The sequence below is a fragment of the Alteromonas gilva genome (assembly GCF_028595265.1).
Classification (GTDB): Bacteria; Pseudomonadota; Gammaproteobacteria; order Enterobacterales; family Alteromonadaceae; genus Alteromonas; species Alteromonas gilva.
Genome location: NZ_JAQQXP010000001.1, coordinates 2,248,269 through 2,305,939 on the forward strand (window position 1 = coordinate 2,248,269; position 57,671 = coordinate 2,305,939).

Genomic DNA, 57,671 nt, shown 5'->3' on the forward strand with positions numbered 1-57,671 from the left:
GTTAGAGCGGCGCAGCGGTCTGTTGCGCAGTCCTTGATTTAGAAGATTATTATTTGAAAACATATACCTGCCAGTGTGGCAATACATTATATTTCGCCAATAGTCTGTGCCTGACGTGTCAACGCCCGGTGGGGTTTTTGTCTGATGCTCAGGTGATTTCTTCCTGCGACATTGACGCTGAAGGGCACTGGATTGCCACGGTAAACGGTCGTGCGTACCGCCAGTGCCGTAATTATGCAGTCACGAATATTTGTAACTGGCTCATCCCGCAGGATAAACAACAAGCCTTATGCGATGCCTGTGCGCTCACTGATACCATTCCGGATCAGTCAAAACCCGACAACAAAACCCTGTGGTTCCGGATGGAGCAGGCAAAACGCCATTTACTCTACACCCTGTATAAACTGAAGCTACCGGTTGTGGGCAAACGTGATGCTCCTGACGGTATGTCGTTTCGTTTTCTGGAAGATCAGGAAGAAGCGCTGTTTGGCAGAGAACTGACCGTTAAAAATAGCGTCATCACCGGTCACAGCGATGGCGTGATCACCATCAATATTAAAGAGGCCGAAGCCAGTAAGCGGCTCGAAATGCGCGAAATGATGAACGAGCGTTATCGCACATTAATTGGTCACTTCAGACATGAGTCGGGCCATTATTACTGGGATAAACTGGTGAAGAACAGCGCTCATCTCGATGACTTCAGGCAGCTATTTGGTGATGAGCGCCAGGACTATCAAAAATCGCTGGAGCGCTACTACGCAGAGGGCCCGGCTAAAAACTGGTATCAGCAGTGTATTAGCGCTTACGCCAGCATGCATCCCTGGGAAGACTGGGCCGAAACATGGGCACACTATTTACACATGGTAGACACGCTGGAAACCGCCCATGAGTACCAGACAAGCCTTGAAAACATCACACTGTCGAACCCGTTAATTGACGAATATCCTTATTCGCCGAGCTTTAACGAAAAAACCTTCGATACGCTGTTAGATGACTGGGATAAGCTCACAACACTGCTTAACGCATTGAATCGCAGCATGGGGCTGGACGACGCTTATCCGTTTGTACTAACGCCGCCAGCCCGCGAAAAACTGCATTTTATTCACTTATTAGTCAGAGAATCCTGATTTTTTTCCCACTCAAATCGCGGTAATTGATCGAACGCCTTGCGCAGACCGTCGGTCCATTGCTTTTGGGTTGACTTATACATTGGACTGTTGAGTGAGTAGGAATTGTGAAAGGGCGCTTCCAGGCTATCATTTTCATAAATTGCCAGTTCAATCGGTGGTCCCACCGATATATTACTGCGTATCGTCGAGTCCAGCGACACCAGGGCGCAGCGCGCGGCATCTTCGAGGGTCGTCGACTTTGCTATAATCCTGTCCAGAATGGGTTTGCCATACTTGGTTTCGCCAATTTGCAGATAAGGCGTATCTTCTGATGCGCTGATAAAGTTACCCTGGGGATAAATATGGAAAATCTCCGTTGCCTGGCCATTAATCTGGCCGCCCAGAATAAAGTTAGACTCAGCGCTGGTATTGGATTTCTCCATGCCTTTTGCATGCAGTTGTTGCTCACGCTGACTCAGCTTACCGATATACTGCGCTACCTCATAAAGTTGTTTGCCCTGGCGCAAATCAAACTCTGCCTCGGGATCATTGAGATCGCGGTTGATGGCATTTAGCACCGCCTGAGACGTAGCCAGACTGCCTGAGGTCATTAGCACACAGACCCGCTCTCCGGGCCAACAATAGCGGCGCATTTTACTGTAGGTGGCGACATGATCCACTCCTGCATTGGTGCGTGAGTCTGACGCTAACACTAAACCGCGATTTACTTTTACAGCTAAACAATAAGTCACTCGTGACTCTCTTGGTTAATTAGACACTTTATAAACATAGAATGTATTGATTTTAGGTATTTTTCCAGAGCAAATTGTCATCAATTTGTCATTAATTTCATTGCATTTTAGTCCGAAAGCCGTTTAGATGGGTATTGAATGTTATAGAAAGACGCTAAGGATTGTAAATGGCAATTAGATGGGGAAATTATCGGGTAGGGCAGTTTTACGACGAACTTATTCGTGTCGCCAATAAACCGCGCCCTGCTGCAGCAGAAATTTGTAAATACCTTAGAAACTTAACTGAGCAGGAAATAGAAGAGTATAAAACCGCGGCAAATACCGCCATACACGTTATGGGGATAACCTTTACCGTGTATACCGAAGAAGAGGGCTCTATTGACCGGGCCTGGCCGTTTGACATCATTCCACGCATTATCGACAAAAAAGAATGGCTGCGAGTTGAAAAGGGGCTCAAACAGCGCGTAAAAGCGCTCAATATGTTTATTGACGACCTCTACAATGAACAACGCATTCTTGATGCTGGCATCGTGCCTAAGAGTCTGCTGGAAGCCTCAAAAAACTTTTTACCTGAATGTATGGGCATTAAACCCAAACATGGTGTGTGGGCGCACATATGCGGCTCAGACCTGGTCAGAGATCAAAACGGCACGGTTTACGTACTCGAGGATAACCTGCGGGTGCCGTCCGGCGTATCTTACATGTTAGAAAATCGCCATGTCATGAAGCGCGTTTTCCCTGACATGTTCGAGAAGTACAATATTTTACCCGTCGATGATTACCCTTCACAGCTGTACGATATGCTCACGCAGTTATCGCCGCGAGATATTGAACAACCCGAAGTCGTGGTGCTAACACCGGGTATTTATAACTCTGCCTATTTTGAACATGCGTATCTGGCCCAGCAAATGGGGGCAGAACTGGTTGTAGGCAGCGATCTGGTGGTTGACGACGACGACGTAGTTTACATGCGTACCGTTAACGGTTTGTCGAGAGTAGATGTGATTTATCGGCGTATCGATGATGCTTTTTTAGATCCGGAAGTGTTCAGAGAAGACTCTATGCTCGGCGTACCCGGCCTGATGCGTGCCTGGAAAGCAGGCAACGTAGGGCTGGCTAACGCACCGGGAGCCGGTGTGGCGGATGACAAGGTGGTCTATGCCTTTGTGCCGGAGATCATCAAGTTCTATCTGAACGAAGAGCCGCTGTTACCCAACGTACCCACCTACAAATGTGTCAACAAAGACGAGCGGGATTACGTTATTGAAAATATTGATAAAATGGTCGTCAAACCCGCTAATGAATCAGGCGGTTATGGTATGTTGATCGGGCCGCATTCGAGTAAAGCCGAGTGTGATAAGTTTGTCCGGTTGATTCGCCGTGACCCGCGCAATTACGTGGCACAACCCATGTTGTTGTTGTCGACGGCGCCAACGTTAATCGGCAACAAAGCCGAACCGCGTCACCTCGACTTACGGCCCTTTATTCTGAGCGGCACGGATGTACATGTCACCACTGGCGGTTTAACCCGGGTCGCTATGCGACGTGGCTCAACTGTCGTTAACTCTTCGCAGGGCGGTGGTAGTAAAGACACCTGGATTGTAGATATGGAGGCCGAATAATTATGTTGTCCAGAGTAGCTAACCATATTTACTGGATGGAACGGTATTTAGAGCGCGCCGAGAACACGGCCCGTTTAATACAGGTAAACACCCATTTACTGCTCGATTTACCGCGCAACGTTATGCTTGGCTGGGAACCCATAATAGACATGCTTTCGTTTCGCGATGTATTTTACGAGCAATATAAAGAGCCCGACGAGAAAAGCGTGATCAAGTTTATGGTCACCGATACCAATAACCCTGGCTCAATTATTAATTGCTTATCTGCGGCGCGGGAAAATGCACGGATTATTCGTGAAATTATCCCCACCGAAGCATGGGAGCTGATCAATAACCTACACATGTCAGCCAAAGCTGATGGCCAGAGTGTATTAACCCGCCGGCACCGGTTTAGTTGTTTAGAGCGGATCATTAGCGCTAACCAAACGATTACCGGACTACTTGGCGGTAGCATGCTGCGTGGTGAGGGCTATGCATTTTTGCGCCTGGGCCGGCATCTTGAACGCATTGATATGACATCACGAATTATTGATGTGCGCTCAGCGTCACTATTACCCAGTGTATCCCAGGAGCAATCCGCCTTTGAAAACATCCAGTGGATGGGTGTCCTAAAATCACTTACTGCCTATCAGATGTATCGACAGGAAATGCGTATCCGCATAAACCGCACTGACGTGCTGGAATTCCTGCTGAAATATCAACAGTTCCCGCGCTCGCTGAGTCATGGCCTGTTACAAATAGGCAAATGCCTTAAAGAGCTGCCTAATTCTGAGCTTATACAAGACAACGTCAATGCATTGTCTGAGCAATTGCAGAATCTCAATACTCAGAAATTAGAGCAGGATGGATTACACAAAGTTATCGATGATATCCAACTCGGCGTTGTAAAAATTCACCAATCCATTAACGAGCAATACTTCTAATCTCAATTAATACTCGCGGGCGCTGGCATCCATCAGGTGTCATCGGCCCGGAGTCTCATCCTCCTTTTACTACTAAAGTTTTATTTTTGTTGTTTATGAGACTAGGATACAAGTAACCTATTTTTTTGGGGCTTGCCACGTAGTGAACAATGTAATTCCTGTTGTAGTTTTATGTCTGCGCTTGTCGTTGCTGATAAGTATAGGGGTAATGGCTGGGTCCGTTAGGGCACAATACGATACAGCAGAGTCGCCCAAAGTGATAAAAGTGCCTGCTGCCGTATTCGAAGATAAAGAGATATACGATTATTTTGTTGAAGCATTAAAACTGGCACTGGCTAAAACGGCGCAGAATAAAACGTCTACTGTCATTAAAGCCGACCCCAATAATGCCAATCAGGACCGGCTGCTCCGGCAGGTGAAAGAGGGCAGTACTGATGTTACCTGGGCTGTTGCTTCAGCAGAACGAGAACAGGAAAACCTGGCGGTGTATTTTCCGCTTATGCGCGGTCTGCTGGGTTACCGTGTATTTATTATTCACCCCGACTCAACGCAACAGTTTGCTGATATAGAGCTAGATGCGCTGAAGCAGTTAGTCGCAGTGCAGGGGATCGGATGGCCCGACACCGACGCATTACGCAATAGTCAGTTAACGGTTGAAGAGGTGCCGTTTAGCATGACGTTCAAGCTTATTGATACTGGCATGGCAGATTATTACCCGCGCTCAGTAGTTGAAGTTCGTAACGAAATAACCAACCGTCCCGACCTCCAGCTTGAGCTCGAAAAATCTGTCGACTTGTATTACCCATCGCCCGTTTATTTTTTTGTTAGCAAAGAAAACCAGGCGCTTGCCAACAGAATTAAACGCGGTTTAGAACTGGCTTTCGCCGATGGCAGCCTGGAAGCGTTATTTAATACCCGCGCATTTGCGATAGAGGCTAAAGCGATTTTGGAGAACAGGCGGGTTATACACCTTGAAAACCCAACGTTAACCGAAGAGTCAAAGCGCATCCTGGACACCTACAACTCTTACTTTATCCACAAATAACCCTATTAATTTCAATGTCATAGGTTTTTTTGTTAGTATTACCTTTTATTATTAGACGGTCGGTCTATAATTTCTAGACGATCGGTCTATAAATACAGGTTTTGATTATGCAGGCACGGCGCGGGCGTCCCCCAAAGACCGCCAGAAATTTCGACGATACTAAAGAGGCCTTATTGTTAGCAGGCATGGCAATACTCACTGAACGTGGCTTTAATACCGTAGGTATTGACATGATTTTAAAACGGGTAGGTGTACCAAAGGGCTCTTTTTATCATTACTTTAAGAATAAAGATGATTTTGGTTTACAGGTAATTGGCCGCTACGATGATTATTTTTGCGCCAAGCTCAGACGCTGTTTGGCGTCGAATCCGCTATCGCCCCTCGATGGCATTATGACCTTCGTTAACGAAGCGATTGAAGGTATAGAAAAGTACCGCTTTAGCCGCGGCTGCCTGATTGGCAACTTTGGCCAGGAAATGCCAATTCTCTCAGAGCACTTCAAACAGCCTTTGGAACAATGTTTAAAACATTGGTCTTCGTTGCTTGCGCAAAATTTAGAGCAGGCAAAATCGCTGGGTATGATTGCATCTACAGTAAACAGCACCAATCAGGCAGAATTTTTTTGGATTGGCTGGGAAGGCGCAATACTCACGGCCAAAGTCATGCAATCTGTACAGCCTATGCGCAAGTTCGCTGATGGATTTATGCAGCAACTTTCAACAACCCAATAAGCAGAGGACTCTTGTTATGTTCAACGCCATCTATGTCAGCAAAGATGACAATGGTTACAGCGCCGATATTCGTGAACTCGATGAATCGGTACTCCCCGACGAGGATGTACTCATTGCAATTGAGTACAGCACGCTTAATTATAAAGATGCGCTGGCGATCACCGGCAAGAGTCCGGTGGTACGGACTTTCCCAATGGTTGCAGGAATTGATTTGGCCGGAAAAGTGCTCGAAAGCAGGTCAAATAAATTTAAGGTCGGTGATGCCGTGTTGGTGAATGGTTGGGGCCTGGGTGAACAGTACTGGGGCGGTCTTGCACAAAAGGCACGAATACATGCTGACTATGTGCAAAAAATGCCAGCCGGACTCACCAGCGCCCATGCAATGGCTGTAGGCACGGCCGGTTATACTGCAATGTTATGCGTATTAGCGCTGGAATCGCAAAACATTACACCGGATAAAGGAGAAATTTTAGTTACCGGTGCTAACGGCGGGGTAGGAAGCACCGCCATTCTAATTCTCAGTAAACTCGGCTATGAGGTCGTCGCCTCCACGGGCCGGCTGGAACACGCTGATGCGTTAAAAGCACTTGGCGCCAAAGCCGTTATCGACCGCAACACGCTAAGCGAGCCGGGCAGACCATTAACCAAAGAGCGCTAGGCCGGAGTGGTAGACTCGGTTGGCAGTCATACGCTGGCTAACGCCTGTGCGGCCACCCAGGCAGAAGGGGCCGTTGCCGCCTGTGGCTTAGCGCAGGGCATGGATTTTCCGGCCACGGTAGCGCCCTTTATATTACGCGGCGTTAAACTGATGGGCATTAACAGCGTAACGCAACCTATGCCGGTGCGTGAACGGGCCTGGTCGCGAGTTATTGATGATTTGCCCGCAGCCAGCCTGGACAAAATCACTCAGCTGGTGGGCTTATCCGAAGCACTCGATATTGCCCCGGATTTTTTATCGGGCCAGGTTCAGGGCCGAATTGTGGTTGATGTTAATCGCTAGTTCGTTGCTATAGAGCTTAAACGTTAAGCTGTGCAGTGGGACAACTGCGCAGCGCATCAGTACATACAGTTTCTATGAACTGAGTTCATTATTTACCAGGAATAATTCAACGAAAGTTGAACATATAAATGCCTTCTGGGCGTAGTCTTAATTGGGCATCATTCTATTTCCTGAATCGAACTTCTGCGGTTTAAAACTACTAAAATTGGTAAAAATGGTTACGCGTAACCCAGCAAGCTATTGATTTTATATGGTGGTGCGATTTTTTAGCCTGGGTGATAAAAAATAGCTGATGGGCTTTAAAGGCCATGAAACAATTGTTTCATAGCCCAAATTGACGCTTGATATTCAGGCTAATGACCCGCTTGCAGTGCCAAGCATACAGATGCAATTGGGGGCGCCTGTGGTTCACTTATCGCCGGATGGACTGTTCTCATTCGCTGGTTTTTCTGCTTGTAATGATACCGGAATCGGTTTGGTTGCTTCGCCGCTGTACAGGCTGACATGAGGAAAAGGTATTTCCACGTCATGCGCATCGAATGCTTCTTTAATCTGCTGGTAGAGTTCGTTTTTAAGCTGCAGAAAGTTCTCCCGCTTCGCCCATACGGAAAACTGAATATCAACCGATGATGTGCCAAATCCGAGCAAAATAAATAGCGGAGCAGGTTCATTCAGACACAAAGGGTTGATGTCGGCAACATCATTTAAAATGGTTTTTACTTTCTCGATATCTTCTTTGTAAGCAATGCCAATCTTGAGATCAGCACGGCGAATAGGGAAGCGGGTAAGGGTGGTTACCTGGCTCTTTATCATCGACTCATTGGGTACCCGGACAAACAGGTTATCGAATGTACGAATTTTTACTGAAAGCAAATCAATAGAGATGACTTCGCCGGTTGTTTGTTCAACCCGGATAATGTCACCAATGGAAAAAGGCCTTTCCATCATTAAAAATAAACCGCTGATTAAATTTGATGCAGAGGTTTGTGACGCAAACCCCAGGGCCACACTTAATATTCCCGCGGCGCCCAGTATCACGCTCAGATCAAAACCCAGCTCTCTGAGCGCCGACATCACCATGAGCAGCATGATGCCATAAAAAATACTGCGTTTAACTAATACCCGATTATGCGGTGTGAGGTTAGCAACGTTAAAGCGGTTAACTACGTTACTTAAAAAGCGGGCTACGTAATAGCCCACCACAAGAATGATGATAGCCTGGCCAACATCAAATAAGTGAAACCTCTCCATTAAGGTGAGTGTATCGGTTTGTTCTTCCATGGAAGCTCCCTCTGAAAAATGCCTAGCCGACCAGGCTTTTAATGGTTGATAAAAAAGAAGGTTTCTTGCTCATTTCCCTCGACTCGGAAACCAGCACCATACTCTGGGGATCTTCTGGCAGACTTTGTTTAACGTGAGAGACCGGACTGGAGTGTTCGGTACGCTGCACTATGTTTACCTGCTCGGTCCAAAACTGCTGATCTTGGTCGATGTACAGTTTTAATGCCGGGACCGGTAAATTAAGGCGTTGTATTGAGAGCGGATCTTCCTGATCATTTTTTATTGTTACGGTAGTAAAAGCACGATGAGAGCGATTCTCCAAGCGCGACCGATCCATCTTAGCTTCGGTATATTTGGCATAACAAATATCACCACGCATAGTCGAAGAACCAAACCACGAGTCGGAAGGGCGCCAGAATGGAATATCGGTCATGGGCTCTTCGCGGTTAGGCAACAGTACCGTCATCCACATCGGGGTACTGACGTAGAGCCTGACTTCTTCATCAGGCATCACGATAATTGGTTTACTGGGCCTGACAATCATCGCGCGATCAGCCAACGAGGGCTCAATAATCAATGTGTCACCGGTTTGTTTCACCATAAACCGCTGGTAATCCACATCGTCAAAGTTCTCATCGGGCTGTACGCAGTTACAGATGACTACTTCACTTTGTTCAGGATACGTTTGTTTATTCCAAACTGTCCATTCGTGCAGGCCGCGCTTAATTGCGATACATCGCTCGCCGATACGCCAGCATTTGATCTCATCCGGAGAAAACGTAAATTGACCCCACCATTCGTTTGATTTTGTCATAGGCAACTATTGCTCAACGTTGGAATATCCATACTAACAGTTCTTTGTGTTTGAGCCCGTTTTATCGGGGGGGATAACAGTTCGACCCCACAGTTTAAAGACCCCTTTGTGCGACAATCACCGCTCTATAAGTATTTATTCAGGGTAACAACTTTGTTTACGGGGGTGAAGCGAGGCTCAAATTGACGGCGCAATTGACTGTCGGCATCAACATGCTTACATTATGAAATAAGTTATTGAAAATAAAGCGTATGAAGTGAGTTAATGCAGACACAAAAAGTCATTGTTTTTGATTTGGATTTTACCTTGTGGGATTGCGGCGGCGTGTGGATAGACTGCAGCCAGCCGCCGTTTGTGCAACGTGAACGCCGTATCGTCGACAGCCGCGGTGCATATATGCGCTTATACGATGATGTGCCGCGAATATTAGCTTACTGCAAAGAAAATCAGTATCACTGCGCACTTGCATCTCGCACCACAGAGCCTGACTGGGCTAAAACGCTGCTTGGCTTACTTGATATTGACCACTATTTTCATCAGCAACAGATTTTCCCGGGCTCTAAAGTTGCGCATTTTAAGGCTCTGAAAAAAGCCTTTGGATGTGAGTATCAGGATATGCTGTTTTTCGATGATGAAATGCGCAATATTGAGGAAGTCAGCAGGTTAGGGGTAACAGCGGTGCATGTGCCCGAAGGTCTTAACTGGACATTGTTTCGCGAGTCACTTATTTGAATCATACAAAAGAGCATGGACATGCACAATCGGTATGCGGAGGTTTTCGCCGACCCATAGCACTGTAAATAGCGCCTAGAAAATAGATTCCTGAAACAACAGTCAGAAAACAATACGTCGCTAGCGCATTTAACTGCCTAGGGTACGCGAAGCGGCAAATGTACCAGCGTTAACAGTTACTACTGTTACTTGTTGCTTAATCACAGCCGTGAAACTTCTTCGTGCCCATAAACTGCATAAATTCAATAATTAGCCCTTTTATCATTCTTAATTAATCATTTAATTCTTTTGTAATATTTATTTGCAGGGGTAGCGCTCTTCATTGAGCTTAGTTATCATCGCAATAAATGATAATGGTTATTGTTTACATTTGCATAACAGAGTCTTTTGCCGGTAAGTTTACCGCTGCTGAAGGGATTAGCTTATGGGATCTATTGACACTATCAGCGTGAAACTTAACCGATTAAGCTTTACTTATACCCAAGAGATAAAATGACTATTATTAACCGATTTCACTTTTCAGCCCTTTCAATTGCTATTAGCACGATTTTGACTCCAGCCGTTTACGCAACAACAGCGCCACCGAATATAGAGAAAATATCTGTTTCAGGTGTTCGGCAAGCGTTTCGTGGAGATGTTCCTATGAGCGAGCAACCACAGAGTGTTGAATTTATTTCAACAGAAAGCCTTGATTATGCAGCAGTGAGCACGTTGACCGATATTTTTGATTTAACCCCAAGTATTACTGAGCAAAATGATTTTGGTGGTTTATGGGAAAGTTTCGCAATCCGTGGTCTGGTTGGTGATGAAAGTATTCCGTCAGGTTTTTTAATTAATGGCTACTCATCTGGCAGAAGCTTTAGCGGTACACGTGATACGAGTAATATCGAGTACGTAGAAATAATGAAAGGACCAGGCTCTGCGCTTTATGGTCGTTCTGAGCCAGGGGGGACGATTAATATAATTACTAAAAAACCACAGTTTGCAGAGCAGGGCGATATAAAAGTAACGTTGGGGAGCTGGCAAAATTACCGTGCAGAAGCTGACTACACCAATGCTATTTCAGAAAACGTAGCTTTTAGAATAAATGGGGCTGTCGAAGATGGTGAAAGTTTCCGAGACTACCATGAGTCTGGTAAAACGGTAGTCACACCTTCAATTTTATGGTTAATTTCAGATACATCAAAGTTGAATTATGAGCTCGAGTATGTCGATCAAAGCGCAACCTTTGACCGTGGTATTGTTGCCATCGATGGAAAAATAGATGCATTGCCGATTAACACCTTTTTAGGTGAACCAAGTGATAAACCAACAGAGGTTGATGCTATATCTCATCAACTTACGTTTGAGCACCAAATTGGTCAATGGTCTCTTTTGAATGGCTTTAGTTATAGTGATTCGACATTTTTAAGTGAATCGAGTGATGCCGAACTTGCGCCAGGTCGACAAGTTTATTTCAAAGATGGCGAAACATTGAGTAGGCAGCATAATCAGCGCGACTATCAAACAAAGTATCTGTCTGCGCGAACAGAGCTTAGCGGTAGTGTTGAGCTTGCTGGTTTTACACATCACTTATTAATTGGCGCAGATGCCAGCAAGTTCGATTTTGATAAATTGTGGTATCGGTATCGCCCAACCCTTGAAGACACCCGTTATGCTATTAACATGTATAACCCAGTGTATGGAAAGACGGCACCCGAAGGCTCACTATTGTATAACAGCACTGAAGTTCAGCATAGCTACGGGGTTTATGTTCAGGACCAAATAGACCTAACTGCGCAATGGAAAGTGCAAGTGGGTGGCCGGTTTGATTGGTTTGATCAGCAAATAGATAATCATATTAATCAGAAACAGTCTAAAAGTGATCAGAGTACATTTAGCCCGCGTGTCGGTCTTGTGTATGCCTACTCAGACAACCTTCAGTACTACACAAGCTATTCTGAAGGCTTCAGACCCAACAGCGGCTACGATAGTAATGGTGATGCATTTGAGCCTGAGGAAACAGCTTCTTTCGAGGCTGGTGTTAAGTTTAATACTGATAGTATGAGTGGCAGCTTTACAGTGTTTAGCGCTGAAAAAAGCAATATGTTAACTACAGATCTGCAAGCTGGTGTATCGACTGCGTTAGGTGAAGTTACAAGCGATGGCGTTGAATTTGATTTACATGGCGACATAACCAACAGTGTCTCATTTGATTTTGCTTATACTTATACTGACGCTAAAACAGCAAACGATACCGTTAATCCTGATTGGTGGGTAAAACTGCCAAAAGGTAGCCCATTACTCAATATTCCTAAACACAGTGCCAATGTTCAAATCAAGGGAGATTTAAACGACGTCATTGATTTAAATGCAACTGTAGGGCTCGCTATACAGCATGTAGGTAAGAGACTAGGTGAAACCATTGATCCTAGCTATTACTTACCGTCTTTCACATTAGTAAATATGTTCGCAAAATATTATGTGAATGATGATGTAAGCTTACAATTTAATGTCAATAATTTGCTGGATAAAAAATACTATTCCAATTCGTATTCTGCTATTTGGACTCAGCCAGGGGAACCGGTAAATTACAGATTGAGCTTAACGTATACATTTTAACTTCGTTTGAGCTATTTACGCCGGTTTGCAGACGTCGAGCCAAAGGCGGAGGTATCGTGCTGAAAAGCACAGGCGAAATTGTTCCAAGCTCGTGGACGGTGAAAGTCACGCTCATGGGGATCTACATCGTTAAATCGTTATAAGCTGGTCGCTGCGAAGTATACCGTGCACAGGCTTTTGCCGTGTATGGTATACGCAGCAGCCACCCTAATCATAAACATACTTGATTGCGCATAATGTATATTATGTTAAATACTAAACATAGTTAGTTTAGTACATCACTAGTTTGCTGACTTTACTCACAGCCATCTTGAGTAATGCATAGTTGATATTTTTGTTGTTATATTTGAGTGGTTTGAATCGCCACTAGTAATCTAGACACTTCCCAGCCGTTGGACATGGCGTTAATTTTCCTTATACGTGCCGGGCTGACACCGAAAAAGGTGGTAGCTAGAACAGCGGTGCTACGGGTCAGAAAAATGTGTAGTGATTGAAACATCGTACCCCATCAACGGGTTAAATGCATAAAAAGCTCGCCATATATAAGCCAGTGGCTTACTTGCGAGCGTCATTACTTTTATCTCATGTTTTCGTCGAAGTTTTGCTACTTAGGACCATAAGGTGCAGTTAGCACATACGGTTTATTCTTCGACAAAATTAAGGTCTTATAGAGATCATCAGTCTATGCTGATGCAATAGAAGATGGTATGCCACAAGAAGCCTGAGAGTCTCTTTATTGTTGCGCTACTTCTTATTTGTGATTGCTTGAATTGTTTGCTACCGTCAACCGAATCCGAGAGCATCGGCATTAAGTTTAGTTTAAATTCATTCGTCAAATCATAATTGTCGAAAAGGACTCTTGTTATTCATCAGGGATGGAAAATGAAACACAAGCATTTAATTCTAGCTTCGGCACTTAGTGTATTAACGGTATCATGCGGAGGGAGTTCGAAAGACTCTACAGAACCTGCACCCAATTTCGACTCAGAACCCGTTGGAAGTGTATTTGAGAATTTAAAAGAAACTTCTTACATTGCGTCTGCTGTTAGCCAAGATAATTCTTCTATTTCATATCGCTTATTAGATTCACCGGATAGTGATCTTTTCATTATCGATGGGGTCAATGGTTTGCTCACTTTCAAGGTCGCGCCCGATTTTGAAACGCCTCTAGACTCAGATAGTAATAATTTCTATGAAGTAGTAATTGAAGCACGCAGTTCAACCAATACCGTTGCTCAGCAAACCGTGGTCATCGAAGTGCTCGATGATAGTCAAATTGACTTCTCTCTCTCGTACCCTTCCCCAGAAGCTAACGTAGGTGGCACTGAAGCAGCAACCCTCGTAAGGGGTTATGTTTACGATGAAGAAGATGGGGAACTGCTTTCAACGGATATAGCATCGATCACAGTGAACGGTGTTCAAGCTTCAGTAGATATTAACGCTGAAGGAGACTGGAGTGTCGAGTTACCTATCGATGTTATGAGTGAGCGAATTGATGTCAACATAAGCTTGAACCTTCAAAACGACCAACAGATTGAAAAAGACTTTGCGCTAAACAATGCTGAAAATGTGTTTTTTACAGGTGTGAATGCTGTCGCTCTTGATGAACCGAATAGCCGTTTCTTTGCTGTAGATAATACTCGAGACATGATTTTTTCCGTCGATTTGGCAACTGGCACGAGAAAGATAGTTTCAGATTGGCAGCAAAGTATATCTTTTGAGGAAGGGCTTTCCTCTATTGCCTACCATGGATTAAACGACACTATTTTTGTAGCCACCAGTTTGGCTGGCGAAGGTAGTACCATAGTGTCGGTTGATACGACCAACGGTCAACGCGAGCTTTTAACGAATGATGGTCTTTCACACATAGCGGTAAACCCAGTTGACGACGTTCATGTATCAGAAATCACCGATATGGTTATTGACGTTGAAAACAACCGACTCCTAGCTCTGGAATTGTTTTGTCACGGTTACAAGCTTTGCAGCGACTATTATGTAAGTCTTCTGTCAATAGACATTAATACAGGCGAGCTGTCAGTGCTATCAAGAGCCCATCGCTGGGAAGACGATAGTGAGTTAAATATCGGAGTCGGTAAATATTTCGAGCCCGTTGATATGAAGTTTGATAGTGCAAATGGCCGCATTATTTCTGCTACGCAGATTGGCGCATTGGTGGGGATAGATATTGCAACAGGTGATACAACAACGCTATCAAACTACGATCAGTATTCATTCCCGGTAACCACTGACTGGCGCCCTTTATCAAACAGTGGTGTCTTAGCTGACAACTCTGTATCGTTCGTCTCATCTAGTGAACAATTAGAAGCGATTTCTGTAGAAAGTGTTAACCTTGCTACGGGAGAACGTACATGGCTGTCAGAAATACCGGTTGAGAGCTACACGGAACGAAAACGAGAAGACATCATAGTTCATGATAACGGTAGCCGACTTCTTGTATTTGGCGATAATAATACAAAGAAACAGTCAATTCTTGCAGTAGATTTAAATGACAGTTCAAAAAATGTTATTGCAGAAGCAAAAACTACTCTTAATCTAGAAAACTTTGCTGCGGGTTATGACCAATCCAATGACTCAATAATTCTCGGCTTTTCTGAGATAGGGCCAGTGTCTTTTAGCGCTAATAACGGCTCAACAACAGAGTTACCTGTTAATACAGCGGGTTTCCAGGCTCAAATTTCAACGCTACGAAGTTCATTTATCGACGATGAGAACCAAGTTATTTACCTTTCCTCTGGTTATTCAGATGATATGTCAATTTCTAAACTCAATCTGAGCAACACAGAACTATATGCGATCTCTAATGCTCAATTGGGCGATGGTCCTCTGGTGGATGCGAAGAATATTACGCTTGATGCGAGTAACAATCGCCTTTTGGCTACAAACAATGGCCAGCTCTTTGAGATTGACTTGGTAACTGGTGATAGAGCAAATATCAATTTATCTGGATATAACCTAAGTTCTATATCGCACATAGCATTACAGAATGGCGGAGAGCTTGTTTACATTGCTGACTATCAATTGAAAGCGATTTTTGAAGCTAATTTAACAACCGGCGTAATGAGATTAGTGGCAAATACAGATGTTGGTACCGGGCCCAAACTAAATGCATCGGTTATTGCGCTTGACAACACTTCAAATGATCTGATTGCTTTGGATAATGATAGCCAAGCATTGTTATACATTGACATAGAAACAGGTGATCGCACCGTTATTTCTGGCCCAAGTAGAGGTACTGGCCCTAAGATGCAGGGAGCAATTGCATTTTCTTTAGATTCCGAAAGAGAACGCGCATTTGTATTAGACGAGATAGAAAATGTACTGTTTATCGTTGACCTTTCAACTGGAGACAGAGCTATTGCCACTACACTGTAGGTAGCGGAGATTAAGCAAGGCTTATTAAGCCGTATTATATTTCGCTTGTTCTGCTTATCAAAACGGCTTGCTTAATCAAAAAAGTGAGCCGTTTTTTGTAGCTACGAGTAAACAACTCGCCATTTGGGATTAACGAATATTTCGTTTTTTGCTATTGTTAGCGCCCAAAGCTACTCAGTTGCTTGTTAGACAAACGATTAACGGTAGACACACTATCGAGTTCTTTTAACATGCGCCTGCTCAATGTTGAGCATTACTTAATACTTACGCGGTCAGTAAAAAGCCCCGCACAGCGAAACTGTTCGGGGCTTTTATCCAGATATGTTTATTGTACTGGCTATTGGTGCCTACAAACTTTCTAAGTCGTAAGCGCCTTGTTTGGATAATTTTTCATTCAGCGGTTTAACCTGCTCACTGAATAAGGTTTCCAGCTGCACTTTATATTGCTGCCACTGAGATTCCAGGTCGTCCAGACGTTTTAACGCGCCGGCTTGTGCGGGTGCGCCGGTTCTGTCGAAGTTATCCATTAAAAAGCGCACCTGTCTGTCGAGCATGTTTGGCCAGTTAATGTCATCTTCGAAAGTCTGGTGCTTAGGCTGTATTACCAGTGACTCCCAATCATCAATAGCACTGACAATCCGGTCAATAGATGCCGATACTTCACTGGCCAGCATCATATTGGTCTCGGTGACGCCATTTAACTGTGAGCGCACGCTGCGTGCTTTTTGCAAATGGGCGAACAAGTCATTCAGCAGCGTTTCGGTTGCCTTAATGCTCTTTTCAACCACTTGTAACTGCGCTGCGTTGGCTTCTTCTCTGGGATCCGGGAGTACTTTAAAACTCCGGGTTTGGCTAACATCGCCGATGCTGATTTTGGCTTTATAATCACCCGGCATTACACGAGCGCCCTTCCAGCCGCCAAACAGCATGACATTATCAATACAATTAAGCCCTTCGCGGCGTAAGTCCCACACAAACTCATTGTATCCTACGTTAGTTGAAGGATATGAAAAGCGCACCGGGCTGCGTACATCTTCATTCCCCTTGGCACATTTCTCAAACGCACCAGGCGTTGATGATAACGAGCGAACCAGTTGATTTTGACTATCAAAAATATCAATGCGCAGAGCTTGGTCTTCCGCAGGTTCTTCTTTAAGGTAATAGCGGAATGTCGCACCCCGTGGCGGGTTTTTCGCCTGGGGTTGGTCGCTCATGCTGCCACCTGAGAGTAAACGAATGCCGTCAACAGGTTCAAACTGGAACAGCGCTTCATCCTCTAAGGATTTGTGTACCTCTCGCAGCGGGCTGATGTCGTCTAATATCCAGAAGCCTCGTCCTTGCGTGGCGACGACCAGATCGTCTCCTTTCACTTTCATGTCGGTAATGGCCACCGGCGGCAGGTTTAAATCAAGCACTTGCCAGTTATCACCGTCGTCAAAACTCACAAACATGCCGCTTTCGGTACCGGCATACAGCATGCCTTCACGCTCAGTGTCTTCTCGTACCACCCTAACAAACGCGTCTTCGGGTAAACCATCGTCAATACGTTTCCAGCGCTTACCGTAGTTTTCGGTCTTATAAATATACGGGCTGTAATCATTGAGCTTGTAGCCAGTGACTGCAACGTAAGCTGTCCCCTCGTTATGGGGGCTTAATTCGATGGCATTCACCTGCGCTTCTTTTTTATGCGGCGTAATATCCTGCCAGCTTTTACCTTCGTTGCGAGTCAGGTGCAATTTACCATCATCAGCTCCCACCCAAAGCTCACCGGCATTTACCGGCGATTCAGCAATATAAAACACCGTGTTGTAATACTCGGCTCCAGCCTGCTCATTGGTGATTGGACCGCCGTTAAGGCCTTGCTTTTCGGGATCGTTGCGGGTTAAATCCGGGCTGATTTCCTGCCAGTTAACTCCCCTGTCGGTGGTTTTGAGGATCATTTGCGTGCCGTAGTACACGGTTTTAGGATCGTGTTGCGACACCAATACCGGCGCATTCCAGTTAGTCCGGTATTTTTGATCGCGCGCATTGCGACCAAATACGTATTCCGGATAAGGCATAATCGGGCGGGTTAATCCGTTATCGCGATTGTATTCAGTGAGCGTACCATTAATGGTAGTGGCGTAAATCAGCTCAGGGTTATCGGCATCAAAGGCAATATGGGCGCTTTCCCCACCGCCCACAGCGAACTGTTCATCAATGCTAATACCGCTGTCCCACGTTGCCGAGGGCGTTGCCATGGTGGTGTTATCCTGCTGGCCGCCATACACGTAATAAGGGTTTAGATTGTCGGTAATCACCCGGTAAAACTGGGCGGTTGGCTGATTATAAATGGTCGACCACGAATCGCCGCCATCAAAGGTAACCGTTGCCCCGCCGTCGTTGGCGTTAATCATGTTCAGGCTGTTGTCCGGGTTAATCCACATATCGTGGGTGTCACCATGCGGCAGCGACTTAATTTCAAAGGTTTTACCGCCGTCTATAGACTTATGCAGCTGCACATTCATTACGTACAGGGTATTTTCGTCATTGGGATCAACCTTTATGTGGTTGTAATACCAGGCGCGCGCCTGAAGAATGTTGTCGCCGTTCATCAGCTGCCAGGATTTACCGGCATCGTTACTGCGATACAGCCCGCCTTCATCGGCTTCAATAATGGCATATAAACGCTTGGGATTAGACGCGGCAATGTCGATGCCCACCTTACCAATTAATGACGGTAAGCCGTTTTCCAGTTTATTCCAGGTGTCGCCGCCGTCGGTAGACTTGTATAAACCACCGCCCTCACCGCCGGATTTTATAAACCAGGGGGTACGACCATGGTGCCACATGCTGGCATATAACACTCTGGGGTTAGAGGGATCTATGGTTAAATCGGCGGCGCCAGTGTCGGCATTAACCTTAAGCACATGCTGCCAGGTTTTACCGCCATCGGTGGTTTTGTAAATACCACGCTCTTCGTTGGGCGCCCAAATATTGCCTTGTACTGCAGCCCAGGCAATGTCTGGGTTGTCAGGGTGAATACGAATCTTAGGGATTTGGCCCCGCTTGTCTAACCCTACAAGCTGCCAGGTTTCACCACCATCGGTGGATTTATAAATACCTTTACCATGGCTGGTTGTAACGCCCCGGATCGGGCCTTCGCCTGTACCAACATAAATAACGTTCGGATCGGAAGGCGCCACCGCAATTGAGCCGATACTGCCCACTGCAAAATCGTCATCGGAGAGTGGTTGCCACGACAAACCGGCATCGTCGGTTTTCCACACCCCTCCTCCGGCGGTCCCCATGTAATACAGATTGGTATTGCCTTCAACGCCCGTTACTGCAACCGAACGGCCACCACGATAAGGGCCAATAAAACGGTATTCCATTTTATCAAAAAGTTCGGGGTTAACGGTGTCTTTGAGTGCATAAGCAGATGGAGACATACTTACTAATGTGCCAACCGACACAACCATCGCTACGAGTGTTCGCCGTGAGATCATTATTGAGCGCCTTATTATTGTTTTGGTAAAACTAAACCCATAATGCAACGATGCGCAGATTGAGCAAAGGCTTTTAAGCGCATGTATTCATCACTTTACCCCAATAGCGTTGTTTAGCATACAGGCAGGGTAATGCGAGCCTGTTCACTTAAGGTATAAGGTTAACAGGTGGCTCAAAGCAAAGCGCCCCCAAAGCCAGGCTGGCTAATGGAGGCGCTTTGAATATTACCGAAGCTTATTTTAATCGGTTATTACCGGTGCTCCCGGTGTCCATGGGCCACCAGCTTTCATGATGGCTGACTGCAGCGTTGGTATAGCGTCCTGTTGCAGGGCAGCAATACCGGTACTGACTTCCTCCAGCCCTTCTGTTGCGAAACCAAACTGCTCAATATGCTGTTGCGTTGGTCCGTAAGAAGAGCGGTTGGCCGACATCGCAAATCGCAGTCGGCTGTTAATGTTAGCCGGTTTTTTTCCCATACGATCACGCGACTCCAAACCGTATACCTCCTGTTTAAGGCGGTTAATTTCGGCAGTTATTTCAGCATAACTTTTTTCCAGCGCCTCCAGATTGCCTGGCGTTTGATCTATGGCGCTGCGAATAAGTGCCATCGTATCCGGCAACGCTTTTAATACCGCTGTGACAGCGGATAAGCGTTTTTCTGCGGCAACAAGTTGCTTACCGAAGCGCAAAATCTGCTCATCCGAAGGCCCTTCGATGGAGTTGTTATAAATTGCCTGTAATTCAAACTCTACCGGTGCAGCCAAGGCGGTTATGTTGCTCCCTACCCGCTTGAATAAGGTTGCAGTATAAGTCCCTGTAGGCGCAACGAGTCCTTTCCCCAGCGGATGCCACCGTGAAGTTTTACCGCCGGTAACAGCACTGGCTTTGGCATAGGTCATATCCCAGGTGATACGGTGCAGCCCCTTGGTCACATCGCCGGTAACCCGGTTAACCACGTTGCCGTTGGTGTCCTTGATCTCAACGTACACTGCCGGCTCAGCTTCCTGATTTTCTTTCTCGATGTCTGTCCAGCTCGGGTACTTAGGATAGTTTTCCTTTTCAACCATCGCTTTTTCGGCTTGCTGGCGCTTTTCCCTGGCGGTTAGCAGACTATCTTTTAAATAATAGGTGAGTGTTGCACCATAAGGCGGATTCTCAGCAACGAACCGGTCATTCCCGTCAGAGTCGCTGTGATTGGTATCTTCGCGGTACCATTTTACCGGCCGGCTTGGCGCAAATAGCATCGCGTCTTCTTTGAGTGATTCGGGCGTTAAGGCTCTTAGCGGGCCGTAATCGTCCAGAATATATATCCCGCGGCCAAAGGTACCGGCTACCAGATCATTCTCGCGTCGCTGTATTTTTACATCGCGGGTCGAAATAGTCGGCATGCCGCCATTAAGTTCTACCCATTGCTTGCCACCATCCACAGTAAAGAAAATGCCAAACTCGGTACCAATAAACAGCAGGTTTTCGTTCTCATGATCCTGCACAATCCGCCACACCAGGTGTTTGTCAGGCAGTGTTTGTGCAAGTGACGTCCATTTTTTACCCAGATCAGTGGTTTTAATCAGGTAAGGCTTATAGTCGCCGTACTTGTGGTTGTCCAGGGCCACATACACCGTGTTTGGATCGAACAGGTCGGCACGAATGTCGTTCACATAGGCTGTCGACGGAATACCTTTTATGTCTTTTAAATCAATCTTTTTCCAGGTTTTACCGCCATTGGTTGTGACCTGAATCAAGCCATCGTCAGTCCCTACCCACAGGATATTTTCATCCACCGGGCTTTCCGCAAAGTTAGCGATGGTATGAAATTCCGACATGGCATAGATATCCCAACCAGCCTCTACCGACCAGGTCCTGCCCATCATTGGCATATGCATGCGGTTGCCGTTTTTAGTGAGATCGCCGGATAACGGCGTCCAGCTATTGCCGCGGTCATCCGAGCGCCACACGCGCTGTGAGGCAAAGTAAATGCGTTTAGGATCGTGCGCCGAGACATTTATGGGTGCATCCCAGTTATAACGCTCCGCCGGCTCGCCCGGTCTTGGCTGTGGCTGGATGCTCAGGCTTTCACGGGTGTTGACGTCGTGACGAGCTAAATTACCTTGTTGTGACTGCGCATACACAATATCCGGATTGCCAGGCTCAGTTGCCGGCTGATGACCGTCGCCGCCTAAGGCTAAAAACCAATCTTTGTTTTTAATGCCCTCTTTTTTACGCGTGCGTGAGGGGCCGCCCTGGGTTGAGTTATCCTGCGTACCGCCATATATCATGTAAAACGGCGAGGAATCGTCCGGTGCCACTTTATAAAACTGCGCCAGCGGCAGGTTGGCAATGTAGCGCCAGTTTGCCATGCGGTCGTGCGACATATAAATGCCGCCATCTGACCCAATTAACACAAAGTCAGGATCCGTGGGGTGAAACGCAAACGCATGATCATCCACATGTTTGCGGTCGGTGTTGATGGGTGTCCAGGTTTTACCGCCGTCATCGGATACTTTACTGTAGTTACTGGCAATATAAACCCGGTCAAATTGATGGGGATCAGCAAAAATTTCCTGATAATAATGCGGGCCTGTACCAGCGCCTACCTCATCAGACATTTTCTCCCAACTCGCACCATAATTGCTGCTGCGGTAAAATCCACCTTTACGGTTATCGGTTTCGATTGTGGCGTATAACACCTCTGGCTGCATGGCCGATATGGCCATGCCGATTTTGCCCATATTGCCCTTCGGCAAACCGGTCTTTAGTTCTGTCCAGCTTTCGCCACCGTCTTCGCTGGTAAAAATGCCTGCACCAGGACCTGTTCCTACATACGCGGCAATGGTGCGCTGACGTGACCAGGTAGCGGCATAAAGACGATCCGGATTAGTGGGATCAATAAGCAATGAGGTTACACCCGTCCATTCGTCTTCAGGCGTCAGTACTCTTTTCCAGGTTTTACCACCGTCGATAGTTTTATACAGGCCTCGTTCACCGCCACTGGTCCATAGCGGGCCTTGTACCGCCGCCCATACAGTATTGGAATCCGTTGGATGAACAATAATATCGGAGATATGCTCTGATTTGGCCAGCCCCATATTTTGCCAGGTTTTACCGCCATCGAGGGATTTGTAAATACCGTCACCAAAACTGATATGACGTCCGCCGTTATTCTCGCCGGTTCCAACCCAGACAATATTTGAATTAGACGGGTCTATGGTAACATCGCCTGTGGAGTAAACAGCTTGCTCATCAAAGATCGGTGTCCAGGTAGTTCCGGCGTTGACGGTTTTCCACACGCCCCCCGAACCCACCGCGGTGTACCAAATATTTGGGTTGTTTTGATCAACGGCAATGTCGGCGATACGCCCGGACATATAAGCCGGGCCAATGTTACGCATTTTTAATGCGCTAAAGGTTTCAGCGTTAAAGGGGGATATGGGGGTGTCGTTGGTGTTTTTTGCTGCCAGCCCCTGGGTACTGAGCAGCGCTGTTGCAATAAGAGCAGTTTTAATTATTTTCTGCATAGTGTCTCCGATTGTATAATTTTTATTGTTATCCCTAATTCAAGATAAAATGAAATTCCAACACGATCAATAACATCCTGTTATTCATGCAATCGGGACAATGGCACAATATCAATACAAATATCATGGCAAAGGAGTATACGTTGTCAGGCAGTCACCATGAATTACAGCTTCTGTTAAGGGTTGTTGCTTTACTGGGGGTTATGGTTAGCCCGGTACTTTTCGCTCAATCGCCTGATGAAACACTGCGTATAAAAGTGACTGAACGCGCCCCTGATGCGTTGAGTAATGTGCTAAAAATTCAGCCCTCGCAACAGATATTTACCGAAACCAGTTTTAGTAACAATAGCCTGGCAACACTATTGAGCGACGCCCCGGCGATTAACTTAAACGGTCAGGGTGGCTTGTTTCAGACTATTAGTATTCGTGGTTATTCCCGCTGGCGAATGAGCACTCAGGTCGAAGGCATTCCCATTCACACCGATAGGCGCGCAGGCACTGCGGTGGAATTTTTACCGCCTGATATGGTGGGCCGGGCGTCACTCATCACCGGTGCCGCATCTACACAGCTAGGCTCCGGCGCAATAGGCGGCGGTATTAACTTTGCTCTGGCCACACCCCGGCAATCCACGTTGGACGTTAACTACGGGCTGCGCAATGATTACCGTGAAGTAGCATTTTATGGCACCGATGACTCACAATCCTGGAGTTGGTTGTTCAACCACCGACACGCCAACAATAGCACCGATGCCAACCGCCACCCTATTACCGACCAATTTGAGCAGCAGGCGTTTGCCCTTCGCAAAACCGATCATCATGGCACTGTAAAAGACGCATTAATACTGTATTCCACCTCGAACAATATTGCCAAAGCCAGCGCCGATGATCCACAGACGCGCACTACGCTTTACCCCAACAATGATCATTTATTGGGGAAAGTGGAGTTCAACTGGCACAACGCCACGCTGTATGTGCATGATGCAGCCCTAACCACTGTGGTTAGTCGCCCTGGTAAACGGGTTAACTACATTCAGAATGAAGCTCGTACCCTGGGCGCACAACTAAACGATGCCATGCCGCTTGGCGATTGGCTGCTGCTATGGCGGGCAGGCGTCGATGGACGGCTCGACGTAAACGTGCAGGAGCAGGAACGCGATAACAACAACGCCTTGGTGTTTGCCAGAGCCAACCTGCGTGCTGATCAATGGGAGTCATTTGTTGCTGCAGATATCAGTAAGCAAATCACTACCGGCACGCTGGCCGCAGGCGCCCGGCTCGCTCACATGTATCAGCGCGATAAGTTAAGCGGTCACACACAATCAGATCACAACCTCAGTGCCTTTATTGGCTACAAGCATGCCATTACTGAGCAATGGTATGCTTCTGCCTACGTGAGTAATGGCTTTCGGGTGCCCAGCTTAACTGAACGTTTTTACAACGGTTCCACACCACGGGGCACCACAGAAGGTGCAACAGATTTACGTACGGAGCGCGCCCGAAACGCAGAAGGCTCGTTAATTTATGAAACACCTGACAGTACTGTATCGTTTACGGTGTTTAGCCAGCATATTAATAACTACATCGAACGTGTCACTGTTAATGATGAACTAAGGCGCTATCAGAATCTCGGCGCTGCGCGGATAGACGGCATTAATTATCAGGCCTCCCACAGCATAGATTGGGCTCGCTCACACTGGCAACTGCGTGTGGGCGGTCAATGGTTGTCGGGTAAGGATAATAACGGACAAGCGATAGCGGATATCGCGCCAGCGCAACACCGTATGTCGCTCACCTGGTTTGGCAGCCAGTCACAGGCCTTCATTGCCCTGACTCACCGCCAGTCATCTCATGACAAGGTGCCCGGGGAACAACCGACAACAAGCATCGATGTAGTTGATGCAGGTTATCAGTATCGCATCAATGATAGTCTGGAAATGTCGTTGAACCTGACTAATCTGACCAATGCAAACTATGTCACATCAAGAGATGATTTAGCCCCTTTCGCTACAGGCCGCGATATGACCCTGAGCATTACAGCGTATTTGTAACCTGATGCTGCATACATAGGTTCACCGCTTTTAGCGAATGCAAAGGGAGCCTGATCGGGTGATTAGGTGTTTTACGTGATTCCGATTATCATGCCCATGACAATAAAACAGAGATAAAATAACTGTGCGCAACCAACTTCGACAACTTAGCCGACAACTGCATTTATGGACGGCGCTGCTAATATTAGTGCCCTCGTTAATCGTGATTGGCAGCGGGCTATTGCTCCAGATTAAAAAGCAATCAGACTGGATCCAGCCGCCAACCCAGCGTGGTACAGCGCAACAACCGGCAATTCCATTTAGTGAAGTACTGCACATTGCCCAAACGATTCCCGAGCTGGACGTGACTGGTTGGCAGCAAATCGACCGACTCGACGTACGACCAGACAAAGGGATTATCAAAGTGTTTGCCAACAACCGCTGGGAAGCGCAAATAGATGCCCAAAGTGGTGAAATCCTGCAGGTAGCTTACCGGCGTTCCGATATTATCGAGTCTATTCACGACGGCAGCTGGTTTGCTGAAAGAGCAAAGCTGTGGCTGTTTTTACCAGCCGGGATCCTGCTATTCGTAATGTGGTGCAGTGGCCTTGTATTGCTGATTAGCACCCTGAAAAGCAAATATAAAAAACGCACCTACCGGTTAAAACGCGATGAGTAAATGGCCAACAGGCGATACAAAAAGGCACGGTATGAGCCGTGCCTTTAATAACTGTATTCTGTTACAAACAAATGCGTGTAAACACAGCGCCTGCCACCTATTTGGGTAATATTACGCTATCTATTACGTGAATAACGCCGTTGCTGCCCATTATATCGGTAGCTACCACAGTGGCATTATCTACCATTACTTTGCCCATAGATGTGCTTATCGCAATGCTACCACCTTGCAATGTTTCAGCTGTAGACAGCTTTACCACCTGGCCTGCGGTAACCTTACCTGGTACCACATGATAAGTGAGTATCTCAACAAGCTTGGCTTTGTTTTCAGGTTTTAGCAGGCTTTCTAACGTCCCTGCCGGCAGTTTTGCAAAAGCATCGTTAGTGGGTGCAAAAACGGTAAACGGACCATCACCTTGTAATGCGCCGACCAAATCAGCCGCCTTTAATGCTGTTACCAGTGTACTAAAGTCAGGGTTATCAACCGCAATCGAAACCACCGATGGTTTCATATCATGTTTTTTTTCGCCATGGTGATTGGCCAGTGCCGTCATCGAAACAGCCGCGATAGAGACAGTCATTACAATGGATTTAATCAAGTTTTTCATCAAATAATACCTTTTAGTTGACCGAAATAAGCCGGCATTAAGAAAATTGTCATGCCTCAGTCATGTAAGTCGAGACTGCGCATACAGCTGTTACAGCAACCAACTAATAATGGATGAAATTTAAACACCAAAGTAAGATGAACAACATCTGGTAGCGACAACGAGCACCAATGCATCGTTTTATATGGTTATTTGACTGCTCACGAGGCTTTGCCTAAGCGCGCAGCGTCATATCGCGCCTAAAAAACTGACAAATGTAGGCACAGCTGTCGAAAACCGCCATGGTCGTTCGACGTGGTAGCGGAGAGATGTTCTTTCCAATTCGGTCCGACTACTTATACAAGGAAATAAACCATGCAATATATGTTACTGATTTATGGCGTTGAAGGCGCTGACGATGTGGATATGAGCACACTACTGCAACAATATGCAGTGTTTAGCGATGAAGCTGCTGCCGCTGGCGTATTAATTTCGGGTGAAGGGCTGGAACCGGTTTCCACCGCTACGTCTGTGCGGGTGAGAGACGGTGAAATATCAATCACCGACGGACCTTTTGCCGAAACAAAAGAAGCCCTCGGCGGCTACTACCTGCTTGATTGCGATAACCTCGATGTTGCTCTTCACTGGGCAGCCAAAATACCCTCGGCCCGCTACGGCACGGTTGAGGTGCGTCCGGTTATGGCCTACGAATAGCCAAAGTCGTGGATCAACACGCTCTCACCCGGCTGTTCAGAGCAGAGCATGGCCGCATTATTGCGGCCATGCTCTGTTACACGCAGGATCTGGATTTAATCGAAGACGCTTTACAAGACGCCTGTTTACAGGCAATAGAGCAATGGCCTGATAAGGGCCAGCCCAATAATCTCGGTGCGTGGTTACTCACGGTTACAAAACGGCGCATGATTGATCGGATGCGTCGCCACCATTATCAGAAAAGCCATCCCGACAGCGACGTAATCATTGGCAAAATTGAGGCAAAAGAAGAGCCGTTAGCCGATGACTACGAGATTGAAGATGAACAACTAAAGTTAATATTTACCTGTTGCCACCCTGCTCTGCCGCGCGACTCACGCATCGCATTAACATTAAAAACCTTATGCGGATTATCGGCCAGAGAAATCGCCCGCGCTTTTTTAACCTCAGAACCGACCATGCTGCAGCGCCTGACCCGGGCAAAACAAAAAATTCAACGTGCCGCAATCCCCTATCATGTTCCACAAGGCGAGCAACTCAGCCAACGATTACCCAGTGTGCTGGAGGTGATCTATCTCATTTACAACGAGTCGCACACGGCAATGGAGGGGCAAACCTTAAGCCGGGAAGAATTGGCGAATGAAGCACTGCGCCTCACCGACTTACTCCAACACACGCTATCAACCCCTGAGGTGACAGGGCTTAAAGCACTTATGTTGTTTAATGAGGCCAGGCGATCGGCGCGTGTCACCAGTACTGGCGATTATATACCTCTTGCACTGCAGGACAGGTCGGCATGGCATCGCCATACCATCGAAGAAGCCCATGCTCTGCTAACCGCTGCACTGCGCCAATCAGCAGTCGGGCCTTATCAATTGCAGGCTGCTATTAGTGGCTTGCACTGTAAAGCACCGTCCTGGCAACAAACCGACTGGCTACAAATTTATGCGTTGTATCAGATGTTAGCAACCTTGCAGCCCAGTCCGGTTGTGGCACTTAATCAATGCGTTGCACTTGCCTATAGCGGTTCTCCCGACAAAGCCTACGGGCAATTAAATGCGCTGGCTCCCAGCTTGCAGCGCTACCAGCCTTTCTTTGCCGCTAAAGCCGAAATTGCCAGTCTGTTAAACCGCCACGATGCCGCTATTGATGCGTATCAATGTGCCATTGCCCTGACTCAGAACCAGGTGGAACAAGCCTATTTAGCAGGCAAGCTTGAGGCATTAAAGACGCACGGTGAGGCTGGTTAGGCGGTAATGCAAGAATTATTTCTGGCCGCTGTTTCAACGGGAAGCCAGTTTTAAGCGCCTGGTGTTAGCGATTGGCGTGAACTAACATAAAAAAGGAGGCAATTTATCGCCTCCCTTTTTTAACCAAATTTGCGTTCAGTAAACGATAGCGGCTTTGGCAATTAATCGCCTGGCGTTTCTGCAGCCAGTGTTTGCCACTCGAGCGCGCCACCGAATGACCGATAAACATCCACCAAACGAATAAAGTGTGCAAGTTCAATTTGGGTGAGCTGATCACGGCTGTTCAGTAACTCGCGCTCACTGTCTAATAACTGCAAAAAGTCTATGGTGCCAGCCTGATAGTTTGCTCTGGCATAGTCGACAGCCTCCTGACTTGACTGATATTGGCGGGTTGCATTGCCCATTTGCTCCCGACTTAACTGATAACTGTTCAGTGACAACTGCATTTCATTAATGGCGTCAATCACCGTTTGTTCATAGCGCGCCAGGGCAATTTTACTGTCAGCCTCGGCACTTCGTATGCGGGCTTTGGTAACCCCCAGGTTTAAGCCCGACCATTGTAATGCAGGGGCAATATTCCAACTTTCACTGGCACTGTTAAAGGCGAGATTCGGCGAAGAGATAAAGCCAAGAAACCCACTCACCGATAAAGAAGGATATAAATCGGCTGTCATAACACCAATTTGTGCCGAACTGGCAGCAAGGTTGCGCTCAGCACTGGCCACATCCGGGCGGTACTTCAGGTAATTAACACTGTGTGTCACCGGCAATGGCTGCTGCAGTTGTGGCAGCGCAGCTGCGCCATTGAGCTGTAACTCATCAAGGGGTAGCGCCAGTAGTGCTGCCAGCGTGCTTTTGGCCGTTTGCTGAGCGATTTGAATGGCAGGGATACTGGTTTTAAGGCGATACACCTGGGTTTCAATTTGTGCTAGTGCGAGCTTGGTGGCGCTGCCTGCGGCCACCTGTGCTTCAACAACCGCCTGACTTTGCTGCAAAAAGTGCAGGTTCATTTGGGCATAGAACATGCGCAATTGAGCACCGCGGTACTGTCCGTAACTGCTTACCACCTGACTAATAATCTGTAGCTGCGTATCCTGCCACAGCAGATCAGCTTCTTCGGCCCTGGCTTTCGCGGCTTCTTCGGCGCGTTGCAACTTCCTAAAAATATCGGCATCCCAGCTAAGCCCCAGACCACTGGTATAACCGCGCAGGGTAAGCCCGTTATCCTGCGGTAACAGCGACGTATTTCGCCCAGCCTGGTAATTGCCAGAGACAGTGCCATCGGGCCACAAACTGGCATCCGCTTCACTAAACACCGCCCGTGCGCGCTCAACATTAGCGCTGGCTTCATGCAATGTCCGGTTTTGCTCAAGCGCACGAACAATCAACGCATTGAGTTGCTCGTCGTTGAAGGCGCGCCACCAGGATTGAAGCGCGCTAGCGCGCTGGTACCCGCTGCTTACGTTGATTGTCTCAACCTGTGCGGGCGGCACATAGTCGGGCCCCACAGCGCACGCGCTTAGCATGCCAAGCAACGCTATATTACCAAGCAGTTTTACCGGGTGTTTAATAAGACTATTCATGGTTTAACTCCTTGCGCGTGAGGCTATCCTGTAACGGCGACTGGTGATCAGAGGGCGTAGGTTTGGCCAGTAAGTAGTAAAATAACGGGGTTAACAGCAGACCAAACACGGTGACGCCAATCATGCCCGAGAACACTGCAACACCTATTGCCTGACGCATTTCAGCACCCGCACCAGTAGAAAATACCAGTGGTGCAACGCCCATAATAAAGGCAATCGAGGTCATTAAAATGGGCCGCAGGCGCAAACGACCGGCTTCGAGAATAGCGTCCAGCGTCGACAACCCCTGCTCCTGCAACTCTTTGGCAAACTCCACAATTAAAATGGCATTTTTAGTGGCCAGGCCCACCAGGACGATTAATCCTATCTGGGTCAGAATATTATTGTCGCCGCCATACAGCAGTACACCGCTTAACGCTGACAGTAAGGTCATCGGAATTATAAGAACGATAGCCAGAGGTAAGCGAATGCTCTCATACTGAGCGGCCAGCACCATAAAGACCAGAATGATCACCAGCGGGAATACCAGTAAGTTCGCATTGCCGGTGAGGGTTTGCTGGTAAGTCAGCTCCGTCCACTCATAGGTCATACCATTAGGTAAGGTGTCATCGAGAATCTGCTCAATAGCCGCTTGCGCATCTCCCGAACTAAATCCGGGGGCCGGACCGCCGCTAATTTCCGCCGTGGTAAAACCATTGTAGTGCATCACCTGATCTGGGCCGGCGATGTCGCTGACCTGAATAAACGAATCCAGAGCAACCATTTGCCCCTGCTCATTACGCACTTTTAACTGGCCAATTTGCTCGGCGTTCGCACGAAATTGTGAGTCGGCCTGCATATTCACCTGAAAGGTTCGGCCAAACAGGTTAAAGTCGTTGACGTAAGTTGAGCTCATATACCCTTGCAGCGTTTGAAATAACTGGTTTAAATCCACGCCTTGTTGCTTGGTTTTGTCTCGGTCTACGGCAATATCCAGTTGCGGAACGTTAACCTGATAGCCAGAGAACACACCGGCAAGCGCAGGGTGTTGAGCGGCTTTTTGCATGACTTGTGTGGTCATCTCGTTGAGCGTTTCAAAGCCGTACCCTGCCCGATCTTCAATTTGTAAACGAAAGCCCCCAATTGTGCCGAGTCCCATCACCGGTGGCGGCGGGAAAATCGCCACGTAGGCTTCCTCAATACTGCTGTATTTGCCATTAAGCGCGCCGGCAATTGCATTGGCAGAGAGCGATGGCGAGGTTCGTTCAGCAAAATCCGACAGCACCACAAACACAATGCCGCTATTGGTTGCATTGGTAAAACCGTTAATGCTCAGCCCGGGAAAGCTAATGGCTGATTCCACGCCGGGATGGGCTAACGCAATAGCGGTCATTTCTTCAATCGTGGCAGCGGTGCGATCCAGCGAGGCCGCATTGGGCAACTGCGCAAAGGCAATTAAGTATTGCTTGTCCTGGGCGGGAATATAGCCAGAGGGTGTGTTGGTAAATATCACGCCTGTCAGCCCAACCAGTACAATGTAAAGCGTCAGCACCAGCGCGCCGGTACGAATCACCTTCTTCACTATATAACCATAACCCCTGGATAAACCGCCAAATAATCGGTTAAAAGGGGTAAACAGCCAGGCACCGAAAAGCTTATCGATGATCCGGCTTAAGTGGTCTTTGGGGGCATCGTGTGGCTTTAACAGTAAGGCCGCTAAGGCAGGACTCAGCGTGAGCGAGTTTATCGCCGAGATAAACGTGGAAATAGTAATAGTGAGAGCAAACTGTTTATAAAACTGGCCGGTTAACCCGGTCATAAACGCGGTAGGAATAAACACCGACGCTAACACCAGCGTTGTAGCAACAATCGGCCCGGTCACTTCTTTCATGGCCTGCACCGTTGCATCAACCGGCGTTAAGCCTTCACTGATATTACGCTCAACATTCTCCACCACCACAATGGCATCATCGACCACAATACCAATGGCCAACACTAACCCAAACAGTGATAGCGCGTTCAGTGAAAAGCCCATCACCTGCATAAAGGCAAAGGTACCAATTAAGGATACCGGCACAGCGACCAGCGGAATAATCGACGCGCGCCAGGTTTGTAAGAACAGCACCACCACAATCACAACCAGCAATACTGCCTCCAGCAATGTTTTAACCACTGCTTTAATAGAGCCCTTTACAAATACCGTTGGGTCGTAGGCAATTTCATACTTAACCCCTTGTGGAAAATTCTGTGATAAGATTTCCATGATGGCGCGAACATCGTCAGAGATTTGTATGGCATTGGAACCCGCCGCCTGAAACACCCCCATTCCTACAGCAGGGTTGTTGTTGATGGTAGAGCGCAGTGCATAAGAGTCGGCGCCCAGCTCAATGCGCGCAACATCTTTTAAGCGACTTATCTCGCCATCGTCACCCACTTTGATGATGATATTTTCAAATTCTTCAACACTGGTTAAACGCCCTTTTACATTCATCAGAATGTTAAAATCGGCATTTTCTACCGGCTGTGCGCCCAAACTACCGGCTACGACCTGTTGGTTTTGCTCGCGAATCGCGTTAGCAATATCTACCGGAGTGAGATTTAACCCCGCTACCCGGGAAGGATCCAGCCATACCCGCATGCTGAACTCACCGGCGCCAAACTGGCGCACCTGTCCTACTCCTTTGATTTTAGCGAGCTCATCCATCACATTTAAGGTGGCAAAATTGGCCAGATAAAGCATGTCATACCGATCGTTGGGTGAGTACAAATGCACCACCATGGTCAGGTTAGGAGAGGCTTTCTCGGTAATGATACCGAGACGCTGTACTTCCTGGGGCAAACGCGGCAATGCCCTGTCAACGCGGCTTTGTACCTGACTTTGGGCCAAATCCACATCGGTGCCTATCGCAAAGGTCACAGTCAGGGTCATACGGCCGTCGGCATTGGATTGCGAGGACATATACAGCATGTTTTCCACGCCGTTGATTTCTTGCTCTAACGGCGAAGCCACTGTGTCGGCGATAATCTGAGGGTTAGCGCCAGGATAACTCGCGGTCACCACTACCGTAGGCGGCACCACTTCAGGATATTCAGTAATGGGTAACTGCCATACTGCGATACCCCCGGTAATGATAAACAGCAGCGACAGAACCGACGCAAATACCGGGCGGTGAATAAAAAACTGCGAAAACATAAGGTGAGCTCCTATTGAACCGGACGTTGGTTAAACAGCGCCGCTTGTGCGGTTTGTGCTGGCGGGGTGAGCATCTGCTGGGCGGTTTGGATGTCAGCAAGGGTTTTACTGTCGGCCATCTCGGTGACCTGAGGGGTTATTTGCATACCCGGCATTACCCGTTGTAGCCCGTTAACAACGATGCTTTCGCCGGCGTTGAGTCCCGACTCAACAATGCGCAAATCACCTAAGGATTCACCCAGTTTTACAGGGCGATACTCCAGTGTGTTTTGCTCAGTCACAGCAAGCACGTACTTGTTATTTAAATCGGTTCCCACCGCTTTCTCGTCGATTAAAATTCCTTCATGAGCCTTGCTGCCAGCCAAACGAACCCGCGCAAATAAGCCCGGTAATAGGGTGTTATCTGCATTTGTAAACGTCGCGCGCAGGGTTATAGAGCCGGTTTGTTCGCTGATTTGATTGTCGATGAAATCTATCGCCCCTGCATAACCAAACTGTTCATCACCGGCCAGCGCCATCGCTACCGGCGGCTGAGAGGATGTACTATCAAACAGGTCATTTTGCACATAGCGTAAATAGGTTCCCTCATCCACATTAAAATAAGCATGCATATGACGGGTCGATACAATACGGGTTAATTCACTTTGGCCGGCCGCAACAAAATTGCCGGCGGTGATCATTGCCCGCGAAATACGCCCTGATAATGGCGCCGTGACAGCGGTATAGGACAGTTCCAGTCTGGCACGTTGCAGTGCCGCAGCAGTTGCATCGACGTCGGCTTGTGCTTGTTGCAAAGCACTACGTCGTGTTTCTAACGCTTCCTCAGCAATGGCATTTTGTGTCAGCAATGAATTACCACGCGTCAGTTCAGAGGCGGCTTTTTGCTTACGGCTCAACGCACCGTTATGAGCCGCTTGTAAACGCTCCACTTCAACTTCGAAGGGAGCCGGATCAATTTGTACTAACACATCACCTTTGCTTACCAATGCGCCTTCGGTAAATTTAACGCTCTTGATATATCCGGACACCCTGGGCATTAGCATTACGGTTTCGGGGGCGACCAGACGACCCGTAAACTCATCCCACTCACTCAATTCCATGCTAACCACCTGCGCCACGCTGACGGGGGGCGCCGACATTGGTGCGGCTTGCTGCTGAGGATTTTCGCTGCCGCAGCCTGTTAATACTACCGAGGACATTACCGCCACAAATACCAGAGAGACTTTGCTGAATTGAAACATTTTGTCATTCCTTTCAAATAATAATTACCAATACATTGCCCAGGTGCCAAAGGGGAAATCCATGACAGTAAAGGGAAAAGACGATTGGTGCTTTAAACGCCGGGAAGTGTATCCGGGGAACGACGGTGAGGTAATATCTGATCCTTGCCATTCATTGCACAATTCTCCAGCCCCTGTAGAAACAGGCAATCATGCTGGAGAATCGTATAATCACAATGACGATGATTAATAGTCACTGCAGCCTTTGCAGGGCTTTGCATTTAGGGGGTGAGACGGTATCCCTGGCGGGATAGTAAGATAATATTTGTTTGGCGAATTGTTCAATCCCCCACGATGATTGCCTGATCCTCCATATATCTACAGTTGGATGTGGGAGAGCTCAGAAAAAGAGCTATACTGATACACCCGGTAAGAGGATTGAGTGTATGGACCAGAGAATTAAGCATTATCAACAATCGCTGATTGATATGACAACGCGGATCAGCGCCGGAAATGGCCTGACTGAAACCAATGTACCGGGTGTAAAAACCGTACACAGTACATCTAAAACCTGTAATAGCCCGACCATTTATGAGCCCATGGTATGTTTGTTATTGCAAGGTACTAAAAATTTGTATGTGGGCGAGCAAAAAATCCATTACAAAGAGCTCAGCTATTTAATTATTCCTATTATGATGCCGGTGGTTGGCGAGATTGTGCAGGCGTCTGAAACTGAACCCTACATTGGCATCAGCGTATCCCTCGACTTACGTGAACTGTCAGAACTTTTAATAGACATGGCTGCCAATAAGGCCGAACCCTGCAATAAAAGCTGCATTAAAATGGTCAATGCAGATGTCGATTCAATGTCTACCTTTGAACGTATTCTTGCGCTTCATGAAACTCCCCAGGATATTCCCATTATGTTGCCGATGCTCAAACGAGAGCTGATGTACCGTATTCTTAAAGGACCAGCAGGCAACCAGTTACGACAATTTTTATTGTACGATTCCAATGCGAACCGTATCAGTAAGGTGATTGAGATTATCCGTAAGAACTTCCAGCGCCCGCTAAAGGTAAAAGAGTTAGCAGAAACCGTGCATATGAGTGAGTCGGCGTTATACAGTGGGTTTAAAGCCATTACTGCCATGTCACCACTGCAATATCAGAAACACATCCGGCTCAACGAGGCCCGGCGGATTATGCTCTACGAGGGGATCGAAGCCTCGTCGGCGGGTTATCAGGTAGGTTATGAGAGCCCTTCTCAATTCAGCCGGGAATACAGCCGCTTATTTGGTGCGCCACCAATCACCGACATTAATCGTGTGAAGCAAAACCAAACCCTTGGCCTTGGCGCCCTGCCCAGCTAATAAAGGCAAACTGATTAGTGTTACGCTTTATCAGTCGATACTCTGCGCGTAGTAAACGGGTGCGCGCGCAATCGTTGCGCAGGGTTTTAGCTAACAGAAGAGCTGATGCGCAAAATGCTAACCGAGCGCCAGACAGGTTATGCCAATATGATGGTTTGTAACAGGGCCTGAAATTACTCTTAATTGCGCCATTTTATTCAGCGCTAACAGTGCGCTGAATGAAATGGTGTGCTGCACGGGTCTGGTATTTTTACAAATCGGAGTAAACCAGCTTCGTACACTACCTGTACCAGTAAAGACATCTTTGATCGTAAAGGAGCACAATATGAGCGACCCAACTTACACCCCGCCCAAAGTATGGAAATTTGAAAATGAAAATGGCGGTAAGTTTGCTAACATTAACCGCCCTACAGCAGGGGCGCGTTTTGAACGTGAACTGCCACAGGGTGAACATCCTTTTCAGCTCTATTCACTGGCAACACCGAATGGAGTAAAGGTCACCATAATGTTTGAGGAACTGCTGGCTAAAGGCATTACGGATGCTGAATACGATGCATTTTTAATTAACATTGGTGAATCTGATCAGTTTGGCTCTGGTTTTGTAGAGATTAACCCAAACTCTAAGATACCGGCACTGCTTGACACCTCGACGAGCCCGGCGACCCGGGTATTCGAATCTGGTTCCATTTTGCTGTATCTGGCTGAAAAGTTTAACGCATTTATTCCGCAGGACCCGGCCCAACGTACCGAGTGTCTGAACTGGTTATTCTGGCAGATGGGCAGCGCGCCATTTTTAGGCGGTGGTTTTGGCCACTTTTACCATTATGCGCCGGAAAAATACCAATACCCTATAGAACGCTACACCATGGAAGTAAAGCGCCAGTTAGACGTGCTGGATCAACAACTGGCTAAACATACTTACGTAGCAGGCAACGAGTATACCATTGCCGACATGGCTATTTGGCCCTGGTACGGTGTACTGGCCATCCACGATGCCTACAATGCCAGCGAATTCTTACAAACTCATGAGTATAAAAATGTAGTGCGCTGGGCAAAAATGATTGACGAACGGCCAGCAGTACAGCGCGGCAGAAAGGTAAACCGAACCTGGGGCGAACCCCATGAGCAAGTGCCTGAGCGCCATAGCGCCAGTGATTTCGATTAAACGGCGATCTATTTTTAGCTATTTTGAGCAACAAAGTGAATACCACAGGCCGTTTATACGGTCTATATAAACGCCGAAGCACAGCTTAGTAATGTGCACTTTTGGTGCTTTGGTACAGACGTTGTGACTCATTTTAGTTCAAATGACCGTGCAACAACGTGTTTACGGTCCGGACTTATCATCTAACACATTGATATATATGAAGATGTATAAATATGGCATTGTAAATGCTGTAAGGTGTTTAACACCACACAATTGATATTAAATGTACTGTTGTACATTTGGGCAAAGGCGCCCATGCGGATTCATTCTATGACTCTGTATGGGCGCCTTTTTTGTATCCAAAATTTAACGTTTACCTAAAATAAAGGAAATTAATGATGATTACCGATCGCACTCAAGTTACCGCCATGATTCAATCAGCAAAAATCAGTAAAGGCATAAAATGGTCAGAAATAGCTGTCGTGATTGGCCAGTCTAAAGAGTGGAGCACCGCGGCATGTCTGGGCCAAATGGCGATGACCAAAGAGCAGGCAGAAGGCGTGGGTAAATTGCTCGAACTTTCTGACGAAGCCATCGCCTGGTTGCAAATTGCGCCGTATAAAGGCTCTTTACCTACCGAAGTGCCAACCGATCCGCTGATCTACCGTTGGTACGAATTGGTCAGTGTATACGGAACGACGCTTAAAGAGTTGATCCACGAAGAGTTTGGCGATGGCATAATGAGTGCAATCGACTTTTCAATGGACTTACAGCGCGAGGAAGATCCCAAAGGCGATCGCGTACACGTTGTCATGTCAGGTAAATTCCTGCCTTACAAAATGTACTAATAAACGCGTTTTTACTCTCTGCCCCATGAGCATATTCCCCTCATGGGGCGATACATTCGCTTTATGAGTGCAGCGCTGGTATTTTGATTTTAATAAACAAAGTAGTTGCTTGTATCTGCTAGTACAAAACACCTATAAAATTGTGAGGTTAGGCGAATATGCTTAATGCCAGGCATAGAATTTTAAGCTTCTTAGCACTTCTACTTTTATCGTCCAACGTGCATTAAATAATTGAACCTAATTTAATCATCGTTCTAATATAGCTCTACATTTTTGATTATTTCTTTAACCAAATTTCTTAATACGGCCTCTTTAGATAACTCATTATTAATCAAAGATAGGTTATTAGAAACGATATGATCGTAAAGTGTCGGATCTGACTCAATTAGTTCATATTTCTCTTTGAGGTCAGACAGATCCGACTTTACAGGGATATAATTCTCCCAAGGTTTAAGGTACTGTTTTTCCCACCATAATTTTTCATTGTGTTCTGATGAGAAAAACACACGTTTAGAGGCTAAAAATAAGTACGACTTGGTGCTATAAGTATGCCCCTTCAGGTCAAAAAAGTACTTATAATTTCCCTTAAGGTTTAAAACCGATGTGAAATTTTTGCCCTTTCGATCAAGCCAGCTAAATCTTTCAGTATTAATGTAATCAATATAAGGCGAACTCTCACACATTTTTATGTATTGTACGCGCTGAGGCTTTGAATTTTGTTTACCTAAAAAACCAAAGGACACCATTTTATTGCTGGATGGCATTTCATCATCAGCCAAGAGTTGGTCGATAATGCCCGAATATATGTCCCTGATAGTTTCAATAACAAAATGGTATTCGTGAAGGTTTATATCCACACTCTTTGTGATTCGTTTAATATTTAGGTTTTCATGAAAATGTGTGCATAAATCATTTGTAAAACTCATCACATCAACAGGGTTGATCTTGTAAGTTGCATCGAATGTTGTGAAATCAACAGACTTACACACCACTGTCGTTGACCCATGCCATGAGTAAAGTGACAAATCTATTTTAACATTGGGTTGACTTATCAGTGATATAACGTGCTGAGTATAAATCTCTTTTGGTGTTTGCATGAATCCCAGAATACTGATTTTAATCTATTTTCGTAGCGCAAGGCTAGCTAACAAAATTGACGAAAGCAAGCGCTACACTTTGGTTGTTTATGTTTAGCTGATAAGCCAAGCTTCTCAATTGTTATCTTTTCGCCATTATAAAATCGTGGATTAATCAGAGCGCTATCTTCTATGTTCACATATGTAATTCTCACTACAAAATCTCGAGTTAGCGGCTCCCGGTAATGCGTAATCTGATATCATAGTGTTTTTATTCGCCAGCGCTTTTTGCTGGCATTGGCAGTAGTTAGATTTCATCCATGACTCAACCATCCGTTTTTACAGCACGCTTTGCCTGGTTTCTGGGTGGTCGCGGAATGTTTAGCACCATTGAATCAATTATGGCAGTCGCCTTTGCCTGGCACTTGTATGAGCGTACCGGCGATCCCTTTGACCTGGCGCTTGTGGGGCTCTTTCAAATTGCGCCTGTTTATATTTTATTTCCGCTGACTGGCTGGGTGGTAGATCATGTTTCCCGCAGCAAAATATTGATCGCAGGGGCCACTATGCAGTTGCTGGTATTAACCGGTTTTGCATTGTTGATGATGACTGCCGACTTTAATAAATGGTATCTGTTGGCACTCATAAGTGTATATGGTTGTGGTAAAGCCTTTATGTCACCTGCCCTGCAGGCTACTTTGCCGAATCTAGTCGCGCCCCACTATCTTAATCAAGCCGTGGCCATAACCAGTACGGTGTGGAACATTGCCCTCACCGTTGGCCCTTTTGTGGCAGGCGTACTCATAGCCTGGTTAGACCGCAACGTGTATTGGGTGCTCGTGGCAGCGGCCATCGTCACCTTTACCTGTTTTATAAATATTCCCCACATGGACGCAGCCAATACCGCTAAGGGTAAACGGGATTTACTCGGAGGTTTGCGATTTGTAAAACAAAACCCCATCGTATTAGGCAGTCTAAGTGTCGATTTGTTTATAATACTGCTTGGCAGCGTAGTAGCGTTACTACCTGTTTACGCGGCTGATATTTTAAAAGTCGGGCCCCAGGGTTTAGGCTTGCTGCGCGCGATGCCTGCGGCAGGAGCAGTTCTAATGGGCGTGTATTTGTCGAGGTTTAAAACTGAATTTAACAATACCGGCGCTACGCTGTTTGTATCGCTGGTAGTCTTTGCCTGTTCCATTCTGACCTTTGCCCTGTCCCAAAGCCTTTGGCTGACAGCGACTGCGTTATTTGTGTACGGCGCATCCGATATGATTAGCGTTGTGATCCGCGGTGCGGTAGTGCAATTGCACACGCCCAATGCCTTACGTGGTCGGGTAAGTGCTGCAAATTCGATTTTTATTGCCTCATCAAACCAACTTGGTGATTTTCGTGCCGGTGCAACGGCTGCAGCTATTGGCCCGGTAAACGCAACACTCATTGGTGGTTGGTGTGCGCTGGCCATCGCCCTTTCCGGCGCGTATTGGTTTAAAGACTTACGTCAGCTAAAAACCTTAAAACAGTAGCGGATACAGGATAGCGGCCCAACAAAATATTGCGAGCATGATGGCCATAAACACGGCTGCAGAGCCTATATCTTTGGCTTTACCGCTGAGCTCGTGCACTTCAGGGCCGATCCTGTCGACCACGGCTTCGATGGCACTGTTAAGCAGCTCTACAATAATGATTAGCATTAAACTGCCAATCATAAGCACCCGCTCCGGCACAGTGACCTCCAGCCAGCAACTGAGGGCGACACCGAATAAAAGTAACGCCAGTTCCTGGCGCACCGCTGGCTCACTGAAAAATGCGGCTTTCAGGCCCCTTAACGAATACCTTGTCGCATAGAATAGTCTTTTATATCCGGTAACTTTTGTGACAAACATACCTGCCCTTCTTTACTACCAATCAGTGTGTTATAGCACAACTGCAAAGCACAATTGTGAATCTCTGGTGTACAGATTGCACAAGGTATTGGTTTACCTGCGATGGTTATGTCAGCCAGGCTTGTTCGGGATTATGCTAAGCTATGGAATACATTGAACTTTTGACTACTAAACAGAGTATTTTAGCCGCCAGCTGTTTAGCGATAATTATTACCCTGTATATTTGTAAGCGCCTTTTTCTGGTGCGCTTGCGCGATCAAATGAGGCAACAGGACACCGAACATAATCATTTTTATCAGGTGTTAATTCTTGCCCTCAATGCGCCTCTTAACCTTACCATACTGACGATTTTACTGTGGTTGGTTCGCTACGGACTCACTGTGAGCGGGCTAATTACCAAAGAAGACACCAACATTATTGACCACGCCATCAAAGCAATGGTGATTGTTACCCTGGTGTTATTTATCGAGCGCTGGATTACTTACGCAATAAAGGTGTATGCCACACGCTCGCCGCTGCTCAATAACACTCGCAATATCGCCAGTGGCGCCATCCGTGCCTGCCTGATAGGTCTTGGTTTGCTATTGGTCCTGGGCTCAATGGGGATCTCGGTTACACCGCTAATTGCATCCCTGGGTATCACATCGCTGGCTGTCGCATTAGCCTTACAACCCACCCTGGAAAACTTTTTCTCCGGGGTTCAAATTCTTATTGATAAACCCTTTCGTATTGGTGATTACATTGAACTAGAAAGCGGAGAACAGGGATTTGTCGACAAGATTGGGTGGCGCTCAACCTGGATAAAAATGCTCCCCAACAACATTGTTATCGTACCCAATGGCAAGTTATCGCAGTCGAAAATTATTAACTACTACTATCCTGAAAAGGAACTGTCGGTGCCGGTTGAGGTGGGCGTTCATTACAGTTCTGATCTGGAGTTTGTTGAAAGGGTTACGCTTGAAGTGGCCAATCAGGTGCTTTTCGAGCATGAATGGGGAGTGGAAAGTTACGATCCTTTTGTTGTTTTTCACACCTTCGACAACTCAAGCATCAACTTTACTGTTATGTTGCGTACCAAAGAGTACTTCAACCGTTTTTTTGTAAAGTCGACCTTTATTAAGGCGCTGCATCGCCGCTACAACGACGAAGGGATTGTTATCCCCTTCCCGATCACGGCGTTAAATTTACAGCAGGAAGGCGCTGAGTCAGCCATGTCGGGTGGCGATAGCCAACAGGCAGCACTGCAAATGAATGCAGCGCTACAACCTAAATCTTAATAGTCTTAAAAGTTGTGAACGTACAACCCGCGCAGCCTGGCCCCGCGGGTTACCGTTAGCCGGTCGTCAGCCGACTTATACTTTTACTGCCAGTAGATCGCACTCAATACCATGCAACACTGAATTGGCGGTTGAACCGAGCAGCAACTGCACGCCGCTTTGTCCGTGAGTGCCCATAACAATCAGATCGGTACCAATTTTCTTAGCCGCTTCATGAATTTCTTCGGCGGCAGAACCAATAGCGACATGTAACTGTTCGCCCGGAATGCCATGTTCCCTGGCGATATCCTGAAGTTTACTGGTTGCCTGCTCACGTACTTCTTCAGAGAAATCGCGCTCTAAAAATAGCCCGTAGGGTTCAAAGTTGGTCTGCGGGTACGCTACATAAATTAAGCTTAACTTGTCTGGGGAACCGGCAAGTTCCAGCGCTTTTTTTACCACTTTAGTGTGTTCATTGGCGAACACATCAATGGGCACTAACACTTTATTGTAAGTTGTCATGGCAGCCTCCTTGGTTGGCTGTTTTCATTAACTTCAGTATATTCCAGTATGTAGAAATAAAGTTGATGTTCATCAATATTTCGTTATTTATGTCGCTAAACTATGATACTGACTGGGTTTCTTTATTAACTTCTGCCAACGTATTAGCAGGTTTAAAGCTCGATGCACAGGCTTCTTTTAAATGCAGCTGATAACATTTAGGGGCTTCGTCCTGGTTAATAAATGAACCTCGTTTGACTATCGGAAACACTTCGTCATAACGCATAACCGTATGCTGATCGACGCGCCGAAAAATATGCGTCCGGTTTAACTGGTCAGCACTACTGTGGCCCGTAGAAGATAAAATATCAACCATTGCCTTCACCGTTTTATGGTGAAACGTGGCCACCCGGGTACTCTTGTTTTCTACGTCGAGACCTTTATATAGTTTAGGATCCTGTGTGGCTACACCAGTTGGACACCTGTTGGTGTTGCACGACAAAGACTGCACGCAACCCAGTGCGAGCATCATGCCGCGCGCGCTGTTGCATAAATCGGCACCCAGCGAAAGGGTTTTCACTATCTGAAATGCGGTAATAATTTTACCTGACGCAATGATTTTAATCTTATCGCGTAAATCAAAGCCGGTTAGCGCATCATCAATAAATGCCAGGGCTTCGCGCAACGGAAAACCAATTGAGTTGGAATATTCCAACGGCGCAGCACCCGTGCCACCCTCACCGCCATCTACGGTAATAAAATCCGGTGTAATTCCGGTTTGCCGCATGGCTTTACACACCGCTAAAAACTCACTTTTCCGACCGAGTGCCAGCTTAATACCAATGGGTTTTCCCTCTGACAATTTACGCAGTCGTTGAATAAACCTGAGCATCTCAACCGGTGTTGAAAAAGTGCTGTGGGTAGGCGGTGAAATAACGTCCTCGCCGGCGGTGACACCGCGAATTTCGGCAATCTCCGGGCTGTTTTTATGAGCAGGCAAAATGCCGCCATGGCCGGGCTTCGCGCCCTGGCTCAACTTAATCTCAATCATTTTAACGGCCGGGTGGCAGGCTTTCTCTGTAAACGCGAGTTCGTTAAAACTACCGTCTTTATTGCGGCAGCCAAAATAACCGGTGCCGATTTGCCATACAATATCTCCACCGTTTTCAAGATGATAAGGGGTTAACCCACCCTCGCCAGTATTTTGGTAAAACCCACCCAGCGACGCGCCTTTATTAAGGGCCAGCACGGCGTTTTTACTCAGTGAGCCAAAACTCATCGCCGACACATTTAAAATACTTGCTGAATAAGGCTTCTTGCAGTCGGGCCCACCAATAGTCACCCTGGGATCATCATCCATGTCCTCTACACTGAGCGCCGATAATGAATGACCAATCCACTCATACCCGGACTTATAAGTGTCGATTTGTGTACCAAAAGGGACACTGTCTAAACTCCCTTTGGCACGCTGATAAACAATCGACCGAAACATCCTGCTGATTGGCCTGCCACTGGTTTCTGTCTCCAGCAAATACTGCTGAAAGAACGGTCTGAAATCTTCAATAATCCAGCGTAAACGACCAATTAACGGAAAGTTGACTAATAACGAATGACGACGCTGAAAAATATCAAAGCACGCTACGGCTAACAATAGGGCCGCAATGCAGGGCAACCACCATAGAACCGGCGCTAACCAGTACAGGCCCAGGCTCACGATAAGCCCCGCAATCAAACTAATTATTATCTCCTGGCGCACACTATCTCCTTGATGGCTCTTCTGTTTCTGGTTCAATATGAATCATTACATCATACAGGTTAAATGTCTCTTTGAGACGGCTTTCAAACGCATGTGACAGTGAATGAGCGGCTGTCACCGACAGCAGCGGATTAACGACAATGGTTAGGTCGGCAATGATTGCCTCCCCCATTGCCCGGCTGCGAATCGACGTGACCCGATGAATATCGCTGAACTCCTTTACTATGTTGGAAAGTTGATCAGGCGAAAAAATTTCACGGGTTTTATCGGCGTCGACCAGCACGGGCAGTGCCTGCTGGAACAATTGCCAGGCTAACCTGATCACAACCGCTGCAACCACGAAGCAAAACAAGGTATCTAACCAGTAGTACCCCATTGTGGCCAACTGCCAGCCAATAAGCACTGCCATTGAGGTCAGGACATCACTCAGGGTGTGTTTTGCATCAGCCGCAAGCAGGTGCGAATGAAGTAATTGGGCTTGTTTGGCTTCCCAGCGGCTTAGTACAACATTAACGGCTATAGCAATAACAAGAATAATCAACCCGGAACGGCTTTGCTCCACCACGTTGCCATGATTTTCAATGGCATATAAAACAAGCTCAATGGCAACCACTACTAACAATACCGACAGCATAAAAATGGCCAGATATTCAAACTTCTGGTGCCCGTAACGGTGAGAGTTATCGGCCGGCTTATGGCTGATACGTAATGCCACAACCGCAACAACGTTATTGAGTAAGTCGGTGAGAGAATGCAGCGCATCGGCAAGGATTACCGCCGATTGCGTAGCTGTACCCACAGCCAGTTTGGTAATACACAGGGCCAGGTTAACTGCGCCTTCTATTAACAATACCCGGGTTATTTTGTTACGCCGCTCGTTCAATTCTTGCCCCCTTGTCAATACACCCTGCCGCTAATTCCCGGCTGCCTAACCGGATGTTTTTGCTTTACTTACTGAAAATTTGACTTTTGTGTTATTGCGCGGTCAATTATTCAACGGTACTATCGCTATTTCGATAACATCGAAGTAACAACAATAATCCATACTAAAACAATAGCGGCGCCTACCGGCCCGTACAAAAAAGTTGTGTGCATAAAATGGAAAAGTTAGAAGCCGTAAAACAGTTGGTCCGCGCCAACAATTACCAAAATAACGATATCACCTTTAAGCAATGTCAAAAACTGGGCTTTACCGTTAACAGAGTAGGACTCGAGGTGTTTGCCCGTAAACTTCGTGCCATAGATAAGGCCGATACCCCGGCTAACCCCGGCGCGTTCGCACAACCCCAGGAGCACAGCCATAGCGGCAGTACATTGAGCTTCGAGAAATCATCCATTGAACTGGCTGAACGTCGCGATTCAACGCCAGGCAATTCATCAGTGTCAGTTGCATCCAACATTACGCCTATCAATAAAGCCGAAATCCGGCGCCAGCCAGCAAGTGTCGATCCTATTGAACGAAAACGAGAAATCACCTTCGAGCTTGGTACCATAAAAGTCCGTGAATACGAACTCTTGCAGGAACTCAACAGCTTAGCTCATACCGAACAGACTGCCGGAGCCTATTAGTAATAAGGTTGTTAGTACGGCAATTCAGTTTATGCTATCGCGCTATTAGGCGATTTTGCCTGACCTTATTGTCGCGGCAATTAATCCCCCGGGCTTTGGCTTAAATCAAACAATCGTCAATTTAGATCAAACTATTTTGCCAGTTATAAAGTTCTCGTGATATTTTGATATTCAAAGCTAATCAGCCGCTACTATTTAATGGAATATACTTTTTTACTGTTTGCATTCGTCTGTGGGCTTGGGGTTAAACTTGTTGGTATCCCACCCCTTGTCGGATATTTGGTCGCCGGTTTTTTATTAAACGCAGCCGGATTTTCAGCCACGCCTGCCATCACTACATTTGCCAATCTTGGCATTACGATAATGCTGTTCACCATTGGTTTAAAACTGAATCTTAAAGATCTGTCAAAGCGAGAGGTCTGGGTTGGTAGTGTCAGCCATACGTTACTATGGGTGGTGGTCGTCACCGCATTGCTCATTGGTCTTGGCACGGTTGCCAGTGCTATGTCGGGGCAGATAGATTGGCAAAATGCGGCGTTAATCGCGTTTGCGTTGTCGTTTAGCAGTACCGTGTGTGTAGTCAAAGTGCTCGAAGAAGCCGGTGAAGCCAAAACCCGTCACGGTAAACTGGCGATTGGTGTACTGGTTATGCAGGATATCTTTGCGGTTGTCTTTTTAGTGGTGGCAACAGGTAAAATACCCACCCTGTGGGCGCCATTATTACTGCTAATTATTCCCCTGATGCCGCTCCTCAAACGCGTGCTCAACGAATCAGGGCATGGTGAGTTATTGCCACTCACCGGCTTTATTTTTGCCCTGGGTGGCTATCATGTTTTTGAACTGGTCAATATAAAAGGCGATCTGGGCGCCTTGGTCTTTGGTTTATTGTTTGCACCTCACCCTAAATCTACCGAGATGGCCAAGTCGTTACTGGCCTTTAAAGATCTATTTTTGATTGGTTTTTTCCTGTCGATTGGCCTGACCGCCTTGCCCGATCTGAACATGCTATTGATGTCGTCGTTGCTGATATTATTAATGCCACTTAAATTTATCTTGTTTTTCTGGCTATTCACTCGTTTACAGCTGCGTGGCCGCACGGCGTATTTAGGCGGGCTGGTATTATCTAACTACAGCGAATTTGGTCTTATCGTGGGTGCCCTGGCGGTAAGCCTCGGTATGTTAAGTGAAAACTGGCTGGTTATTCTGGCCGTTGCGACCTCGGTATCCTTTGTGATCACCAGTATCGTTTACCGCTACTCGCACAGTATTTATCAACGAATAAAAGACATCGTCAAACGTTATGAGAACCCGGTAAGACTACGCGAAGACGTTTATCCCGAAATAACCCGGGCTAAAATTCTGGTAGTTGGCCTTGGTCGGGTCGGTATCGGTGCTTTTACGTCACTGGATAAAGTGGCTAACGCCCGCGTATGGGGAATGGATGCCGACCGCAATAAGGTAAAGCGCATGCAAAAGAACGGCTTGAATGTCATCAATGGTGACGGCGAAGACGTTGACCTGTGGGAGAACCTTGATATCCGTCACGTGCAGCTGGTGCTGCTGGCACTTCCTTCTATTGAGGATGCCATCAACATTACCAAACAGCTTAAAAACGCCGGTTACCGGGGCAAAATCGCCGCAATTGCCCGCTATGAAGATGAGGTGACGGCACTGTCTGACAGCGGCGTCGATAAAGTCTTTAACTTCTTCACCGAAGCAGGATTAGGTTTTGCGGAAGAGAGTTTGTCGCTGGTAGATACCCAACAGCAACCGTTAAAATCCTAAAGTCTGGCTATACTTCAACAGCTTGCGACGCTGCCGCTTTTACAGTGCACTGCACAAATGATAACAAAGGCCAGACCGATAATCGTTATCATTTGTATCGCTTTGTTTTTTAAGGGAAAACTTGATTATCACAGGTATGTGCACTACACTGTCTGCATTAAACGCAAAGGATACAGATTATGCAAGGCGATAAATCCGTAGTTGCCATATTAAACGAAGTACTCACCAGTGAGTTGACTTCGATCAATCAATACTTCTTACACGCCCGAATGTTTAAAAACTGGGGGTTGGAAGAGCTAAACGAAAAGAACTACAAAAAGTCGATTAAAGACATGAAACAGGCCGATGAGATAATTGAGCGGATCCTGTTTTTAGAAGGCTTACCTAATCTTCAGGCTCTGGGCAAACTGTACATAGGCGAAGATACCGTTGAAATGTTGCAGTGCGATAAGAAATTCCAGCACGAACAACTGCCCCTATTGCGCAAGGCCATAGCCCTTTGCGAAGAAAAGCAGGATTACGTGAGCCGGGATATCCTGGAAGATTTACTCGAATATGAAGAAGAGCACTTAGACTGGATTGAAACCCAGGAATACCAAATTGATAACATGGGCATTGAAAATTATTTGCAGGCCCAGGTAATGGGAGATGACTAATGCAGGGTAATCAAAAAGTTTTAGAAGGTCTTAACGAGCTGCTGTCTTATGAACTCGCTGCCATGGATCAGTATTTTATTCATGCCCAAATGTATCTCGACTGGGGCTTTAACAAATTATATGAGCGCATAAATCACGAGTTCGACGACGAAAAGGGTCATGCCACCAAGTTAATTGATCGCATGTTAATGCTTGAGTACGCGCCGGATATGACCCAGCGAACAGGCTTTAAGGTAGGCAAAGACGTACCTGAAATGCTGGAAAGCGATTTACGTGTGGAATACGAAGTCGGTGCCAAACTTAAAGAAGTGATTGCGGTCTGTGAAACTGCGCAAGATTACGTTACGCGTGACTTTTTAGTTGAATTACTTGATGACACCGAAGTTGACCACGCCCACTGGCTGGAGCAGCAGTTAAAGCTGATTAAAATAATGGGCCTGCCCAACTATCTGCAGTCGCAAATGTAATTCAGACTTGTGACGTACTAAAGAATATCCAGACCGGCTCAGGCCGGTCTTTTAGTTTAAGTGTTAAACGCCATTGCATGGTCGGTTCACTGCAACTGCCCAACATAAACCACCCTTGCCACTGTTGCGCTGACGACTGCTTCAGCAGTAGTGGAATTTTTCCCATGTACATATTTTGCCCTTCAATGTAAGCCGAACTAATGACCAGACCTGCGGGTAAAGTAATGCTGACGAATACCTGCTCTTCAACCGCGGGTAGCGCGTCGACAATGATGGATATATCGCCTACGCTTAATGGAATTTGACAGCTTGTGTCTGTTCGCCAGCACCAGGGTTGGGGTTTATGAGATGTGTGGTTGATCTCAGTTGCCGTAAAATAACGTACACCGATAACAACGCTCACTATCAGGCAAAGTGCAATGAGTGTCTTTATGTGTATATTTCCTTGCTTAAATGTTAATGATTTGATCATTTATATCACTATTTTGTAAAAGCTGTTTTTTCTTTATTGACGAAGATCAAGCGACCCTAGTTTATGGTATCTTTTTATTATTAAAAACTTTATTATCCGCGGTACCAACCGGCCTGCAGACCAAAAATCGACAAGTTCAGGCTCAGGAGATGTCCGCAACCTCTCCTGAAAGTACGCAAGTATCGTGGTTGGAAACCCTTTTTAAAAAAGAAGTGGAAGATTCATTACAATGAGTGAAATAAGCCAAGCACAGCCAGATTACAACTATAAAGTTGTACGGCAGTTTACCATTATGACCATCATTTGGGGTATCGTGGGAATGGGCCTTGGGGTATTTATTGCTGCGCAATTATTCGCCCCGGCTCTTAACTTCGACATTCCATGGTTAACCTATTCCCGCCTCCGTCCTTTGCACACTAATGCCGTTATTTTTGCTTTCGGTGGATGTGCATTGTTTGCAACGTCGTATTACATCGTGCAGCGAACCTGTCAGGTTCGTTTGTTCAGCGATAAACTTGCTCAGTTCACCTTTTGGGGCTGGCAAGCAGTAATCGTTGCTGCCGTACTGACATTGCCTTTCGGTTACACCACCAGTAAAGAATACGCTGAGCTTGAGTGGCCTATTGATATTTTAATCGCCTTAGTATGGGTGGCTTATATTATCAATTTCTTTGGCACGCTCGCGATCCGAAAGGTGTCACATATCTACGTGGCAAACTGGTTCCTTGGCGCCTTTATGTTAACGGTTGCGGTTTTACATATTGGTAATAGCATGGCAATGCCTGTGTCATTCATGAAATCCTATTCTATTTATGCCGGTGCCGTGGATGCGATGATGCAATGGTGGTACGGACACAACGCTGTTGGTTTCTTCTTAACAGCAGGCTTCTTAGGCATGATGTATTACTTTGTTCCTAAGCAAGCTGGTCGTCCGGTTTACTCCTACCGCCTGTCGATTGTGCATTTCTGGGCACTTATTTCACTGTATATCTGGGCAGGTCCTCACCACTTGCACTATACCGCCCTGCCCGATTGGACACAGTCATTAGGCATGGTGATGTCAGTGATTTTATTTGTGCCCTCCTGGGGCGGCATGATCAACGGTATCATGACCCTGTCTGGTGCATGGCATAAACTGCGTACCGACCCTGTCTTACGTTTCCTGATTGTATCGCTGTCATTCTATGGCATGTCGACATTTGAAGGTCCGATGATGGCTATTAAAACGGTTAATGCGTTATCCCATTACACCGACTGGACCATCGGCCACGTACATTCCGGCGCGTTAGGCTGGGTTGCGATGGTATCTATCGGCTCGGTTTATCACCTCATCCCGGTTCTGTTTAACCAAAAGGCCATGTACAGCACCAAGCTGGTAAATGTTCATTTCTGGTTTGCGACGATTGGCGTGGTGTTATACATCGTTGCGATGTGGATGTCCGGCGTACTACAAGGCCTGATGTGGCGTGCAGTGAATGCAGACGGCACCCTGACCTACAGCTTTGTAGAGTCACTGGAAGCTTCTAAGCCGTTTTATGTCGTTCGTTTTGTGGGCGGCTGCTTTGTGGTGGTGGGTATGCTTATCATGGCTTACAACACCTACAGAACAGTCAGAGCACCTAAAGGTAGCCTGGCGGCTGAACCAGCAGCGGCGTAAGGAGTAGTAAAGATGCGTAATCCACATGAAATAATCGAAAAAAACGTTGGCTTGCTAACGGTGTTAATTCTGGTTGCTATCAGTTTCGGTGCCCTGGTGCAAATCACACCGCTGATGTTTCAACAGCAGGTGATGGAGCCGGTAGAAGGTCTTAAGCCTTACACCGCATTGCAGTTAGAAGGTCGTGACATTTACATCCGCGAAGGCTGCGTAGGTTGTCACAGCCAGATGATTCGCCCTTTCCGTGCTGAAACTGAGCGTTACGGACACTATTCAGTTGCGGGTGAATCGGTATGGGAGCATCCGTTCCTGTGGGGTTCTAAGCGAACAGGTCCTGATCTGGCCCGGGTTGGCGAACGCTACAGCGACGAGTGGCACCGTGTTCACTTAATGAACCCGCGTGACGTAGTACCAGAGTCAAACATGCCTGGTTTCCCCTGGTTAGCTGAGAATACGTTAACCGGTGAAGACACCGCTAAAAAGATGGCTGTATTCCAAAGTTTCGGCGTACCTTACACGGAAGAAGACATTGAAGGCGCACAGGCGGCAGTAAAAGGCAAAACCGAAATGGAAGCCCTTATTGCTTATCTGCAATCTCTTGGCACGTATTTGAAATAATATGGATCAGGGTATTGTAGGCAGCATATTTACTGTCATCGTTTTCGTCATTTTTATTGGCATTGTAATGTGGGCGTTTAGTAGTCGAAACAAAAAGAAATTCGACGAAGCAGCTAACCTGCCCTTTGCAGACGAAGACAAAGAAGAATCAAAAAAGAATAGCGGGAGTTAACACTCATGAGCATGTTTTGGACAATTTGGATCTCTGTGATCACACTGGGAACCATCGTCGGAAGTTACTTGCTGTTACGTTGGAATTTGACTAACTACACCGGTCACCCGGAAGGCGAGTCAATGGGGCACGAATTTGACGGGATTGTTGAGATCAACAATCCGCTGCCAAGATGGTGGACCATTCTGTTTTACATCACGATTGTATGGAGCTTTTTCTACTTAGCACTGTACCCCGGTTTAGGTTCGTGGGAAGGCTTTTGGGGCTGGAAAAGTTCTAACCAGAACGTCCAGTCGTTAGAGGAATCTGCTCAGGCGCGTGTTGAAGCTAAAGAGCAAGGTTACATCGTTCAGTACGATCGCGAACTGGATTATGCGGCTGAAAAATTTGACCCTATCTTCGAAGCGTATGCAAAAGTACCGGTAGAAGAACTGGTCAATAACGAAGAAGCGGTGAAAGTTGGTCAGCGTCTGTTTATGCAGAACTGTTCACAGTGCCATGGTTCAGATGCCCGCGGTAATACGGGCTTCCCTAACCTCACTGATGATGACTGGTTATACGGTGGCTCTGGCGCCAAGATTAAAGAAACACTCATCAATGGTCGTAATGCAGCAATGCCTGCATGGCTGGACTCAATGGGTGAACAGGGCATTAAAGAAACCGTTGCCTATGTACTGAGCCTCAGTGGCCGTGAAATGGAAGAAAATCACGATACCCTGGCTAAGGCAGGCAAGGCACGTTTTGCTGTGTGTGCTGCATGTCACGGTATGGACGGCAAAGGTAACCAGGCACTGGGTGCGCCTAACCTCACCGACAACATCTGGTTGTATGGCGGGTCTGAGCGAGCCATTACGGAAACCCTGACCTATGGTCGAAATGGTGTTATGCCGTCGTTCAAGAAAACCCTGGGTGAAGATAAAATTCATGTTGTAGCAACTTACGTTTACAGCTTGTCTCACTAATTGTTAGTAATCGTTAAAAGCCTCGTTTTTACGGGGCTTTTTTATGCGAGAATACCCCCTCTTTTGCGAAACATTCATTAGGTATTGTGGTAATGGAAACAACTGACACGAAGCCCTGGTATAAATATTTCTGGCCATGGTTTCTGATTGCGGTGCCCGCATCGTCATTTATTGTGGGTTACTTTGTCGTTTATTTTGCGACCAACACTGACGACTCGCTGGTGGTCGATGACTATTACAAAGAAGGTAAAGCTATTAACGCCACCATGGCCAAAGTGGAAGCGGCCCGACGTTTAGGGATCATGACCGATTTGACAGTTAATGGCGGCGAAATTGCACTGCAATTTCATAGTGGTATTCCGGCAACCGGCAATGCGTTAAAACTGAACTTTTACCATGTGACGCTGCAGGACAAAGACTTTTCTATTCTGCTTACCCGCGACGCCAGCGGCATTTATCGTGGCTATACGGAGCAGGACACGGCGGGTAAGTGGCAAGTATCCTTAACTCCACTCGATGAGAAGTGGAAAGTCCAACAAACCATTGGCTTCCCTCGCACTGGCGCAATCAGATTCATACCCTGATGACTACCGACACCAGCTCTGAGTGCTATCATTGCGGTCTGCCTGCAGATCCTCAAAGCCAGTACCACGCCGTGGTATTAGGCAAGGACCGGGTGATGTGTTGCCCGGGCTGTGAGGCTGTCGCCGAAGCTATCGTGGATAACGGCCTGGAAGATTATTATCAGTTTCGTACTGAGCCTGCCGCACAAGGTGATGTTAATTTTCAAAATACATTGTCGAAGTTATCGGTGTACGACGATCCTGCTTTGCAGGAAGATTTCGTTTACGACGACGGTGCTCATAAAGAAATCCAACTGACCGTAGAAGGCATTACCTGCGCCGCCTGTGGCTGGCTGATAGAGAAACAACTGGCACGGGTGAACGGTATTTCTCAGGTATCAGTGAATGTCTCAGAACGGCGCGCCGCCGTTAGTTGGTTACCTGACGCTATCCAGTTAAGTGGTATTTTAAACGCACTGAAGAAAATTGGTTACACCGCTCTGCCCTTCCAGCCGGATCAACATGAAGCCTCATACCAGAGTGAACAAAAACAGTTTTTAAAAAAGCTCGGCCTTGCAGGACTGATGACCATGCAGGTAATGATGCTGATGACAGGCTTGTATTTTGATTTGTTTGGCAGTATTGAGCGTGAAACCCGGCAGTATTTTTACTGGGTAGCTCTGGTCCTTACCACACCGGTGGTATTTTACTCGGGCAGTACGTTTTATTTAGGCGCCATCAAAGCCATCTCGGCGCGCACTGTCAACATGGACGTACCGGTTACCATCGCCGTGTTCGGCACTTATATTGCGGGTTTAAAAGCCACCTTACTGCAAAGTGGCGAGGTGTACTTTGAATCTATTTGCATGTTTATTTTTTTGCTGTTGCTAAGTCGCTACCTGGAACACCGCTCAAGACACCGCGCTACCCAGATTTCAGCCAATATGATGCAGTACATCCCTGTTACCGCCCAGCGTCTGGACGCGGATGGCAATATTACCGCCTGTTTGGCCAAGCATCTGCTGCCAGGCGACAAAGTGGTGGTAAAACCCGGTGATACCATCCCCATCGACGGACGCATAATTGAAGGCAGTTCGGCCATCGATGAAGCCATGCTTACCGGCGAGTTCGAACCCGTGATAAAACAGGTGGGCGCAACGGTCTATGGCGGTACGGTGAATCAAAAAAGTACCCTTATCGTCGAAGTTCATCAACAACTCAAGTATGCCCTGGTTAATCAAATCATCCGCTTGCAATCAACGGCGATGGCAAACAAGCCCAAGGCGGCACAATTAGCCGATACGTTCTCACGGTATTTTGTTGTTGCTGTATTGTTCATCAGCGCTGCGACCTATACCTACTGGTACTGGCAAGGTAATGACGAGGCATTCTGGATTGCCATTGCGGTGTTGGTGGCTACCTGCCCTTGTGCACTGGGGCTCGCCACGCCATCAGCACTCACCTGTGCAATGGCCAGGCTCAATAAGCAAGGCGTATTACTCAAACGGGCCGATGCACTCGAACAGTTAACCACTATCAGTACTATCGCGCTGGACAAAACCGGTACACTCACCGAGGGTAAGTTCAGCATCGTACAAAGCTGGTATTTAACCGGGCAGGATCCCGCCCATTTGTTTGCTGTCGCTGCAAGCCTGGAGGCGCGTTCCGAGCACCCAATTGGCAAGGCATTTTCATGTAATAATCTGCTGACTGTGAGCGATTTTGCGGTCAATATCGGTGGCGGTATCAGCGGTACGGTCAGCAATAAGCAATGGCATCTTGGTTCGGCAGCATTTACCGGCACAGATGCGCAAACAGTGCCTATAACGGCGAATGTATTCTTAACCTGCGAGGGTCAGTGTTTAGCAGCGTTTGAGGTGGCAGACGGTCTCAAACCGGATACCGCCGCCACGCTGGCATTGCTCAACCAATACAAACTAATTCTGCTAAGCGGTGATACGCAGCGAAATGTCGATTCGCTGGCGGCCCATCTGCCCCTGACAACGGCGACTGGTAGCTTAACGCCCGAGCAAAAGTATCGTGCCGTGCAGCAATTGCAAGCCGCGGGAGAGCAGGTCATGATGCTGGGCGACGGCATTAACGACGCGCCTGTATTAGCCAGCGCCGATGTCTCGGTAGCGGTAGGTAATGCCAATGATGTAGCCCGTAATGCCGCTGATGTAGTGTTGCTAAGCGACTCCTTGTCTGCCGTACCCGCCCTGCTTGATATCGCTGCGCGTACCCGCAACAAAATACGTCAAAACATGCTCTGGGCAATCGGCTATAACCTGTTGATCCTGCCCTTTGCAGTATCTGGCCTGCTTTTACCCTGGATGGCCGTGATCGGCATGTCATTAAGTAGTATCATTGTGGTTTCTAACTCAACGCGATTACTCAAATAAGGTAGCGATGTGAGTATAATTTACGTATTGATCCCACTGGCAATAATTCTTGTGGCGGTGGCGTTAGGTATCTTCTTCTGGGCCGTTCGCTCTAACCAGTTTGACGATCTGGAGCGCCAGGGATACAGCATATTGTTCGACGATGATTTACCCGAAGAGCAGCGTCGCAAAGCCACATCAAGTGAGTCATCATCGACCAAAAAAACGGATTCCACAGCGTCACATAATGAATGATTTTGGCTATATCTCGGCGTTTTTAGTGGGCCTTGCAGGCTCTCTTCATTGTGTTGGTATGTGCGGCGGTATCGCCGGCGCTTTGCGCGCTGCAATCCCCAGCCATAATGCCACGCTGCCTTATATACTCAGTTATAATTTCGGTCGTATAACCAGCTATGCTATTGCTGGCTTTCTCACCGGGGCTTTGGGGCAAATTGCCCAGGCCTCAGTAAAAAACGGTTTGGCGGTGTTTCAAATACTAAGCGCCGTAATGCTACTGGCTATGGGGCTTTACTTAGCGCAGTGGTGGCGGGGTTTAGCGCGTATAGAGCGGCTCGGTCAGGGGATATGGAAACGTATTCGCCCACTGTCGAAACGTTTTATTCCGTTTAAAAGTCCGTTATCGGCTTATCCATATGGTTTTATCTGGGGCTGGCTGCCCTGTGGCTTAGTGTACTCAACCTTAACCTGGGCGATGGTATCAGGTGACGCGCTGCAAGGCGCGCTAACGATGGCCGCATTTGGTTTGGGCACCTTACCGGCGTTGATATCGGTGAGTATTGGCGCGGGTTGGTTAATGACACTGTTGCAACAACACAATACTCGTATAATGGTCGCATCAGGCCTTATACTTTATGCACTTTTCTTGATTTATCGAACACTAGATAGTATTAATTGAGCCAGGCTCAAAAGGGAACGTTTGTTATGACAAAAGGCTCGGAATTTTCTATTCATTGCCAGAGTTGCAGTTTTAGCCATTTATGTTTGCCTGTTTCACTGAACAAAACAGAAATGGATTCGTTGGATGATATTATTGAGCGCAAAAAGCCGCTGCATAAAAATGATAAGCTGGTAAAAGCTGGCGATAGCTTTCGTTCTTTATACGCTGTCAGAGCGGGCTCATTTAAATCATTTGTCACCAGTAAAGACGGCGAAGAACAAATCATTGGGTTTCATTTCCCGGGTGATATCATAGGTTTTGATGCCCTGCGGGAAAACACCCATCAAAGTTACACTCAGGCGCTGGAAACCGCTATGGTGTGCGAGCTGCCCTACGAAACACTGGATCAAATGTCGGTGCAATTGCCGAAGTTACGTCATCAGATTATGAGTTTCATGAGCGCTGAAATTAAGCATGATCATGATCTCATGATGTTACTCAATAAGCGCACAGCCGAAGAACGCCTGATTTACTTTTTAGCGCACTTGTCAAAACGCTTCGAAGAGCGCGGTTTTTCGCCCAAACAGTTTAATCTGAGTATGACGCGTAACGAAATAGGCAATTACCTGGGTTTAACGGTTGAAACAATATCCAGGTTACTCACCCGCTTCCAAAAAGAGAGCATTATCGAAGTCAACGGTAAACTCATTACCATTATCGACTTTGACGCCATGGATAAAAAGCTTCATAGCATGGATATTCCCTCTACTACAGTCAGCTGATCATGCTGACTGTTTTTTACGCCTGATATTGATCTTACGCAAACCAGAAACTGGAGAAACAGCGAAACCCGACATAAACTCATAATGTACCTTCACAAGGAGCGTCATTATGATTGAATATACCCGTATCCTGGCCATCGTTGAGCCAGAACGCGATACTCAACCTGCTATATCGCGAGCGTTAGAACTTGCTGCAAGAACCGGTGCATCCATTACCGCGTTTATGACTATCTACGACTTCTCCTACGAAATGACCACCATGTTATCCGGTGAAGAGCGTGAGGCTATGCGCCAGGCTGTGGTTAAAGAACGAACCGAATGGCTGGCCGCTCAGCTTGCCCCTTACAAGGCCGCTATTGAGGTAGCCGTTGAATGGAACAACCGCCCCTATGAAGCCATCATAAAGTACGTCATGGCGAAAGACATGGATATCGTTGTAAAGGCAACCCGTTCTCACGACAGCTTGCGCTCAGTCATTTTTACCCCTACTGACTGGCATCTGATCCGCAAATGCCCTACCCCTGTGCTACTGGTAAAAGAGCACGACTGGCCGCAGGATGGCAAAATCATTGCCGCGGTTAACGTCGGCACCGAAGATCGGGAGCATGCAAAGC

At 47.0% G+C, this 57,671-nt stretch carries 47 protein-coding genes and 1 pseudogene (1 of these 48 only partly in view); 33 read left to right on the forward strand and 15 right to left on the reverse strand.

The window, feature by feature from the left end; all coding sequences use genetic code 11:
* Window positions 1-53 precede the first annotated feature (53 nt).
* Entirely contained in the window at window positions 54-1,127 is a 1,074-nt protein-coding gene (locus OIK42_RS09825; RefSeq protein ID WP_273640123.1) for a zinc-binding metallopeptidase family protein, read from the forward strand.
* Here OIK42_RS09825 and OIK42_RS09830 read toward each other — a convergent pair.
* Entirely contained in the window at window positions 1,103-1,861 is a 759-nt protein-coding gene (locus OIK42_RS09830) for a proteasome-type protease (RefSeq protein WP_273640125.1), read from the reverse strand. The two genes, OIK42_RS09825 and OIK42_RS09830, sit on opposite strands and share 25 nt — an antisense overlap.
* A gap of 167 nt (window positions 1,862-2,028) precedes the next feature.
* Here OIK42_RS09830 and OIK42_RS09835 point away from each other — a divergent pair, with 167 nt between their 5' ends.
* The 5 genes and pseudogenes from OIK42_RS09835 to acuI all read left to right on the forward strand — a co-directional run bounded on the left by OIK42_RS09835 (window position 2,029) and on the right by acuI (window position 7,182).
* Window positions 2,029-3,483: a circularly permuted type 2 ATP-grasp protein gene (locus tag OIK42_RS09835; protein WP_273640127.1), complete on the forward strand. Its 1,455-nt coding sequence runs from the start codon at window positions 2,029-2,031 to the stop codon at window positions 3,481-3,483.
* A gap of 2 nt (window positions 3,484-3,485) precedes the next feature.
* On the forward strand, window positions 3,486-4,406 hold the full coding sequence (locus tag OIK42_RS09840; protein ID WP_273640129.1) for an alpha-E domain-containing protein: 921 nt from the start codon (window positions 3,486-3,488) through the stop codon (window positions 4,404-4,406).
* A gap of 208 nt (window positions 4,407-4,614) precedes the next feature.
* Window positions 4,615-5,451 carry a transporter substrate-binding domain-containing protein gene (locus OIK42_RS09845; protein ID WP_273640131.1) on the forward strand — a complete coding sequence of 279 codons (837 nt, stop codon included), beginning with the start codon at window positions 4,615-4,617 and terminating at the stop codon, window positions 5,449-5,451.
* A 107-nt stretch (window positions 5,452-5,558) separates the two neighbouring features.
* The gene (gene acuR / locus OIK42_RS09850; protein ID WP_273640132.1) at window positions 5,559-6,182 is read left to right on the forward strand and encodes an acrylate utilization transcriptional regulator AcuR; all 624 of its coding nucleotides are present in this window, start codon (window positions 5,559-5,561) and stop codon (window positions 6,180-6,182) included.
* 16 nt (window positions 6,183-6,198) lie between these two features.
* Window positions 6,199-7,182 (forward strand): annotated as a pseudogene (gene acuI, locus OIK42_RS09855) (acrylyl-CoA reductase (NADPH)).
* 408 nt (window positions 7,183-7,590) lie between these two features.
* Here the strand turns inward: acuI and OIK42_RS09860 are convergent.
* Window positions 7,591-8,463, reverse strand: coding sequence for a mechanosensitive ion channel family protein (locus OIK42_RS09860; protein ID WP_273640133.1), 873 nt, complete (start codon window positions 8,461-8,463; stop codon window positions 7,591-7,593).
* A gap of 22 nt (window positions 8,464-8,485) precedes the next feature.
* The gene (locus OIK42_RS09865; RefSeq protein ID WP_273640134.1) at window positions 8,486-9,277 is read right to left on the reverse strand and encodes a DUF432 domain-containing protein; all 792 of its coding nucleotides are present in this window, start codon (window positions 9,275-9,277) and stop codon (window positions 8,486-8,488) included.
* Between the two features lie 264 nt (window positions 9,278-9,541).
* On the opposite strand from OIK42_RS09865, the gene OIK42_RS09870 reads away from it, so the two are divergent.
* From OIK42_RS09870 to OIK42_RS09880, 3 genes are all read left to right on the forward strand, one after another.
* Window positions 9,542-10,009: a magnesium-dependent phosphatase-1 gene (locus OIK42_RS09870; protein ID WP_273640135.1), complete on the forward strand. Its 468-nt coding sequence runs from the start codon at window positions 9,542-9,544 to the stop codon at window positions 10,007-10,009.
* Window positions 10,010-10,501: 492 nt separating this feature from the next.
* Complete coding sequence (locus OIK42_RS09875; protein ID WP_273640137.1) at window positions 10,502-12,610, forward strand: TonB-dependent siderophore receptor; 2,109 nt, start codon at window positions 10,502-10,504, stop codon at window positions 12,608-12,610.
* 882 nt (window positions 12,611-13,492) lie between these two features.
* Window positions 13,493-16,003: a hypothetical protein gene (locus OIK42_RS09880; protein WP_273640139.1), complete on the forward strand. Its 2,511-nt coding sequence runs from the start codon at window positions 13,493-13,495 to the stop codon at window positions 16,001-16,003.
* Window positions 16,004-16,350: 347 nt separating this feature from the next.
* On the opposite strand, the gene OIK42_RS09885 is transcribed toward OIK42_RS09880, so the two are convergent.
* Both OIK42_RS09885 and OIK42_RS09890 read right to left on the reverse strand, forming a co-directional pair.
* Window positions 16,351-19,491: a WD40/YVTN/BNR-like repeat-containing protein gene (locus tag OIK42_RS09885; RefSeq protein WP_273640141.1), complete on the reverse strand. Its 3,141-nt coding sequence runs from the start codon at window positions 19,489-19,491 to the stop codon at window positions 16,351-16,353.
* A 240-nt stretch (window positions 19,492-19,731) separates the two neighbouring features.
* A complete protein-coding gene (locus tag OIK42_RS09890; RefSeq protein ID WP_273640143.1) occupies window positions 19,732-23,007 on the reverse strand; it encodes a VPS10 domain-containing protein in 3,276 nt (1,091 codons plus the stop codon).
* Between the two features lie 143 nt (window positions 23,008-23,150).
* Between OIK42_RS09890 and OIK42_RS09895 the strand changes: the two genes are divergently transcribed.
* Together OIK42_RS09895 and OIK42_RS09900 are read left to right on the forward strand one after the other, a co-directional pair.
* The gene (locus tag OIK42_RS09895; protein WP_273640145.1) at window positions 23,151-25,055 is read left to right on the forward strand and encodes a TonB-dependent receptor plug domain-containing protein; all 1,905 of its coding nucleotides are present in this window, start codon (window positions 23,151-23,153) and stop codon (window positions 25,053-25,055) included.
* A gap of 124 nt (window positions 25,056-25,179) precedes the next feature.
* Window positions 25,180-25,713 carry a PepSY domain-containing protein gene (locus OIK42_RS09900; RefSeq protein WP_273640147.1) on the forward strand — a complete coding sequence of 178 codons (534 nt, stop codon included), beginning with the start codon at window positions 25,180-25,182 and terminating at the stop codon, window positions 25,711-25,713.
* A 97-nt stretch (window positions 25,714-25,810) separates the two neighbouring features.
* Here the strand turns inward: OIK42_RS09900 and OIK42_RS09905 are convergent, their stop codons facing one another.
* Window positions 25,811-26,320 carry a fasciclin domain-containing protein gene (locus tag OIK42_RS09905; RefSeq protein WP_273640149.1) on the reverse strand — a complete coding sequence of 170 codons (510 nt, stop codon included), beginning with the start codon at window positions 26,318-26,320 and terminating at the stop codon, window positions 25,811-25,813.
* Window positions 26,321-26,674: 354 nt separating this feature from the next.
* Between OIK42_RS09905 and OIK42_RS09910 the strand changes: the two genes are divergently transcribed.
* Together OIK42_RS09910 and OIK42_RS09915 are read left to right on the forward strand one after the other, a co-directional pair.
* Window positions 26,675-27,013 (forward strand): YciI family protein, encoded by a 339-nt coding sequence (locus tag OIK42_RS09910; protein ID WP_273640151.1) that lies wholly within the window; start codon window positions 26,675-26,677, stop codon window positions 27,011-27,013.
* An 8-nt stretch (window positions 27,014-27,021) separates the two neighbouring features.
* Window positions 27,022-28,263: an RNA polymerase sigma factor gene (locus OIK42_RS09915; protein ID WP_273640153.1), complete on the forward strand. Its 1,242-nt coding sequence runs from the start codon at window positions 27,022-27,024 to the stop codon at window positions 28,261-28,263.
* Window positions 28,264-28,424: 161 nt separating this feature from the next.
* Here OIK42_RS09915 and OIK42_RS09920 read toward each other — a convergent pair whose 3' ends face one another.
* Genes OIK42_RS09920 through OIK42_RS09930 form a run of 3 tightly spaced genes read right to left on the reverse strand, consistent with a single transcriptional unit; the run spans window position 28,425 to window position 34,259 of the window.
* Window positions 28,425-29,846, reverse strand: a complete 1,422-nt coding sequence (locus OIK42_RS09920) for an efflux transporter outer membrane subunit (RefSeq protein WP_273640155.1) — start codon at window positions 29,844-29,846, stop codon at window positions 28,425-28,427.
* Window positions 29,839-33,018, reverse strand: coding sequence for an efflux RND transporter permease subunit (locus OIK42_RS09925; RefSeq protein ID WP_273640157.1), 3,180 nt, complete (start codon window positions 33,016-33,018; stop codon window positions 29,839-29,841). The genes OIK42_RS09920 and OIK42_RS09925 overlap by 8 nt, the downstream gene beginning before the upstream one ends.
* Before the next feature lie 11 nt (window positions 33,019-33,029).
* Window positions 33,030-34,259, reverse strand: a complete 1,230-nt coding sequence (locus tag OIK42_RS09930; protein WP_273640159.1) for an efflux RND transporter periplasmic adaptor subunit — start codon at window positions 34,257-34,259, stop codon at window positions 33,030-33,032.
* Window positions 34,260-34,320: 61 nt separating this feature from the next.
* Between OIK42_RS09930 and OIK42_RS09935 the strand changes: the two genes are divergently transcribed.
* The 4 genes from OIK42_RS09935 to cynS all read left to right on the forward strand — a co-directional run bounded on the left by OIK42_RS09935 (window position 34,321) and on the right by cynS (window position 37,603).
* The gene (locus tag OIK42_RS09935; protein ID WP_273640161.1) at window positions 34,321-34,488 is read left to right on the forward strand and encodes a hypothetical protein; all 168 of its coding nucleotides are present in this window, start codon (window positions 34,321-34,323) and stop codon (window positions 34,486-34,488) included.
* Between the two features lie 196 nt (window positions 34,489-34,684).
* Window positions 34,685-35,608 (forward strand): AraC family transcriptional regulator, encoded by a 924-nt coding sequence (locus OIK42_RS09940; protein ID WP_273640163.1) that lies wholly within the window; start codon window positions 34,685-34,687, stop codon window positions 35,606-35,608.
* A 325-nt stretch (window positions 35,609-35,933) separates the two neighbouring features.
* Window positions 35,934-36,773, forward strand: coding sequence for a glutathione-dependent disulfide-bond oxidoreductase (yghU, locus tag OIK42_RS09945; RefSeq protein WP_273640165.1), 840 nt, complete (start codon window positions 35,934-35,936; stop codon window positions 36,771-36,773).
* A gap of 380 nt (window positions 36,774-37,153) precedes the next feature.
* The gene (gene cynS, locus OIK42_RS09950) at window positions 37,154-37,603 is read left to right on the forward strand and encodes a cyanase (RefSeq protein ID WP_273641484.1); all 450 of its coding nucleotides are present in this window, start codon (window positions 37,154-37,156) and stop codon (window positions 37,601-37,603) included.
* Window positions 37,604-37,857: 254 nt separating this feature from the next.
* On the opposite strand, the gene OIK42_RS09955 is transcribed toward cynS, so the two are convergent.
* Window positions 37,858-38,700, reverse strand: a complete 843-nt coding sequence (locus tag OIK42_RS09955) for a glycosyl transferase family 90 (RefSeq protein WP_273640167.1) — start codon at window positions 38,698-38,700, stop codon at window positions 37,858-37,860.
* 299 nt (window positions 38,701-38,999) lie between these two features.
* Between OIK42_RS09955 and OIK42_RS09960 the strand changes: the two genes are divergently transcribed.
* Window positions 39,000-40,202: an MFS transporter gene (locus OIK42_RS09960; protein WP_273640169.1), complete on the forward strand. Its 1,203-nt coding sequence runs from the start codon at window positions 39,000-39,002 to the stop codon at window positions 40,200-40,202.
* Here the strand turns inward: OIK42_RS09960 and OIK42_RS09965 are convergent.
* Entirely contained in the window at window positions 40,191-40,562 is a 372-nt protein-coding gene (locus OIK42_RS09965) for a diacylglycerol kinase (protein WP_273640170.1), read from the reverse strand. The genes OIK42_RS09960 and OIK42_RS09965 overlap by 12 nt on opposite strands.
* A 143-nt stretch (window positions 40,563-40,705) precedes the next feature.
* On the opposite strand from OIK42_RS09965, the gene OIK42_RS09970 reads away from it, so the two are divergent.
* Entirely contained in the window at window positions 40,706-41,839 is a 1,134-nt protein-coding gene (locus OIK42_RS09970) for a mechanosensitive ion channel family protein (RefSeq protein ID WP_273640172.1), read from the forward strand.
* A 75-nt stretch (window positions 41,840-41,914) separates the two neighbouring features.
* On the opposite strand, the gene OIK42_RS09975 is transcribed toward OIK42_RS09970, so the two are convergent.
* The 3 genes from OIK42_RS09975 to OIK42_RS09985 all read right to left on the reverse strand — a co-directional run bounded on the left by OIK42_RS09975 (window position 41,915) and on the right by OIK42_RS09985 (window position 44,958).
* Window positions 41,915-42,340: a universal stress protein gene (locus OIK42_RS09975; protein ID WP_273640174.1), complete on the reverse strand. Its 426-nt coding sequence runs from the start codon at window positions 42,338-42,340 to the stop codon at window positions 41,915-41,917.
* A gap of 100 nt (window positions 42,341-42,440) precedes the next feature.
* Complete coding sequence (locus OIK42_RS09980) at window positions 42,441-44,075, reverse strand: FMN-binding glutamate synthase family protein (RefSeq protein ID WP_273640177.1); 1,635 nt, start codon at window positions 44,073-44,075, stop codon at window positions 42,441-42,443.
* Window position 44,076: 1 nt separating this feature from the next.
* Window positions 44,077-44,958, reverse strand: coding sequence for a cation diffusion facilitator family transporter (locus OIK42_RS09985; protein WP_273640179.1), 882 nt, complete (start codon window positions 44,956-44,958; stop codon window positions 44,077-44,079).
* Window positions 44,959-45,173: 215 nt separating this feature from the next.
* Here OIK42_RS09985 and OIK42_RS09990 point away from each other — a divergent pair, with 215 nt between their 5' ends.
* The 4 genes from OIK42_RS09990 to bfr (OIK42_RS10005) all read left to right on the forward strand — a co-directional run bounded on the left by OIK42_RS09990 (window position 45,174) and on the right by bfr (OIK42_RS10005) (window position 48,552).
* Window positions 45,174-45,644 carry a hypothetical protein gene (locus OIK42_RS09990; RefSeq protein ID WP_273640181.1) on the forward strand — a complete coding sequence of 157 codons (471 nt, stop codon included), beginning with the start codon at window positions 45,174-45,176 and terminating at the stop codon, window positions 45,642-45,644.
* A 198-nt stretch (window positions 45,645-45,842) separates the two neighbouring features.
* Window positions 45,843-47,429: a cation:proton antiporter domain-containing protein gene (locus tag OIK42_RS09995; protein ID WP_273640183.1), complete on the forward strand. Its 1,587-nt coding sequence runs from the start codon at window positions 45,843-45,845 to the stop codon at window positions 47,427-47,429.
* Window positions 47,430-47,608: 179 nt separating this feature from the next.
* Window positions 47,609-48,085, forward strand: a complete 477-nt coding sequence (bfr, locus tag OIK42_RS10000) for a bacterioferritin (RefSeq protein WP_273640185.1) — start codon at window positions 47,609-47,611, stop codon at window positions 48,083-48,085.
* Window positions 48,085-48,552, forward strand: a complete 468-nt coding sequence (gene bfr, locus OIK42_RS10005; RefSeq protein WP_273640187.1) for a bacterioferritin — start codon at window positions 48,085-48,087, stop codon at window positions 48,550-48,552. The genes bfr (OIK42_RS10000) and bfr (OIK42_RS10005) overlap by 1 nt, the downstream gene beginning before the upstream one ends.
* A gap of 1 nt (window position 48,553) precedes the next feature.
* Here bfr (OIK42_RS10005) and OIK42_RS10010 read toward each other — a convergent pair whose 3' ends face one another.
* Window positions 48,554-49,024: a hypothetical protein gene (locus OIK42_RS10010; RefSeq protein ID WP_273640188.1), complete on the reverse strand. Its 471-nt coding sequence runs from the start codon at window positions 49,022-49,024 to the stop codon at window positions 48,554-48,556.
* 229 nt (window positions 49,025-49,253) lie between these two features.
* Here OIK42_RS10010 and ccoN point away from each other — a divergent pair, with 229 nt between their 5' ends.
* The 10 genes from ccoN to uspE all read left to right on the forward strand — a co-directional run.
* On the forward strand, window positions 49,254-50,681 hold the full coding sequence (gene ccoN, locus OIK42_RS10015) for a cytochrome-c oxidase, cbb3-type subunit I (protein WP_273640190.1): 1,428 nt from the start codon (window positions 49,254-49,256) through the stop codon (window positions 50,679-50,681).
* Between the two features lie 12 nt (window positions 50,682-50,693).
* Window positions 50,694-51,299, forward strand: coding sequence for a cytochrome-c oxidase, cbb3-type subunit II (gene ccoO, locus OIK42_RS10020; RefSeq protein ID WP_273640192.1), 606 nt, complete (start codon window positions 50,694-50,696; stop codon window positions 51,297-51,299).
* 1 nt (window position 51,300) lies between these two features.
* Window positions 51,301-51,471: a cbb3-type cytochrome oxidase subunit 3 gene (locus OIK42_RS10025; RefSeq protein ID WP_273640194.1), complete on the forward strand. Its 171-nt coding sequence runs from the start codon at window positions 51,301-51,303 to the stop codon at window positions 51,469-51,471.
* A gap of 5 nt (window positions 51,472-51,476) precedes the next feature.
* Window positions 51,477-52,433, forward strand: a complete 957-nt coding sequence (gene ccoP / locus OIK42_RS10030) for a cytochrome-c oxidase, cbb3-type subunit III (protein ID WP_273640196.1) — start codon at window positions 51,477-51,479, stop codon at window positions 52,431-52,433.
* A gap of 92 nt (window positions 52,434-52,525) precedes the next feature.
* Window positions 52,526-53,017 (forward strand): FixH family protein, encoded by a 492-nt coding sequence (locus OIK42_RS10035; protein WP_273640198.1) that lies wholly within the window; start codon window positions 52,526-52,528, stop codon window positions 53,015-53,017.
* On the forward strand, window positions 53,017-55,398 hold the full coding sequence (locus OIK42_RS10040) for a heavy metal translocating P-type ATPase (protein ID WP_273640200.1): 2,382 nt from the start codon (window positions 53,017-53,019) through the stop codon (window positions 55,396-55,398). Before OIK42_RS10035 ends, OIK42_RS10040 begins: the two co-directional genes overlap by 1 nt.
* Before the next feature lie 9 nt (window positions 55,399-55,407).
* On the forward strand, window positions 55,408-55,632 hold the full coding sequence (ccoS, locus tag OIK42_RS10045; RefSeq protein ID WP_273640202.1) for a cbb3-type cytochrome oxidase assembly protein CcoS: 225 nt from the start codon (window positions 55,408-55,410) through the stop codon (window positions 55,630-55,632).
* On the forward strand, window positions 55,625-56,293 hold the full coding sequence (locus tag OIK42_RS10050) for a sulfite exporter TauE/SafE family protein (RefSeq protein WP_273640203.1): 669 nt from the start codon (window positions 55,625-55,627) through the stop codon (window positions 56,291-56,293). The genes ccoS and OIK42_RS10050 overlap by 8 nt, the downstream gene beginning before the upstream one ends.
* Before the next feature lie 26 nt (window positions 56,294-56,319).
* Window positions 56,320-57,057 carry a fumarate/nitrate reduction transcriptional regulator Fnr gene (gene fnr / locus OIK42_RS10055; protein ID WP_273640205.1) on the forward strand — a complete coding sequence of 246 codons (738 nt, stop codon included), beginning with the start codon at window positions 56,320-56,322 and terminating at the stop codon, window positions 57,055-57,057.
* A 109-nt stretch (window positions 57,058-57,166) separates the two neighbouring features.
* Window positions 57,167-57,671 carry the 5' portion of a universal stress protein UspE gene (gene uspE, locus OIK42_RS10060; RefSeq protein WP_273640207.1) on the forward strand. It continues 413 nt past the right edge of the window, so only the first 505 of its 918 coding nucleotides appear in the window; its start codon is at window positions 57,167-57,169; its stop codon lies off the right edge, out of view.

What these genes read in the sequence shown, in the direction of transcription:
- OIK42_RS09865 (WP_273640134.1), bottom strand. Translation starts at nt 9,277, where the DNA reads ATGACAAAATCAAACGAATGGTGGGGTCAATTTACGTTTTCTCCGGAT.
- ccoO (WP_273640192.1), top strand. Translation starts at nt 50,694, where the DNA reads ATGCGTAATCCACATGAAATAATCGAAAAAAACGTTGGCTTGCTAACG.
- OIK42_RS10050 (WP_273640203.1), top strand. Translation starts at nt 55,625, where the DNA reads ATGAATGATTTTGGCTATATCTCGGCGTTTTTAGTGGGCCTTGCAGGC.
- OIK42_RS09975 (WP_273640174.1), bottom strand. Translation starts at nt 42,340, where the DNA reads ATGACAACTTACAATAAAGTGTTAGTGCCCATTGATGTGTTCGCCAAT.
- cynS (WP_273641484.1), top strand. Translation starts at nt 37,154, where the DNA reads ATGATTACCGATCGCACTCAAGTTACCGCCATGATTCAATCAGCAAAA.
- OIK42_RS09880 (WP_273640139.1), top strand. Translation starts at nt 13,493, where the DNA reads ATGAAACACAAGCATTTAATTCTAGCTTCGGCACTTAGTGTATTAACG.
- OIK42_RS09840 (WP_273640129.1), top strand. Translation starts at nt 3,486, where the DNA reads ATGTTGTCCAGAGTAGCTAACCATATTTACTGGATGGAACGGTATTTA.
- yghU (WP_273640165.1), top strand. Translation starts at nt 35,934, where the DNA reads ATGAGCGACCCAACTTACACCCCGCCCAAAGTATGGAAATTTGAAAAT.
- OIK42_RS09860 (WP_273640133.1), bottom strand. Translation starts at nt 8,463, where the DNA reads ATGGAAGAACAAACCGATACACTCACCTTAATGGAGAGGTTTCACTTA.
- ccoN (WP_273640190.1), top strand. Translation starts at nt 49,254, where the DNA reads ATGAGTGAAATAAGCCAAGCACAGCCAGATTACAACTATAAAGTTGTA.
- fnr (WP_273640205.1), top strand. Translation starts at nt 56,320, where the DNA reads ATGACAAAAGGCTCGGAATTTTCTATTCATTGCCAGAGTTGCAGTTTT.
- OIK42_RS09940 (WP_273640163.1), top strand. Translation starts at nt 34,685, where the DNA reads ATGGACCAGAGAATTAAGCATTATCAACAATCGCTGATTGATATGACA.
- OIK42_RS09835 (WP_273640127.1), top strand. Translation starts at nt 2,029, where the DNA reads ATGGCAATTAGATGGGGAAATTATCGGGTAGGGCAGTTTTACGACGAA.
- OIK42_RS09965 (WP_273640170.1), bottom strand. Translation starts at nt 40,562, where the DNA reads ATGTTTGTCACAAAAGTTACCGGATATAAAAGACTATTCTATGCGACA.
- OIK42_RS10010 (WP_273640188.1), bottom strand. Translation starts at nt 49,024, where the DNA reads ATGATCAAATCATTAACATTTAAGCAAGGAAATATACACATAAAGACA.
- OIK42_RS09930 (WP_273640159.1), bottom strand. Translation starts at nt 34,259, where the DNA reads ATGTTTCAATTCAGCAAAGTCTCTCTGGTATTTGTGGCGGTAATGTCC.
- OIK42_RS09955 (WP_273640167.1), bottom strand. Translation starts at nt 38,700, where the DNA reads ATGCAAACACCAAAAGAGATTTATACTCAGCACGTTATATCACTGATA.
- bfr (WP_273640185.1), top strand. Translation starts at nt 47,609, where the DNA reads ATGCAAGGCGATAAATCCGTAGTTGCCATATTAAACGAAGTACTCACC.
- OIK42_RS10040 (WP_273640200.1), top strand. Translation starts at nt 53,017, where the DNA reads ATGACTACCGACACCAGCTCTGAGTGCTATCATTGCGGTCTGCCTGCA.
- OIK42_RS09905 (WP_273640149.1), bottom strand. Translation starts at nt 26,320, where the DNA reads ATGAAAAACTTGATTAAATCCATTGTAATGACTGTCTCTATCGCGGCT.
- OIK42_RS09960 (WP_273640169.1), top strand. Translation starts at nt 39,000, where the DNA reads ATGACTCAACCATCCGTTTTTACAGCACGCTTTGCCTGGTTTCTGGGT.
- OIK42_RS09925 (WP_273640157.1), bottom strand. Translation starts at nt 33,018, where the DNA reads ATGTTTTCGCAGTTTTTTATTCACCGCCCGGTATTTGCGTCGGTTCTG.
- OIK42_RS09845 (WP_273640131.1), top strand. Translation starts at nt 4,615, where the DNA reads ATGGCTGGGTCCGTTAGGGCACAATACGATACAGCAGAGTCGCCCAAA.
- OIK42_RS09935 (WP_273640161.1), top strand. Translation starts at nt 34,321, where the DNA reads ATGACAGTAAAGGGAAAAGACGATTGGTGCTTTAAACGCCGGGAAGTG.
- OIK42_RS09920 (WP_273640155.1), bottom strand. Translation starts at nt 29,846, where the DNA reads ATGAATAGTCTTATTAAACACCCGGTAAAACTGCTTGGTAATATAGCG.
- OIK42_RS09970 (WP_273640172.1), top strand. Translation starts at nt 40,706, where the DNA reads ATGGAATACATTGAACTTTTGACTACTAAACAGAGTATTTTAGCCGCC.
- OIK42_RS09995 (WP_273640183.1), top strand. Translation starts at nt 45,843, where the DNA reads ATGGAATATACTTTTTTACTGTTTGCATTCGTCTGTGGGCTTGGGGTT.
- OIK42_RS09875 (WP_273640137.1), top strand. Translation starts at nt 10,502, where the DNA reads ATGACTATTATTAACCGATTTCACTTTTCAGCCCTTTCAATTGCTATT.
- OIK42_RS10025 (WP_273640194.1), top strand. Translation starts at nt 51,301, where the DNA reads ATGGATCAGGGTATTGTAGGCAGCATATTTACTGTCATCGTTTTCGTC.
- OIK42_RS09870 (WP_273640135.1), top strand. Translation starts at nt 9,542, where the DNA reads ATGCAGACACAAAAAGTCATTGTTTTTGATTTGGATTTTACCTTGTGG.
- ccoP (WP_273640196.1), top strand. Translation starts at nt 51,477, where the DNA reads ATGAGCATGTTTTGGACAATTTGGATCTCTGTGATCACACTGGGAACC.
- OIK42_RS10035 (WP_273640198.1), top strand. Translation starts at nt 52,526, where the DNA reads ATGGAAACAACTGACACGAAGCCCTGGTATAAATATTTCTGGCCATGG.
- OIK42_RS09910 (WP_273640151.1), top strand. Translation starts at nt 26,675, where the DNA reads ATGCAATATATGTTACTGATTTATGGCGTTGAAGGCGCTGACGATGTG.
- OIK42_RS09990 (WP_273640181.1), top strand. Translation starts at nt 45,174, where the DNA reads ATGGAAAAGTTAGAAGCCGTAAAACAGTTGGTCCGCGCCAACAATTAC.
- OIK42_RS09885 (WP_273640141.1), bottom strand. Translation starts at nt 19,491, where the DNA reads ATGATCTCACGGCGAACACTCGTAGCGATGGTTGTGTCGGTTGGCACA.
- OIK42_RS09890 (WP_273640143.1), bottom strand. Translation starts at nt 23,007, where the DNA reads ATGCAGAAAATAATTAAAACTGCTCTTATTGCAACAGCGCTGCTCAGT.
- bfr (WP_273640187.1), top strand. Translation starts at nt 48,085, where the DNA reads ATGCAGGGTAATCAAAAAGTTTTAGAAGGTCTTAACGAGCTGCTGTCT.
- acuR (WP_273640132.1), top strand. Translation starts at nt 5,559, where the DNA reads ATGCAGGCACGGCGCGGGCGTCCCCCAAAGACCGCCAGAAATTTCGAC.